The following is a 56338-nucleotide window of genomic DNA, read 5'->3' as shown; positions in this document are numbered from 1 at the left end:
TCATGGCGCTCGGCGCTTTTGTCCTGTCCGCAGGCTCTGCTCAGGCTGCTGAGGGTGTAAGCGGCCAGGCATTCGTCCGCGTGATCCATGCTTCTCCTGACGCCCCTGCGGTTAAGGTATTTATCGATGGCAAAAATCTCTTGCCCAATGTCGTATACAAGCAGGCTTCTAACTATTTGCCGCTCGCAGCAGGTCACCATACCATCGAGATATACCCAACTGATGCTCTCGCTGGTGCAACGCCTCTGATCAAACAAAATCTCACCCTGCAAGCCGGGAAAAAGGTCTCTGCCGCCGCAATCGGTGAATTGGCGAAGATTCGTCTGCAGGTGGTAGACGATGAGCTGGCCTCTACTGCCAATATGGCGAAGGTGCGATTTGTCCATGCCTCGCCTGACACGAATGCAGTCGATGTGGCCCTTGCTGGCAGCACGGTGCTGGCGTCGAATTTGGGCTTTTCTGATGTTTCTTCCTATATAGAAGTAGGAGCGCCTGCCCAACTGAATGTGGAGATGCGTCAGGCGGGTACGGATAAGGCGCTGGTCGCCTTTCCGACGGTGAGTGTTGATCCTGCGACAATATACTCGGTGTATGTGGTCGGGTATTCGGGTGGGAAGAAGCCTGGGGTGGAGGCGTTGATTTTTACGGATAAGGCGGTTGTCACGCCGTAGATGTGTGTCATCTCGTACAATCGAATGTATCCTGTAATTTTTCAGGCAGCAACTAAATGGATACTCAATTCCAGCAAAAGACGCCAGGAATCCATCCCTGACGTCTTTTTACATCTTCAATTATGAATCTTACTGCTGTGTTTCCGTCTCTGCTTCTTCCTTGATTTCTTCATCAATCAACCCTTTAAACAACGCATGCACGAACTGCTCCGGATCAAACTGCTGCAGATCATCCATCTTCTCGCCCAATCCCACATACTTCACGGGGATATTCAGCTCGTTGCGGATCGCGATAACGATCCCGCCTTTTGCCGTACCGTCGAGCTTCGTCAGCACGATGCCGGACACCTTGGTCGTCTCGCCGAACACCTTGGCTTGGTTCAGCGCATTTTGACCCGTGGTCGCATCGAGAACGAGCAGGACTTCATGCGGGGCGTCAGGGATTTCGCGTTGCACCACGCGGAAGACTTTTGCCAGCTCATCCATCAGACCTACCTTGTTTTGCAGGCGGCCTGCAGTATCGCACAGCAGGATATCCACATTGCGGTTCTTCGCTTCTTGCAGGGCATCGTAGATGACGGCTGCAGGATCGGAGCCTTGGTTTTGTCTCACGACATCTACACCGACACGCTGGCCCCATACTTCGAGCTGCTCGATCGCTGCTGCACGGAAGGTGTCGCCCGCAGCCAGCAGGACTTTTTTGCCTTGCTGACGGAACATGTGGGCCATTTTCCCGATGGTGGTCGTCTTCCCTACGCCGTTGACGCCGACGAACAGGATGACATTGAGGCGGCCTTCTTCGATGTTGAGGCTGGTGGTTTGATTGTCTTCATTTTTAAGCAATGCCACCAGTTTCTCAGACAGGATCGGCTGCAGGTCGAGGGCGTTCTCGATCTTGTGCTTGCGTACCTCGCCTTTGAGGTCGTCGATCAGGTCCATAACCGTGTTGACACCTACGTCAGCGGTGATGAGGATTTCTTCGAGCTCATCGAAAAAATTCTCATCGATTTTTTTGTAGCGGCGTACGAGGTCCTGTACCTTTTCCACCATCATGTCACGGGTTTTGGAGAGGCCCTCGGTAAATTTCTGGGTTACTTCTTCTGATTTCTTGACGATTGCATCTTTTAGTTTCTTAAAAAAACTCACGCTCGTCTCCTCCTTCTTTCTCTCTCTATCTTAGGCGAAACTCGCCGTTATGAGACGTTTTCCATCAATTTTTTCGTTTCTTCCAGTTTTACGGAGACGATTTTGGAGACGCCGCCCTCCTGCATGGTGATGCCGTAGAGGACGTCTGCTGATTCCATCGTACCTTTGCGGTGGGTGACACAGATGAACTGGGTCTGTTCGCTGAAATTATGCATGTACTCGGCAAAACGGTTCACGTTGGCCTCATCCAGTGCGGCCTCTACCTCGTCGAGTACGCAGAATGGCACAGGCTTGACCTTCAGGATGGCAAAAAGCAGCGCCATCGCAGTAAAGGCACGCTCCCCGCCTGAGAGCAGTGCGAGGTTTTGCAGCTTTTTCCCCGGTGGCTGTGCCACGATGTCTACACCGGTCTCTAGGATATTATCCGGCTGATTCAGTACCAAGTCAGCACGCCCACCTCCGAAAAGCTGGACAAACACCTGCTGGAACTGCTCGCGGATCTCCTCGAACGTCTCCTTGAATCGGCGGGACATCTCGGTGTCCATCTCTTCGATCACCTGATACAGCATGGTTTTGGCTTCGATCAGGTCGGCCTCTTGCTTCTGCAGGAAGGTCAAACGCTCATTGAGACGCTCAAACTCTTCAATCGCTCCGAGGTTGACCGTACCGAGTGCCGTGATTTCGCGCTTGAGGCGGGTGACGAGCTGCTGCTCGCTGACCATATCTCCTATTGGCGGGTACTTCTGCTTGGCCAGGTCGAAGCTCATCTCATATTCCTCGGACAGCTTGTTCAGCAGGTGGTCAAGCTCCACTTCATAACGGTTGACCTTAACCTCTTCCTGATGCAGCTTGTCCTCGACGCTCTTGACGTTCTTGCGGATCTCTTTGGTCTCGATCTCCACATGCTCCAGCTTGGAGACGAGTGTCGCACGGTCACTGCGGCGCTCTTGGATTAGGCCGGCGACGCGGTCTTTATCTTGGCGCAGCTCTTGGATTTTGGCATCGAGTGATTGGGATGAGGTGTCATTGGTTCCATCCAGCCCCTCCAGCGATGCGAGAATATCGCGGGCTTCCTCCCACTCGCGGATGATCTGGCGGCGTTGCTCTTCCAGACGCTCCGCTTGCTCCATGCGGGACGTGTGCTCCTGCTTCACCTGTGCGGCCAAGACCTTGAGCGACGTGATCTTTTCATTCATCTCTTCTTTATTTAACAGCTGTTCCTGACGCTTATTCTCCGCATAGGTGATCGCCTCGGACAGATGCTGTTCTTCTTCGGCAAGCCGCTTGAGACTGCTGTCCAGCTTGGCCTGCTTCTCGTTCGCCTCATTGACTTCACGCTGGTACGCTTCGATATCCTGCCCCAGCAAAAAGAGGCGTTCGGCAAGACTTTTGCCCTCTGCCTCGGTCTGTTGCAAGAGACCCTTGATCTCCTGCTCCTTGACACGCAGGGTTTCCCCTTTGGAGCGCAGCTGCTCCTGGGTCAGCTCCATCTCCTTGATCCCGGCAAAAAGCGTACGAACCTGCTCCTTCTGCTCCGCAATCCGCTTGTCCGCCTCTACCAGTGCTGCTTCCAGCTCCTCTGCCTGACGACCGCGTCCCAGCAGGTTGGTGGTGTTCTTCTTCATCGCACCGCCCGTCATGGAACCGCCCGCATTGACGATATCGCCTTCCAGCGTGACGACACGGTAGCGATAGCTGCTCGCACGCGCCACACGGTTCGCCTGCTCCAGCGTCTCGGTCACGATGACCCCGCCTAGCATCGACTCGACGATGGAACGGTACCGCTCATCGAACGATACCAGCTCACTCGCCACCCCGACGACGCCGTCTTCCCGCTCAATCATCCGGCGGTCTGAGTCACTGATATTACGTGGACGGATGACATCAAGCGGCAAGAAGGTAGCCCGGCCCAGATTATGCTTTTTCAGATAAGCGATCGCTTCCCGACCAGCTGATTCGTTGTCTACGACGACGTTCTGCAAGGCACCGCCGAGTGAGACCTCTACTGCTGTCTCCAACTTCTGCGGCACGATGACCAGCTCTGCTACGGCACCGTGAATGCCTTTGAAGCCTTTTTCACGGGCTTTCAGGATTTCTTTAACCCCCTGCTGGAATCCGGCGAACTCGGACTGCATCTCTTTGAGCAGGTCGAGGCGGGAACGGGTCGCTTCGCGTTGCTGTTCCTGCTTTTGGATATCGCGGCGGGCTTCGTCTGCCTGGATCTGCTGTTCCTTGACGTTCTCCATCAGTTCACGGAAGTTCGCGATGCTCTCCTGAATCTGACGGTCGATCTCTGCCAGCTGGTCCTGGTATTCATCCAGCTTGTCCTGACGGGCCTCTTCTTCCTCTTCCAGTCGTGCCCGGTCTTGCTTCAACCGCTCCAGACGCGCCTGTGTGGTCTGCACGGTCTGTTGCAGGTGACGCACCTCATTACGCATGTTAGCCGATTCATTGAGCTTCTCGAAGTAATCGCTCTTCAGTGTATCCACATCGTCAGAGAGCGCCTGCACCATCACGGAAAACTCGCGCTCGGCATCCTTGAGCGATTGCTCTGCTTCATCATGTCGGGCTTTGGCCTCGTTGCGTCTGGTCGTCTGCTCTTCTAACTCTTGCTCCACATCGCGCTGCTTTTCCGTCAGACGGTGCATCTGCTCCATCGTCTGCTGGCGGTTGGCTTCGAGGTTGCGTCTGCGCTCGTTGAGTACCTTACGCTGCCCCTCTACCTTCTCCGCCTCTTCGGTCACATGCAAAAGAACCTGCTGCAGCTCCTCAATCGAAGCATCAATCTGATTGACCTGAAAACGCGCCTGCTCCAACTCCGCCTCATGCGAACTAGCCTCGGAGGTGTGCTTGACCAGCTCCTGCTGCAGCTCCCCCACACGCTCCTTGGACTCTTCCCACTTGGTATGGGTGTTCTCAATTTGCTGGACATAGAGTGCCACTTCATGCTCGACAAGCTGCTGGTGAAGCGTCTTGTACTGCTTCGCGATCTCGGCCTGCTCCTGCAGCGGGCCTACCTGTTCATCAATCTCGGTCGTAATATCATGAATCCGGACGAGATTGGCTTCCGTCTCATCCAGCTTGCGCTCTGCATCACGCTTACGAGTCTTGTATTTGACAATTCCCGCCGCTTCCTCAAAAATCCCACGGCGATCCTCGGATTTGGTACTCAAAATCTCTTCAATCCGCCCCTGCCCGATGATGGAGTAAGCCTCTTTCCCCACCCCGGTATCCATGAACAGCTCCATGATATCTCTGAGACGGCACTGCCTTTTATTAATTGAATACTCACTCTCGCCGGAACGGTACACACGACGGGTGACGGTCACTTCCGAATATTCCATATCCAGAGAACGATCCGAGTTGTCCAGCGTCAACGACACTTCCGCGAAGTTGACCGGCTTACGTGTATCGCTCCCGGCAAAAATAATATCTTCCATCTTCGCCCCGCGCAGTGACTTCGCGCTCTGCTCCCCGAGCACCCAACGGATCGCGTCCGAGACATTGCTCTTCCCGCTCCCGTTCGGCCCGACGACAGCCGTCACTCCTGGGACGAATTCCAGTTCCGTGCGGTCGGCAAACGATTTGAATCCGATGACTTCCAACCGTTTTAGGTACATGGTGATCTCTCCTAGTTAAAAAGCTGCTGTCCAATCTGATATAAAAAGCCCCTGATTTGTGCAGGAGCGTCGTTCACAACTATATTATTTTAACACAAAAGGAAGACAGGCGGGAGTATAGCTTTTGTGCATCAAAAAAGACGCCCCACCTGATCGGGGACGCCATTTCATTCACTTCTCTCTATTGTTTGCCGATATGGCTGCCAGCAATGATCGCTACTTTGGTAAATCCGCCACTGACATTATCAAAACCAGACATCATGACAGGAACACCGATAAATTCAACTTGGTCGTCCTTAAAGATTTCCAGAGGTCCTGGGAACAGGATTTGATAGCTGTCAAAATCGTCATTCAACACGTGAACAACAGAAACCGTACCAATATCGGTATCAGGCACTTCTTCAATCTCGATGACATGACCGGTATCTCTAAACATCACACCATTGTATTTCGCAATATTTTTGTCCAAATGCTTAAATCCAACATTCTTATCAACCAAGGCTCTTGCTTCATTAATCTCTTGCTTGGTAGCAGGGAAAAGGTGAATTTTCGCTTTCAAGAATTGCATGGATGCGTCCGGGAATGCAGCACCGGCATCGTTGCCATTGATTTCGTGCATATTCGGAATCGCATAGGCCATGTAATCCGCCACTTTAAACTGCTGGCTTGCTGCCTGTGCAGCTGCTTCTGCCTGTTTCTTCGCTTCTTCCTCTGCTTTCTTCTTCGCTTCCTCTTCCGCTTTTTGCTTTGCTTCTTGTTCCAGCTTTTGTTTTACTTCTTCTTCAATTTTTTTCTTTTCCTCTTCACTGACAGTTGCTGTAGAAGAAGCAGGTTGGGTATCGCTGCTGCCACAACCACTCAAGAAAGCTACAGACAGAATACAGGACAGAAGTAGTGGTGCTTTTTTCATTATGTAATCACCTTTTTTCATCAAGATATTACTAATTTCAACACCACTCGCCTTTCTCCTGTTACTTCTTACCTATAATCGTAAGACATATTTCGACATAATTTTTTAATTTAAAAAAGAGGCAGGTCTCACCACTTTCTCCCAAGTAGTGCGACCTGCCTCTCTTTTCTTATCAACCTACGTTTTGAAACCAAAAGCACTATGACTGCTTCGCGGCACCAAGCATGATCAACGCCCGTGCAGCTGCCTGTTGCTCGGCTTCCTTCTTGGAGCGGCCCAGACCTTCACCAAGCTTGTCGCCATTGAGCAGCACCTCAGAGACGAACTCGCGGTTATGCGCCGGACCTTTTTCCTGCACGATCCGATAGATGATCTCGCCCAGATTGTCCTGCTGTACATATTCCTGCAGTTGGCTCTTGAAGTCCGTTACTTTGGTAAACTCGCCTTTATCAACGCGTGGATAGACGTATTTCTCCATGAACGTGAACACCACGTCCAACCCCTGGTCAAGATAAAGTGCCCCGATGAAAGCCTCGAACACGTCAGCAAGCAATGCTGGACGTTGACGCCCACCGGTCAGCTCTTCCCCTTTGCCGAGAAGCACCAGCTCACCAAAATTCAACAGCTCAGCGAACTTGACGAGCGAAGGCTCGCAGACGATGGCAGCGCGCAGCTTCGTCATCTCGCCCTCACTCATCTTCGGAAACGTCTTGTAGAGGAATTGAGAGACGGTCAATTCCAAGACCGCGTCTCCCAAAAACTCCAACCGTTCGTTGTCCTGAATCCGTTTGCCCCGTTGTTCATTCACGTAGGAAGAATGGGTGAATGCCTGCTTGAGCACACTTTCATCATGAAAAGTCACTCCAATTGTATTCTGCAGCTGTTTAAATCCCATCACCCTCACCACCTTCCCTTGTTTCGTTTCCTGCGTTTATGTGTGCGAATTACTCTTGATAGCGTCTGAATACGAGTGTAGCATTATGACCGCCAAAACCAAATGTATTAGACATCGCTACATCCAATTCTGCTTTGCGGGCAACGTTTGGTACATAATCGAGATCGCATTCAGGGTCTGGATTCTCCAGATTAATTGTCGGCGGCATGATCTGGTCGCGCAGAGCGAATGCCGTAGCAACCGCCTCAATCGCACCTGTTGCTCCGAGCAAGTGACCTGTCATCGACTTCGTGGAGCTGACGGCCAGCTCGTAAGCATGGTCACCAAACACCTCTTTGATCGCTTGCGTCTCTGCGATATCGCCTTGACCGGTCGACGTACCGTGTGCATTGATATAGTCTACTTCTTTCGGATCGATTTCAGCGTTTTTCAGTGCTTTCTGCATACAACGGCTTGCACCTTCACCACCCGGAGACGGGGATGTGATGTGGTAGGCATCTGCACTCATACCGTAGCCGATCAGTTCCGCGATGATGTTGGCTCCGCGTTTTTTCGCATGTTCCAATTCTTCAAGGATCAGCACGCCTGCACCTTCACCCATGACGAAACCATCGCGGTCACGGTCGAATGGACGGCTTGCTTTTTGCGGTTCATCGTTGCGGGTGGATGTCGCTTTGGCGGAGCAGAAGCCTGCCACTGCCATCGGACGGATTGTCGCTTCCGCACCACCTGTGATCATCACATCAGCATCACCAAACTGGATCAGTCTGAAAGCGTCACCAATTGCATTTGTACTCGTAGCGCATGCTGTGATGGTACTTGCGGTTGGACCCTTTGCACCCATTTCGATGGACACCAGACCAGAGGCCATGTTGGCGATCATCATCGGGATGAAGAACGGGCTGACACGCTTAGGACCCTTCTCCATTAATACAGTATGCTGGTCTTCCCATGTAGATAAACCTCCGATACCAGAACCGATATAGACTCCGATCTCGTTAGCATTTTCCGGTGTAATCATTAGTTTTGCGTCTTCTACTGCCATTTTCGCTGCAGCAAGCGCAAACTGGACAAAACGATCTGTACGGCGAACTTCTTTTTTATCCATGTATTCTTCTGGATTAAAATCTTTCACTTCGGCCGCAATCTGTGTCGGATAATCAGAAACATCAAAACTTTTGATGAGGTCTACTCCCGACTTACCGGCGAGCAGGCTGTCCCAGAACGTTGCCGCATTATTTCCCACAGGTGATATGACGCCTACGCCAGTAATCACAACTCTTCGTTTCATCCTTTTCACCTCTATATAAAATCAGCGTTATCGCTTCCTACCTTCTCCATACAAATATAGCACCATGTCGAAAAGATCATTCCCAATTTTACTGAGCAATCACTCAGGTAATGAAGGGAGAAGTCCCATCCAGAGACGAGACCTCTCCTATCAATTACTTGTGAGCAGAGATGTAGTTAACTACTTCACCCACAGTTGTGATTTTTTCAGCGTCCTCATCGGAAATTTCCATATCGAACTCGTCTTCGAGTTCCATTACGAGTTCCACGACGTCAAGGGAATCAGCGTCGAGATCCTCTTTGAAGGAAGCTTCGAGTACGATTTTATCTTCGTCTACGCCGAGACGGTCAACGATGATCTTTTTCACACGGTCGAAAATATCTGCCATTTTGCTTCACCCCCTCTCATGGTATTATACGAAATGCTTTGTCCAAAAACCAGTTTCTACATATACATGCCGCCGTCTACATGCAGGGTCTGACCTGTCATGTATTTGGCTGCGTCAGAAGCAAGGAACAAGACGACTCCAGCGATGTCATCCGGCTGACCAAGTGTGCCGAGCGGGATGTTGACCAGCATCGCTTCTTTTTGTTCGTCGTTGAGCTTATCTGTCATATCGGTGGTGATAAATCCTGGTGCCACCGCATTGACATTGATGTTGCGGGAAGCCAGCTCGCGTGCGGTTGTTTTGGTCAGACCGATCACGCCTGCTTTGGCTGCCACGTAGTTGGCTTGACCTGGGTTACCCATAGCGCCTACTACGGAAGTAATATTGATGATGCGTCCACTGCGCTGTTTCATCATCGGACGGGTGACCGCCTTGATGCAGTTGAAAACGCCCTTGAGGTTGATATTGATGACCTCATCCCATTCGGACTCTTTCATCCGCATGATCAGGTTGTCGCGGGTGATCCCGGCGTTATTGACGAGGATATCAAGTGTGCCGAACTGCTCCAGCGTGGTTTTGACCATCGCTTCGACTTCTTCAGCATTGCCGACATTGGCCTGCACCGCAATCGCTTCGCGGCCCATGCTTTTGATTTGTTCGACCACTTCTGCTGCGGCCGCTTCGCTGCCTGCGTAGTTGACTACTACGTTGGCTCCGGCATCAGCCAGCTTGAGTGCGATTGCACGGCCGATCCCGCGGGATGCTCCCGTGACCAGCGCCGTTTTACCCGTTAGCATAATACCCCTCCATCTACTAACTCTTCAAGAGTTTTTACATCAGACACATTTCGAACGGTAAGTTTCCGGTCCACTTTTTTGATTAATCCAGCCAAGACCGAACCAGGGCCGATCTCTACAAAAGTGGTTACGCCCTCTGCGATCATATAGCGGACGGAATCCTCCCAGAGTACGGATGATGCCACTTGCTCGATCAGGCTGCGCTCGATCACAGCCGCTTCGGTGATGGCTGTCGCAGAGACGTTGGCCACTACAGGAGTTGCCGCGTCTTGTACATTGACCTCTGCCAGCACGCCCTTGAGGCGCTCTGCTGCTGGAGCCATCAGCGAGGAGTGGAACGGACCGCTTACCTTGAGTGCGATTGTACGTGCACCCTGTTCAGCTGCTTTTTCCCCTGCGAGACGCACACCCTCGGCACTGCCGGAGATGACGATCTGTCCTGGGCAGTTGAGGTTAGCGAGTTGCACCGGGTGTCCGGTTGCCTCTACCTCTTGGCAGATGCTCTGGATGACTTCACGATCCATCTTCATGATCGCAGACATCGCGCCTTGCCCTGCCGGAACGGCCTGCTCCATGAACTGGCCGCGCAGGCGTACGGTTTTGACCGCATCTTCAAAAGAGAGTGCTCCTGCCGCTACGAGCGCGGAGTATTCGCCAAGGCTGTGGCCTGCGACGAAATCAACGGATACCTCTGGAAACTTTTCACGGAACGCTGCCAATGCCGCAATACTTGCTGTGAGGATGGCTGGTTGTGTATTTTCGGTCAGGCGAAGATCTTCTTCCGGACCCTCAAAGCAGAGAGTGGAGAGAGAGAATCCAAGCGCCTGGTCTGCTTGATCAAAAATTTCTTTTGCCGCTTGGGAATATTCGTACAGATCTTTCCCCATTCCGACAACCTGGGAGCCTTGCCCTGGAAAAACAAATGCGATTTTAGACATGAAACGAATCCTCCTAGCGTCTACGTTCGATTTGGTTGTTTAGGCTTGCTCTGTGGACCACTTCAGCAATGTCGCACCCCATGTCAGACCGCCGCCGAAGCCGACCAGAATGATGTTGTCGCCTTCTTTGATGCGCCCTTCCTCAAATGCTTCATCCAGCGCAACCGGGATGGAAGCAGAGGACATGTTGCCATAGCGGTCGAGGTTGATCACTACTTTGTCATCAGAGAGTCCAAAACGCTTCACAGCCGCGTCGATGATGCGGTAGTTGGCCTGATGCGGTACCAGCAGGTCGATTTCTTCTTTTGGAAGGCCTGCTTTGTCCAGTACTTTTTCAGTGGCGGAGTTCATCACGCGCACGGCGAATTTGAATACTTCGCTTCCGCTCATTTGAACAAAGTGTAGTTTTTGATCGATGGTCTCTTGGGTAGCCGGTTTGCGGGAGCCGCCTGCCGGTTGGAGCAGCAATTCCCCGCCGGATCCGTCTGCACCAAGATCAAATGCTTTGAAGCCATATCCTTCTTTGACCCGTCCGATCACAGCAGCACCGGCACCGTCTCCGAAGAGTACACAAGTGTTGCGGTCTTCGTAGTTGATGATTTTGGACAGGGTCTCAACCCCGACCACCAGCACATAACGGTACATGCCGTTGGCGATGAATTGAGCCGCTGTGGTGATTCCGTACAAAAAGCCGGTGCAGGCTGCGGATACATCAAGTGCCGCTGCTTTGGCCGCACCAAGACGGCTCTGCAACAGACATGCTGTCGATGGGAAGGAATAGTCAGGCGTCACCGTCGCTACGATGATCATATCCAGATCTTCCGGTGCAATCTTGGCTTTCGCCAATGCCTTTTTCGCTGCTTCGTAAGCAAGATCAGAAGAAGCTTGCTCAGGCGCGCTGATGCGGCGCTCGCGAATCCCTGTGCGGCTGACAATCCATTCATCGGTAGTCTCTACCATCTTTTCTAAATCTGCATTGGTTAAAACCCGTTCCGGAGTATAAGAACCGGTAGCCAAAATACCGACTGCGTGCGTTCCTGTCATACTTATTCCCCTCTTCCCTGTTGGTCTTTTTCCAACTCTTGCTGTATAAGTCCGTTCACGTCAAGCGTTACGTAACGTGCTGCGGCTAAAATTGCATTCTTGATCGCGCGGGCGTCAGATGAGCCATGCGCTTTAAATACTGGCCGTTTGAGCCCTAACAGCGGTGCGCCGCCGTATTCGGCATAGTCCATCCGTTCACGGAAACGGGTCAGGCTTGATTTGAGAACGGCTGCCGCCAGCTTGTTGATCAGACTGGACATGAATGTCTGTTTCAACTGTGAAAAGACGACAGAGGCTGTTCCTTCAAGTGACTTGAGCAGGATGTTGCCGGAGAAGCCTTCGCAGACCAGCACATCACAGCCGTCTTGCATCACATCGCGTGATTCGACGTTGCCGATGAAGTTGATGTTGGCTGCTTGCAGCAATGGAAAAGTGGATTTCGCCAGTTCGTTTCCTTTCATCTCCTCGGTCCCTACGTTGAGCAGACCGACTTCTGGATTGTTTACTTGAAGCATCTTCTCTGCGTAGAGGCTGCCCATGATGCCGTATTGCACCAGATGCTGCGGTTTGGCGTCCATGTTGGCCCCGACATCGAGCAAAAGGGAAATTTTGCGTTTCATATTCGGGACAAAAGCGGCCAGTGCAGGTCGTTCGATGCCTGTCATACGCCCTGCGACAAGCAAGCCTGCCGTCATCAGTGCGCCGGTGTTGCCAGCCGAGATGGCCGCATCCACCGATCCGTCACGGGCCAGTGCCACGGAGACGACCAATGATGAATCTTTCTTGCGTCGTACCGCTTTGACTGGTTCGTCGTCGGCTTCAATGATTTCGGTTGTATGATGGATTTCGATACCGGTTGGAAGCGGGCTTGGCAGTTGCGTCCGGATCTTAGCTTCGTCTCCGACAAGTACGATGGTAATCGCCGGCTCCGCCTGTACGGCCAAAAGCGCTCCCTCCACGGCACTCTGTGGGGCGTGGTCCCCACCCATGGCATCTACTGAAATACGCAATGCAAGTTCCTCCTACCCTCTGTTCTTCGTGTTTGCTTCGTCTGGATGTGCGATACGGTACACACGGAAGGAAGCGGTGAATACAGTCTCACCTTGCACCTTTGTTTCGACGCGGACCTTGGACTCTTGACCGTCATTGGATCGGACGACCGCTTTGGCGATCAACCGCTCCCCTAGCTTAACCGGCCGGATAAATCGCATGCGCGCCGTGGCGGTCAGAGCCACTTCGGCATTAATCACTGCTACCGCAAGTGAATTGGCTTGTGCAAATATGTAATGTCCTCTGGCAATCAGCGTGCGGCTAAAGACATGATTTTCGTTGACTTCTAATACGGAGATCGCTTGGGAGTCGAGCTGCAGGTCAATAATCTCACCAATCACTTCATCTGCTCCGAGCGACTTGACCGGATCAAGGCTCTGTTCAGCTACCGACTTGATCCGCTCACGCAGCTCGGGGATTCCAAGTTCCAGCCGGTCCAGCCGGATGGTCTGGATACTGACATCGAACATCGTTGCCAGGTCTTCATCTGTCGCAAAAGGATTTTCCTTTAAGGTTTGCGTAAGCCGCGATTGGCGATCTTTTTTGGATAAACGTGCGATCGTCGACACCCCCTTATCATCTAGCCGTTTGGTTCATCTATATGCTTACGGGTTGTTTTTAATACCTGGTACTAAAAGGTAGTATAGAGGAGGTGACCAAAGATTACAACCCCATCAAGCAAATTTACCGGAGAAATAGGCTTCATTGCCTATTATTAGGTGTTATAACTAGGTAATATATACAGGTGTAGAATGGTCGTAAAAAAGGTAATTTTCGCTCAATATCGCGTCAGGCTTGTCCTTTTTCAGATGAGTTGGGTCTGTTATTGGTTGGTCAAGTCCTACGATATCACAGAACGGTTTTGCTTTGTGGAAAAACTTCTCGACTCTTTCTAGCAGGGGGGATGAGAAATATGTCATTTGTTGTGGTCTGGTGCGGGACAGGGGGAGACCTTCCAGCTGCTCGCCTGGTTTGAACCCCTTCGAAGAAGGGGTGGCTGTCCGCTGCGGAAAGATCAAGAGTGGGACGGGGCAAAAATTGCAGGAAGTATATTCAAACGTAGAGTTTGCCCCTAAGCTTACTCGAAGAGGACGGCCACTCTTGATCTTTCCGCAGCTGGGATTGGGTTCAAAAGAGGCTCGCTGCTGGAAGGTCTCCCCCTGTCTCTCCGACTGCACTGGAAATGACATGGTGTGGAGATGGGGACGGGCTTTTTGTCTTTTTCCTTGTCTTTCCCCTATTCCCCTCCATCTCTGCTTTTTTATTTGTCTTTTGCTTTTGATCAACGTTGGTAGAGAGTGGACGGCTTGCCGATTGAGAGCCTCTTTAAAAACCATCTCAGCGAAGGAAAAAGCAAGAGTAGCAAGCTCCCCTGAATCCGCCAAGGGGCAAACCTCTTCGCTTGAATCGCTTCCCCGAAATTTTTGACCCGTCCTACTCTTGGTTTTTTCGGAGCGGACAGTCTTAACACCCTTGCGGGTTTTTAAGAAGGCGATCAAACGGCAAGCCGTTCACTCTCCTCCACAACACCCGAATGCAAACCACAAATAAAAAAGCAGAGTGACTTATCATCACTCTGCTTTTGAGACGCTATGGAATTACTCAGCTACTACTTTCTTACCTTTGTAAGTGCCGCAGCTGCCGCATACGCGGTGAGCGAGTTTGTATTCGCCGCAGTTATCGCATTGCACCATGCCTGGAATTTCAAGTTTGAAGTGCGTACGACGCAATCTTTTACGAGTTTTGGAAGTTCGTCTTTGAGGTACTGCCATCTTCCTTACACCTCCTTCAAATAATGATGTTCTATGGTTCCCTTTTGACTTTGAGGAGGTCTGCTTTATGTAGAGACCTGTCAGCACTTGGCAATGACGGAAACCGATAAGATATATAAGGATGGGGGGTGTGACAAAATCAAACACAAACATGTTGATTGTACGAGACCCACCTGTTCAAAAATGAAACCAGACCATATGATATGGCTTCACTTTGAAAACCGAAAGAATGTTACTCTTCCATTTTCTTGAGCAAGTCAGCGAGTCCTTCCAGACGCGGGTCGATGCGAACATTGGTGCAGGAGCATGGATCGTCATTGCGGTTGACACCGCAGGTCGGACATAAGCCTTTGCAATCCTCTTCGCAGAGCGGGAACGGAGATACGGACAGGAGGAAGTCTTCTTCTAAGACCTCATCAAGCTTAATCTCTTCACCTTGGAAAACGTGGATTTCTTCGTCTTCTTCAGGTAGATCCGCAGTGGCTGGTGCAAATGTCTCTGAAAATGGAACGTGCAGATGTGCTTCAAAAGGCTTCAGGCAACGCGCACAGACGAACTTGGCATCTGCGTTCATCTCGCCTTTCATATAGATAAGCCCACCCAATTCTACCGCTTCGCCTTCTGTTTGTACAGGTGTTAAATCCCTGATTTCCTGATGGCGCTTTTTCAAGTCGATGTGATCCAGTTCGGTACGGAACGGAAGTGGCTCACCTTTGCGGTTTTTTAAATCTGTCATTTTAATGATCATATGTTTTCACCTCAAGCACAACAAGGATGATTATAGCTTTACCAAATATCTTTGTCAACCTTTTTTCCTTGACACCTTGTTTTCTCCCCGTCCCTTGCCATATGCTAGAAAATAAATCATAGCGCGAGAGGAATGACCTAGTCAATATGAAAACAGTTGGTCTCGTGGTAGAGTACAATCCGCTGCATAATGGACACCGCTATCATTATGAGGCGGCCAAAGAAGCGACGGGTGCTGATGCTTGTGTCATCGTGATGAGCGGCAACTTTTTGCAGCGGGGGGAGCCTGCGCTCGTCTCCAAATGGGCACGGGCCGAGATGGCGCTGCGGCTGGGTGTGGATCTGGTGATCGAACTGCCTGTCCCCTATGCGACAGCGACCGCTGAGCTGTTCGCTCTTGGGGCGGTCTCGATCATGGATCGTCTGGGTGTCGTGGATGCGGTCTGCTTCGGATCTGAGAGCGGTGACATCGAGTGGATGAGACCGCTGGCACGTGTGCTTGCTGATGAGCCGCCTGCTTTTGCCGAGGCGCTTCGGGAGGGCTTGTCCGAGGGTCTGCCCTATCCGAGTGCGTATGCGCGCGCGGCCGGGCATTATATGCAGGCTGCGGGGTATGGAACAGTGCCGATTGATCAGCCGAATAACATTCTTGGGCTCAACTACCTGATCGCCCTGGAGCGTCTCGGCAGCCGGATGGAAGCGGCGACGATCAAGCGGCAAAAGGCGGAGTACCATCAAGAGACGATCACCGATGCAAGGATCGCCAGTGCGACAGCGCTGCGTAAGCTTTTGTTTGAAGACCGTGCACCGCTTGGGGAGTTGGCTTCGTATGTGCCAAAGACAACGCTGGACGTGCTTAAGCAGGAATTCGCCGCCGGGTACGGCCCGATGTCGTGGGATGCCTTCCGTCAGCCTCTGTTTCATCGCCTGCTGACGATGAGTCCTGCTGAATTGGCGGGGTATCATGAGGTGGAGGAAGGCATTGAGCACCGGATTATGCAGGCGGTCAAATCGGCATCAAGCGTGCAGGAGATCATCGCTATGGCCAAAACAAAGCGGTTTACCTGGAATCGTCTGCAACGGATGCTGTTGTCCGTGCTGCTCGATCTGACCAAGAGCAAGATGCAGGCGTTTGACTTAAAAAGCGGTGCACCGTATGCGCGGGTGCTGGGCTTCAGTGACCGTGGGCGTGAGCTGTTGCATCTGGCGAAAACCAAAAGCACGATCCCACTCTACACCAACGTCCGGGACGGGCTGCACCCGATGCTGGATGTGGATATTCGGGCGAATGCGGTCTACCGGCTGGCCCAGCCACAGACGGGTGATCGGCCGTTTACCGAGGAGTACCGCAGCCGTCCGCTTACGTCTGCTTCGGTTTCAGCTGCTTCAGATAACTGATCGCATCGTCGACCGTCTTGACGGGGACGACGCGCATCGCGGTGTGAATCCGCTTGGCTGTCGCTACTGCTTCATCATAGTTGGATACTTCGCCGTCGGAATCGGTTGGGGCAAAAAAGATTTCTGCTCCTGCGATATCGGCGGCGATAATTTTATGCTGGATCCCGCCGATGCGGCCTACGGAGCCGTCGGGATTGATCGTACCTGTCCCGGCGATCCGGTAGCCGCGGGTCATGTCGATGTTCTTTTTCAGTTGCTCGTAGATTTCGAGGGTAAACATCAAGCCTGCGGATGGGCCACCGATGTTTTTGGTTCCGATCGTGACTTTTTTGGGGACTTCGATCAGAAGCTTGTTGTCAGGACGGATGCCAAAGCCGACTCGCCCGGTTGGTTTTCCTTCGGTGTCTACCAGCGGCTTGAGCGGCAGTACCGCTTTTTGTTCTTTGGACTCGCGCAGATAGGTCAAGGCGACGGCTTCCCCTTCCTTTTTGCCTTTGAGCTGGTCGAACAGGTCTGTGGTGGTTCGGGTACGCTTGCCGTTGACAGCAGTGATCACGTCGCCGATTTGGAGCACACCGCGTGCGGGCATGTCTTCGATCGTACCCATGACGAGAACCCCCTGTTTCTCCATCTTGACCTTGTAGCCCGCTCTCTCAAAGGCAATCGCTTCGGCTACCTGCTGAGAGTTGGTCATCACGGTGGCTTCTCGCCGTTCGAAGTCTTCATTGGTCTCTCCGTGAGAGATGACGGCCTCTTCCTCGACGATGTCTACATCAGGAGAGAGCTTGGCGTACACATACCAAGCCGGATTGGCTTCCCCCATGCGGACGGTGGTGAGCATGAGAGCACCCTTTTCCTCCTTGGTCCCGCCTTCGACCTGGATTAGCGGCTGAAGCTCAATGGCTGATCCGGGGCGAATGACATAATACGGCAGCGGGATGTACAGCAAGGCGATGAGCAACAGCAGCATGGCCGCCATCCACAAGAGAGAACGGTTGGTTACTTGTTTTCGTTGGTCTGCTCTCTCCATCCCTCGTCCTCCCAATTCTCGATCAATTCCTTGATACGGTCGATATGCTCGAGAGCGCACCGTTCGCCCTCTTCAATGATTTCGGCGACGCCTGAATACGAGATACTGCTATAGTGTCCCACATTCGGGCGGATTACCAGATCGGCAGACAGCATCCGGTAGCGTAATATTTCCCTTTCCATGACGTCGATGGCCTGCGCAATCACGTCGAAGATCGATTTGACCTCCATGCGGGTGTCAAATTGGGCCACGTCAACAGCGATCACGATATCTGCGCCCATGTCCTTGACCACGGTGATCGGCACGCGGTCGATGACGCCACCGTCTACCAAAAGGCGATCCCCCACCCGCTCTGGTACAAAAATACCTGGGATGGAGATGCTTGCCCGCACTGCGACGTCAACCGGTCCCTCTCTGAAGACGACGCGTTCGCCTGTTTCGATGTCGGTGGCGACGACAGCCAGTGGAATGGCTAAATCTTCAATATTTTTGCCATGTGTCAACAGACGGATCAGCTCTTTGGCTTTGGCCCCGGTGACAAAACCGAGATTGGGTACGCCAAAATCAAGCCAATGCTTGCGCTTGAGATTGAGTGCGAGCTTTTCCATCATGTCAGGTGGTATTTTATTGGCGTAAAAGCAGCCGATAAAGCTGCCCATGCTGCTGCCTGCGATCATATCTACCTGAATTCCGTGTGCATCCAATACCTTGAGCACACCGATATGGGCAAAGCCCCGTGCGCCGCCAGAGCCGAGCGCGAGGCCGATTTTGGGTTTTCTCTTTGTCATGTGTCGTCCTCCCCCTCACACAAGCATATGTATCTCCCACTTGGTTTCATGCGTACCAGCCTGCTCCGGCGTCTTTTTGACGGGTCACCGTGAGTGATCAATGGAGGTGGAAAATGATGGCGGGCTGTAACGTTTTGACGCATAGTTTTGGCGGCCAAGCGTAGACATGTACTAACTCGTACTTACTTGCCAAGACAAGTGTCTGGACCTTAGTTAGGAGGTACTTATGTCGCGCCGTTCGCCATTTCTTACGTTGACGCTTGCGGTTTTTTCCATCTTGCTGGTGATAGCCTTAATTTCCAACCCGGATCCGTCCTTCAAGGCGGCGGTACGTGGTTTAGAGATTTGGTGGGAAGTGGTGTTTCCAGCGCTGTTGCCTTTTATTGTGGTGTCTGAGGTGCTGATGGGCGTTGGTGTGGTGCATTTTGTCGGGGTACTCTTAGAACCGCTGATGCGCCCCTTTTTCAATGTGCCGGGGACGGGCGGGTTCGTCTTGACGATGGGTTTTTCTTCCGGCTATCCGGTGGCCGCCAAGCTGACGACCCGACTTCGGGAGCAAGGCAATATCACCCGTGCAGAGGGTGAGCGTCTGGTCTCCTTCGCCACGACAGGGGACCCGCTGTTCGTCATTGGTGCGGTTGCCGTCGGGTTCTTCCACAGTGAACAGGTGGGGTTCGTCTTGGCGGTCACGCATTATCTGTCTGCCTTGCTGATCGGTGTGTGCTATCGGTTCCATGATCCAGGTGCTGCGACCAGCCAATCGACGGAGGCAAGCCGTCATCCGCTGATGTATCGGGCACTTCAAGCGATGCACCGGGCACGGCTTCGGGACAACCGCCCATTTGGTCAACTGATGGGGGATGCTGTACAGTCCGCCCTGCAGATGCTTCTGGTCGTGGGTGGGTTTATCATCGTATTCTCGGTGATCATCAACTTACTCTCTGTCACGAACTTAACACCGTTCTTCAGCACGTTGCTGGGTATCGTGCTCGGGCCTCTTGGATTTCCTCCGGAGTTTGCCAAAGCGACGATTGCCGGGCTTTTTGAAGTGACATTGGGTGCAAAGGAAGCCTCTGCGGTTGGCGGTGAAATCCCGATGATCTGGAAAGCAGCGATGGCAGCCGCACTAGTCTCGTGGGGCGGATTGAGCGTGCACGCACAGGTGGCCAGTATCTTGAGCAAAACAGATATCCGTGTCACTCCGTATCTGGTCGCCCGTGGGGTACATGCGTTTGCCGCCGCGATCCTGACCCTGATCCTGTGGAAGCCGCTGACAGAGGTGTCCCAAGGCTGGCTGAACAGTGTACCTGTCTTTAACATAGGTCATGTTCATCCGACATGGACGGGTTGGTGGGACACTCTGGCGCAGATGAGCCTTCTGGCTTTGGGGTTATGTATGGTGCTGTTCCTCTTGACGGTGTGGGCGCGGAAAATGGTGCGCTAAGTAAGCTCAAACGTTACGCCTGATTCCCGATGCGCTCCTGTAACGCTTTTTCCACCAGTGGCGGCACAAGATCGGTCACCTTGGCATCATAGCGGGCCAGTTCTTTGACGATGCTGGAGCTGAGGAACGAGTACTGATTATTGGTCATCACAAAAAAGGTCTCAATCTCATCATCGAGCATCCGGTTGACAGACGCCATCTGCATCTCATATTCAAAGTCAGATACCGCACGCAAGCCCTTGACTAATACCTGGGCTTGCTTTTTTTTCATGTAATCGATCAACAGCCCTTCGAAGGAATCCACCTCGACATTGGGCAGATGGGCGGTTACCTGGCGCAGCATCTCCACCCGCTCGTCTGTGCTGAACAGCGGATTTTTCTTGGAATTGACCAAGACGGCTACGATTACTTTGTCAAAAACACGGGCAGAACGGCTGATGATATCCAAGTGACCGTTCGTCACCGGATCAAAGCTGCCTGGGCATACGGCGATGGCCATGTGTGTTACTCCCCTCTCTCATCTGTTGGGTCGTGTTCTTCATCTGCGCTGGATTGATCTGCGTCCGGCGAGTCTGCGTCTGTATCGTGCAGATACAGCGTGATTTTGGTATCCCCATATGTAGCGACACGGGTCACGACACACTTCCCGATCTCCTCCGGCAAGTCGACTCCCGCATCTGTCTCAGCGACGATCCATGCGTCAGGTGCAAGCATGTCAGCTTCCTGCAAAAAACGGATCTCCTCGGCGATCTTTTGGTACGCATACGGTGGGTCGAGGAAGACCACGTCAAACTGGAGGCTGCGCTTGGCCAGAGCCTTGAGCGCACGTCCGGCGTCGATCTTGAACAGCTCGGCGCGTGACGTGAGCTTGAGCGTCTCGATGTTCTGCTTGACCACGCCATGGGCCTTGTGGTCAGCGTCGACAAAGACCGCCTTGTCCATCCCGCGGCTCAGCGCCTCGATGCCCAGCCCGCCTGTCCCGGCGTAGAGATCAAGCGCCACTCCTCCGTCAAAATACGGGCCGATCATGTTGAAGATCGATTCTTTTACCTTATCTGTAGTGGGGCGTGTCCCTTTGCCCGGCACTGCCTGCAAATGCCGCCCCCGATGTTCTCCTGAAATTACTCTCATGTCCTCACCTGCAGAAAATTTTTGGCAATAGAATCAGTCTATCACACCCGTGAACGTGCGTAAAATTCCCGTTCGCAAAAAAGATTGGGCCATGATGTATAAGCGAACCGTTGATTGGTAAATAATACAACTAGCGACGCAACAACGGTGTCGCTGACAACCGCGGAGAAGACTTACGTTTCCCCATAAGCTCTTCCTCCGGTTTCTCCTCTCCCATAATTGAAATGTGGTTCGGTCAGCACATGTCTGTCTGATAGGAGCAGCCATGAAGCGCGTTCCTGTGCGCAGGAGTCAACCATGAACCGCTACCTCACACTGCTGTAATGGCAGGGGTGAGGTATTTTTTTTGGCATGGTTTTGTGGTGGCGTGACACACTAAGACCGATCTTTTGTCCAATCCCAATCAAAAGGAGGTCTCCATCATGGCAAACAAACGCCCGTCTGAACGCAAAATCGCCGCCTCGGAGGCACAGTCTATCGCAGACCGCACCGGCGAAGGCGTAGAACGCGCCCGCGAGATGCAATCTGATGCGGATCAAAAAGATGTGACCAAACACGGCCGATAAGCATGGTGTCGGCACTGTAACCAAACATTACAACGCGTCACCGACACCTCCTTGTGGATACTAAAGCAAGGAGGTGTTTGTCATGCACACGGTCTGGAAAGGCTCCATCAGCTTCGGCTTGGTTAATATCCCTGTCCGTATGTTTACCGCGACAGAAGAGCGTGACATCCGTTTCCGTCAGCTTCACGATGCGTGCCACACCCCGATCCGCTACGCCAAAATCTGCCCCACCTGTGATCGTGAGGTACAGCAGAGCGAGCTGATCCGGGGCTACGAGTATGAAAAAGGTAATTTCGTGATCATCAAGGATGAAGATATCGAAAAAATCACCCCGGAGACGCGAAAAGCGGTAGAAATACTTGATTTCGTCGATCTGTCGGAGATTGACCCGATTTTTTTTGATAAGAGCTATTTCCTCTCCCCGCAGGAGACAGGTGACAAGGCCTATTCTCTGCTCCGCGCAGCAATGGAGCATACCGGAAAAATTGCGATTGCCCGCATCACTCTGCGCAACCGCGAGAGTCTGGCTGTACTGCGGATTTTCCAAAACTGTCTAGTGCTGGAGACGATTTATTATCCGGATGAAGTGCGGGCCGTGGATAAAGTGCCTGCCTTGCCAGCCGGGGATTTCAAAGTGGCTGACAATGAACTGAGAATGGCGGAGCAGCTGGTCGAGAGCATGTCAGCTCCGTTTGAGCCGTCTAAATATACGGATACCTACCGGGAAGATCTGCACCGGATGATACAGCAGAAGCTGGAGGGTCAAGAGGTGACTGCGGCTCCGGCGGCTGCGAAGACGAATGTGATCGATCTGATGGCTGCGCTGCAGGCGAGTATTGCGGCGGCGGGCGGTGATGAGACTCCGGCGGTTGGTGTTCATGCGGGAACAGATACCCCAGTGGCTGGCGTTGTCGCAGAGGCTGATACTGTGGCGGCGGGCACTGGCGAGGGTGTCGGGGCTGAATCTTCTGTTGCTGCTATCGCGGATCGCGCGGATGCTGAAGATGTGCCTTTGGCAACCGCTTTGGCCAGGGCTGCTGAATCTGCTGGTCATGCAACCGCTGACCATGCAGACGGATCTGGTGCTCTTGGAATCATTGGCGGGGAGCCTCCTGCTGAGACCAAGCCCAAGAAAACCACAAGCCGACGTAAAACCACTAAAAAAGCAGAACCCGCCGTCGCCATTACTTCTCCTGATACAGGAAAAACGACCGCCATCATCGATGAGAACGGCAAGCTGAAGCCCAAACCCGCCCGTGAAGTGGTGGAGCGCTATCCGTCTCCGCGTGCCAAACAAGATCAGACAGAGACGGTCGAGACCACAGCGTCCGTACCCGCCTCTGTATCGGAAACTGATTCGGCACCTGTAGGTCAGGTACTCGCGGAGGCCAAAGACGACGGTACTACCGTCACCAAAAAACTGCGCCGGAAAAAGACAACAACCACTACGTAATCTTTGGGTTATACTGTTTGCCTCTCCATTTTGCTATAGGCCCTTGCTTTCGAATGGAGATGTGAGCCAACGCCAAAAAGCCAGAGTGAAGCTTCCTGCTTCTCTGGCTTTTTTGTTCTATTCAATATGCCGTTATCTTTACGGTGCCGTTACACCAATCCGCCTGCCTAATTCAGTCAATGGCCGTATGGTTTCCTCATCCGTCGGTTTTTCTGCCATTGCTTTTTGGTAGGCAGTGCTGGCCTCTGTTTTTTTGTTTTGGTTCAGATAAATGTACCCCTGAATGCCATAACCTGCCGCTTTTAGATTGGGGTCTTCTGCGATTGCAATCCCTTTTGCAGCTAACTCAATCGCTTCATCAAGTTTTTGCTGCTGGTACGCCACAATATCAGCCAATTGAATATAGGAATACCCGGTCTCTTGATAGCTAAGGGAGGTACGGAAGCGGTCAATTGCTTTGTTGTAGTCAACGCTTCTTCCCCCTAAGCCACGGTTGAAGATCTGACCCACTGTGCCGTAATGGTCAGCGATTGCCCCTAATGCACTCTCATCGAAAAACAACTTGTATTTGCCATTTTCAAGGACCACCAAATATTCTAGGGCATTTGTCTCTTCTTGTTCACTGAAGTGGTTATACCACTCCACTCTGGCTGAAACATTGTACCATTCCTCGTAATGGTGACCGTTCTTATTCATGTCGGTAAGCTTTTTGTCTTTATGGCGAGTCACTAGATGAATCGTTACCATTTCCCTGTATACCGATGCGTACTCGCGGAATTGTTCTGGAGTGAACAACGTTTTACTATATTCAGTTAATTGATCGTAAGCGATAGACGAATGATCGTTTTTCATTGCAAGCAGGTAGTTTAGAACGGGATCGTATGGATCACCCGGATCCTCTCCCTGTGTGAAATAGATGATAATGGATGCGATGAAAATACAGATGGAAAACGTGACAAGATGGCGTTTCATTAGGTCGGACTCCTTCGATTGCTTTCTATTTATCGATAGCTGCTTTGAGTTGAAGCCAGAGATCCGTCATCTCCTGATCAGGTTTTGCGGCCATAGCCGTTTCATATTCTTGTTGGGCCTCTTTTTTCTTACCTTGATATAGATAGACTAACCCTTTTATCATGTGGGCATTCGACTGAACATTCCGATCGTTGCCACCCACGGCCAGTGCTTTGTCGGCAGCATCTATTACTTCTGCGAGATCCCCTTTTGCAAAAAACAAATGGGTTGCCAAGAATAGATAATCGTTAGCCCCCTGTCGGAATTGCAGGGCCGTTCTGATTCGTTCTACCGCGATTCTCGGATCTTTTGGCCGTCCACCTGTACCAGTCTGATACAGTTTCCCGGCTTCGATGTAGGTGTAAGCGATATAGGCCCGCAGTCCTTCCGCTATATCCACCCTGTACTCCCCATTTTCTTTGACGACAACGACCTTCTCTGTATCGGTCACTTTTTTGTTTCCATTGTTATGTGAGATCATTGTCAGGGTTTTTTCTACATCGTAGACCGCCTCATATGTCTTTCCATTCAAGGTAGGATTGTCACGTTTGGTCGAGTGATGGACTTCGACAGAGACAAGTTCGGACACTTCCGCGTATACCTTACTGTATCCCTGATACTCTTCCAAGCTGACCTGTTGGCTGGTCGCTCTGGATAAATGCTCATATGCCCTGTCATAATCATGCCGTAAGATAGATTGGTAGTATTCATCAACGGTATTGGCAGCATGGTCTTGATTCATCAGCAGACTGATGATGACCGCAATTCCCGTACATAAAGAAAACCAGAAAACATGGCGCAGTTTGTTTTTCATAGGGTACTCCTTTTCAGAAAGATTAAGATGATCGAGGCACATCTATTTTTTATTCTTCCTATTTATACCATGCATAAGTTTGCTCACACAATAAAAAAGTCATGCCTCTGTGTAAAGAAGCACGACTTTTTACCTACGACTCTCCTCCAGCCTGCACTCCTGCGGAGGCACATCGACAAACGCCTGCAACGACGGCTGAAACAAATGCCCGTCACTGGTCCAGCTCATATACTGCACCTTGATCACCAGTGCCGGCTTGAGCCAGATTCCCCCGCTTTTCAAGTCCGTGAATGGTGACTCTTCTGTCACAAGCGGCGCAATCCCCTTGGTAAGTTCCACCCAGTCTCCGCGGCTAAGCTTGCCCGTCCCACAACCACCCACAAAACGGAAGCGCCCCTGTTCATCGTAGAGCCCCAGCAGGACGGCATTCACAATCCCGTCCCGCAGTGTCACCCCGCCGATGACAGCGAAGCGGTCCCGATAAAATTTGCGCTTGAGCCACTTCGCTGATTTGGTGCCCGGCTGGTAGGGGCTTTGCAGATCCTTGAGCACGACACCCTCCATGTCCCGCTCCCGCATCATCTGAAACAGCGCTTCCCCGTCCATCACATTCTCCACTAGCTTCACATGCGCATTACCGTCTGGTGAAATGACTTCGCGAAGCAGCTCCTGGCGTCTGAGGAGCGGCAGATGGGTAACCGATTCTCCGTTCAGATACAACAGATCAAATACCATGTACATGATCGGCACCTGTCCCGCGACCAGCCTGATCCGATCCATATTGCGTAGCCCGTCCCGCCTCATCACACGGTGAAACGAGGGGATCGGCACAGCGCGGTCGGTATCGAATGCAATCACTTCACCGTCCAGAATGACCGAGTCTGCTTTGACGAAGCTCTTGGCATCATTGATCTCGATAAAATGCTCGGTCCGCTCGCGTTTTTTGCGGTTAAACAGCCTTGTCCCGTCTTCATCATGGTACGTGAGAATCCGTACTCCGTCCCATTTGACCTGGGCGATCCAGTTGTCTCCCGGCATATGGACATCGGTTGATTGCGGCTCCATTGGGAATATAGGCTCCAGCGCCACAGTATCGCCCCCATCTGGCTTATCAATGCCCAAAGTATCTCCAATCCGTCCATCTATATGTACCAAGTTGGGGATACTACGACTAACCACATGCCTGCAGAGCGAAGGCTTTCTTTCATGATCATCCTTTCACGCTCATACTTTTATCCATCATCCAAAAGGGGGGCGCCACGATGGCTACCGCTACCAAAGAATACGTGCTTCGCCTAGAAGGCAAAGAACTCAGCATCACCAATCCGGACAAACCGCTCTGGCCCGAAGCTGGCGTCACCAAGCTTCGGTACCTGCAATACCTGATCGAGGTCTCGCCCTATTTTCTCGCTTATAGCAAAAACCGCCTGCTCACCGTCATCCGCTACCCGCACGGCATCCAAGACAAATCCTTTTACCAAAAAAATATCCCCGACTACGCACCTGACTGGATCAAGACCGCTGAATGGGAGAACACCCGCTATGTCTTGCTCAATGACCTGCCGACGATGATCTGGATGGCCAATCAAGCCGCACTTGAGTGGCACATCTCCTTTCACGAGGCGCACAACGACCTGCCGACTGAGCTGGTTTTTGACCTCGATCCATCCACCGCTGAATTCGGCCCGGTGATCGAAGCGGCTCTGCAATTAAAAGAAGTCCTAGACGAGCTCCGCCTGCCAGGCTATATCAAAACCTCCGGGGCAAGCGGAATGCAGGTCTACGTCCCGATCAAGCGACAATACTCCTTCGAGCAGACGCGCGAGGTGGGACAGTTCATCGCCACCTATTTGACGCAAAAATACCCGAAGACCATCACCATCGAGCGTCTGGTGAAGAACCGCGGGACGAAGCTGTATGTCGACTACCTACAGCACTGGCGGGGCAAAACGCTGGCCGCTCCCTACTCCACCCGTGCCAAGCCACAGGCGACCGTCTCCACTCCGCTGACATGGGACGAGGTGCCACAGATCCACCCGACTGATTTTACCGTCGAGACAGTCCCTGCCCGGATCAAAACAAAAGGAGACCTGTTCCACCCCCTTCTGGAAGCAGACAAACAGGTCTCGCTCGATCCGATCTTGGATTTTCTCAAGAAAAAGTAGGGCTACATGTACTTCTTCCACTCCGCAATGTCGTTAGCCACGGTCACGAGTGCCTCGATCATCTCTAGGGTCTGAAACAGTGCAAAGGGCAGTGCCACCACATACAGCAGTCCGTCTCCAATCCATGTGGACAACATGTTGCCTCACTCCTTCACGGTGTCTGGAATCGGTTGAAAATCTACGCCTACTGTATGTGAGGGAGTCGTGAAAGATGCAAAATATGTTATACTGTCCCAAGAGACTTTTTTCAAGGAGGAGATCATGTGATTGACCCTATTGCTTTTTCCCTTGGGCCGATCTCGGTTCATTGGTATGGCCTGATTATGGGTTCGGCCTTTTTTCTCGGTACATACTTGGCGCGTTATCATGTGAAACGGTTGGGCTATGACCCAGATCATATGTTGAATATGGTAGTGTGGATTATTCCCGCTGCGATTGTCTGCGCAAGACTTTATTACGTTGCCTTTGAATGGGAGCATTACGCCAATAATCCGGCTGATATCATTGCGGTCTGGAAAGGCGGTCTCGCCATCCATGGCGGCTTGATCGGCGGTGTGACAGCTGGTGTGCTCTACGTACGCAAGCATAAGCTTCCGGTCTTGAAAATGGCCGATGCGATCATGCCGAGTGTCATCTTGGGGCAGGCGATTGGCCGTTGGGGTAACTTCATGAACCAAGAGGCACACGGTGGTGAGGTCTCTGCTGAATTTATGCAGAACTTCCCGGCTTTCATCCGCGATCAGATGTTTATCGACGGGACCTATTATCATCCGACCTTTTTGTATGAATCCTTGTGGAACCTCCTCGTGTTGGGGCTTCTGTTATTCATGCTCTACCGCTGGAAAAAGTTCGACGGGCAAGTGGCATTCAGCTATCTGATCCTCTACTCAATCGGTCGCTTCTTTATAGAAGGAATGCGTACAGACAGCCTCTATTTCCTCGGCTTGCGTGTGGCACAGCTAGTCAGCCTGACTCTGATTGTAGCCGGAATCATTCTGCTCATCTGGGCAGCACGGCGACCGAAAGAAGAGCAGGAAGTGGGGAATCCGACTTAAATCCAAGGTTCTTGGGTTGGTGTGGATCGATTCGATCTCTAGCGTTGTCTGATAAGCATCATCATCTATAGAAAAAACTCCGGGCAAGCGGTACAAATACCGTCTGTCAGGAGTTTTTTTGTTTTACACAATTTGACATGCGTTTGCATGGGCACCTATAATCAAAGAGATTTTATCCGTAGACGATTTTGTACATTCAAAAGGAGTGTCACTCATGACGCAAGAATTCCTCTATCTGTTCAAACCAAAACGTGAAAACTTCCTCCAAACCCTGACTCCAGAAGAAATGGCAGCGATGGGCCAACATGCCGCCTACACGCAAAATCTGCACGCAGCAGGCAAAATCATTCAGGCTGGCGCTTGTCTGGACGGCTCTTATGGGATCGTGGTGTTCCGGGCGGAGTCTCTGGAAGAAGCAACTGAGATTTTTGAAAAAGATCCGGCAGTACAAGCTGGGATCGTATATGCGGAGCTGCATCCTTATCGTATGATGCTGGGGTAAGGGGTAAAAAGATCAGGGCTTGCTCTTGGAGAGACTCGGGGGTTGAGAGTGAGGAGCATCTGTTTTCCAGTCGCCTTTCCCCCCTCATACGAGGGGGCCGGTCTCCTTACAAACAGATGCTCCTCACTCTCTTGCTCTGGCCTACTGGGGTAGCGAGTCCTGCTCTTTTTCAGTAGGGAAGGAATAGGAAAGAGAAAATGAAAAGAAAGAGGATACAGTGTGGTAATTGTTTTTTCCTGAATAATACGATCGCTTTCGGTCTAATTGGCTATACCTAGCTGAAGAACTGAGGGCGATTTTTTTGTTTTTGCTTTTTGTTTTTGCTTTTTATTTCTCCCTGCTTTTTTATGCGTTTGCTGGCTGGAGAGGGGGCGACTTGCGAGCGGTGAGCCTCTTTGAACTTTCTGCTTAGCGGAGAAAGAAGGGAGGGCGTTTTGCATCGCTGAATCCTCTCAGGGGCAACAGTCTCACATCACATGAGTTGCCCAGATGTCCCCTCTCATCGGGGGATCGAAACATTTTGCCCCGAACAAGCCCTCGCTTCTTTCGGAGCGGACAGTCTCTCCTTCCTCGCAAAAGTTCAACAAGGCGTACCGCTTGCAAGTCGCCCCCTCTCCCACCCACACCAACGCAAAAAAACAGACCCACTCACGAGGTCTGTTTTTTCATGTCTATAAAAACTCCAAAACGGCAAAACTATTGAAAAACATCGAAACGTTAACGATAAGGATGTGAGCCAACGTGAAAAAACGAGGATTGGAGCAATTCCTGAACCATACCATCATCGTCTATCCCGCTTCTCATCTGTCTTCCTTTCGGGACGAGCCGCCGGAAGAAGGGATTCTTCACGACTTCGACCCACTGGGGGTCTACATCGAGCAGGAGACCATTGTCTTTATCCCCTTTACATCCATCCGCAAGCTGGAGATTGAACCGAAGCCATCCTTTTGGCAGCGGTTAACCGGTACTTCCTGATAGAGTATGTAGGACACTCATCTTCCGTATTTGCCAGTGCGTATCGCTATTGCTTTCCCCAATCGTACTCGTATCCGGTCAATTTCGCTGAAACAGGTAGCCTAGCACTGCCACAAATGCACCGATCACGATCAGCAGGTAAGCGGCATAGGTGCCGAAGTTGGCATAGAGCACGTCCAGCACAACAATTCCATAGGCTTCTGCCAACGCAAGGGCCAGACCGAGGAAGAATACAAACAGTCCGCCGTAAAACATCCATTGACCGATATATCTCGTACGCACGTTTCCTGGGGTATTCGGGTCTCTCACAGCACATACCTCCCCTATTGATGGGGATAGTATGTGCTGTTTATTCTACAAAAATACGTCAAAGACGTGATAGCACGCTGCAGCGAGAAGTCCTGTAGCCGGAAGGGTGATCACCCAAGTAACGAGGATGCGTCCAGCAAGGCCCCATTTAACAGCAGAGAGCTTTTGGGAAGCACCAACACCCATGATCGCAGAAGAGATTACGTGGGTGGTACTTACCGGCAGCTTGAACATAGTGAAGATCGTAATGATCAAAGCAGACGTGATGTCAGCAGAAAAACCGCTGATCGGTCTGATTTTCATGATCTTGCCGCCCAAGGTCTTGATAATCCGCCAGCCACCAAAAGAGGTACCAAGTGCCATCGCAATCGCAGCAGAGAATTTCACCCACAATGGGATCTCCATCTCTGGACCGGACTGCAGGAAGCCACCTGTAATCAGTGCCAGCGTGATGATACCCATCGTTTTCTGAGCATCGTTCGCCCCGTGTGAAAAGGATTGCCAAGAAGCGGACAGAACTTGGAGCATACGGAAGTTACGGTTCGTTTTATGGTATGGCATGTTCGCCACGATCATCGAAACGATTTTAATTACGATAAAACCTAAAGCGAACGCAATGATCGGGGAAACGATCAGCGCTTGAATGATTTTAGTAAAACCTACCCAGTTGATCCCGTGGATACCGGCTGCACCAACACCAGCGCCAGCCACGCCGCCGATCAAAGCATGGGAGGAAGACGAAGGAATCCCGAACCACCAGGTGATCAGATTCCACAGGATCGCGGAGGTAAGTGCCGCCAGCACAACCACCAGACCATTCTCCAGCTTAAACGGGTCAACGATGTCGCCGCCGATGGTTTTTGCTACACCGGTATACGTCAAAGCACCAATGAGGTTAAACATGGATGCGATAATAATCGCCGTACGTGGGCTTAAAGCGCGTGTAGACACTGATGTTGCAATCGCGTTGGCCGTGTCGTGGAAGCCATTGATGAAGTCAAAGCTTAACGCCATGATCACGACCAAAATCAAAATGATTAGTTCTGGCGTGAGGTTAAGCATTTTTCAATACAATCCCTTCCACGAGGTTGGATACGTCTTCTGCGAAGTCCGCACAGTCCTCAAGCTTGTCATAGATTTCTTTGAGCTTAATTGCTTCAAGCGGATTGGTATTAGGATTGTTCAACAGCTCAGACACCATTTTGCGGTAGTTCTGGTCGGATTCACGTTCCAGTTCTTTGATCTCACGGCAGATGCCGGTTACGACAGCGTGGTCGAGCTTACGCAGGGTACCGATCAGTTCGATCAGCTTGGTGGTACATTTGATCAGGATGTTGGATTGAGCCAAAACTCGCTGATCCGGTTGTTTGACGTTGTACAGATACAGACGGTCAGATACGCCGTCGATGTAGTCGATAACAGAGTCGAGTGTGTGAGCGAGCAAGTGGATGTCTTCACGCTCAAGCGGAGTGATAAAGGTTGAGTTTAACTCGTTCATGATTTTGCGAACGATCTCATCGCCCTCTTTTTCTACAGCCTTGATCTTTGCAACTTGATTTTCCAGATCCTGATAGTTACTGATCATCTCAAAAAAGAGATGCGCTCCTTTGTGAACAATACCTGCCTGTTGTTCAAAAAGATCGAAAAAGGTATGCTTGTTGGATTTTAGCATAATTGCAATTTCACTCCTTCGAAGATATGACACCATACGATTATAATCGACAAATTTGCAAAGGTAAATTGAAGTTTGTGAGTTTCGCGCGCATTTTGTGTTAAGTTTTTGTAAACGAATAATAAGATTGTGTAAAAGTAGAGCCAAAGGGATTGACCCTCTGGCTCATTATTGCCTACTAATGTATTTTAAACACGCGAATAGCCTCTTTTAATATTTCCGCTTGATGCTTTAATGCTTCCAACGCCGTCGCAACCTGCGCCACAACGGCTGTCTGCTCCTCGGCTGTGGCATTTACTTCCTCTGCCCCCGCTGCCGCTTCCTGGGATACGGCTGATATATTCTGAATCATCATAAGGAACATCTCTGCACTCTGCTTCATCACAACGACTTCCTGGGTGACATGCCCGTTGTCAGCGACGATCTGCGCCATGTCCCTCGTGATCTGTTCAAAAATCTGCTCCGCCTCATGCACCAGTTGATTCTGGGCTGATACGACGCCTTTGGTCAGCTGGGTATGCTCGGCCGCCTCCTTCACTTCATGGCGGATCGACTGGATGATCTGGTCGATCTCCATGGCCGCTCGGCTGGATTCCTCGGCCAGCTGACGCACTTCACCGGCGACGACACCGAAGCCTTTGCCTGCTTCACCAGCACGGGCTGCTTCGATGGAAGCATTGAGCGCGAGCAGGTTGGTCTGCTTCGTAATCTTTGCAATCGTACCGTTTATGGAATTAATTTCTTCTGCTTTTTTCGACAATCTTCGCAAAATCTGATCCGATTCTTCGGCGATCTGGGTGTTCTCCTGTGCCTTGGTTTTGAGCAGATGCATCTTGCCAAGTCCTTCCGAGGTTAACCCGGCTGCGTGGCGGGCACTCATCTCCAGCGCCTCTGTCTTGGTGTAGACATCATCTACCTTGGCTTGCAGCAGGTTGGCCTGATCGGCACATACCTCGCACTCCATCGCCTGTCTGCTTGCCCCGGTCGCAATCTGCTGCACCGAGCGGGCGACTTCTTCTGAGGCGTATGCGGTTTCTTGTGCGTGAGAATCGAGCAGGTCGGTCTGTTCGGTGACAGATGAGACCAGTACCTGTGTCTCCCCGACCAAATCACGCATCTGCTCTACCATACGGTTGTAGCTGACCGCAAGCACCGCCATCTCCCCGCTGAGTCTGCCTGCTGATTTTTTCGTGAAGTCCCCTTGCCCAAGCGACTCCATTAGTGAGGTGAAGTGGCTGATCGGCTTGGTGATCCCACGGGTAATGCTGATACTGAACCAGACGATCAACAGAACCAGCCCGATGGCCACCGCCAAAAAGATCATCCGCATCTCGGCAAGCACCGCAATCAGCTCATCTGTCTGCACTTCACCGACCATCACCCAAGGCGTTCCTTCCAGTCCGACAGAACTTATTAGAATATTGTGATTAATAAAAGCCTTGGCAACCGGTTCTTGAGACAGCATCGGCATCAGCTCTTTTTTATCATAGGGCTTGGCAATCTGATCTGTGTTCTGATCCAGCGCGATGGTCTCCCCGCTGAGAATCTGCACCCGCCCCGTCTGACCCAGCTTGATTTCGCCGAGCATCGCGATCAGCTGCTCCACCTTGATATCGATGACAATCATTCCATCGATCCCGCTTCCATCCAGACGCACGATCGGCCAGATATAGCTGTACGCAGGCTCTGCACGCTTCAGCTGATAAGGCCCGATGAAAAACGGCCTGTTCTGCCCACTCTTGAGCTTTTCTCCAATCGCAGACTGCATCACCTCATCCCACACTGGAACCTCCTGAAACGAATCACTTGCAATCCGTGCCCCATTGGCCCCATACAGGGTGACCAGTGCGATATCACTTGACGAGGAAGAGATTTGCTTGATCTCGGTGGCGGCTTGCAGATTGAGCGCTTCCGCCTCCTGCGGTGACAGCTTGGCCGTCCCGATCAGCTTTTGTACATTCGGCACATTGGCGATCGCCCCTGCCGTCTTGGTAAACTGGCTCAAATAAATCCCAATCCTACCCTCCAGCTGCACCAGCACCTGATTGGCCGATTCTGTCTCCGCCTGCAGCAGATAACGCTCCAGCTGGTGATTCAAAAAGACCCCCAACAGCAGAATCGGTACAATGCTGACCAGCAAAAACGAACCAATCAGCTTCGTTTTCAAGGAAAGCTTGTGAATGTTCATCCTCTTCCCCTCCGCGCAAACGTTTGCATGAATCCGTAAAAAAATAGGCTTGCCAACTACAACGTAACATTCGAAATCATACCATTTTTTCCTTCCAGATTCACTCTTTTTTATCAAAAAACCCGTGAAACGGTTCTTATCAACGCTCCACGGGTGCCTTCCTGACAACGGTTATGAACGTGTCAAGACGTCTCTATGATGGGACTCTGCATACAGTCCCGCTTTTTCTTCGCTTCATACATCAAGGCATCCGCACGTTGGCACAAGTCATCTGCACAGGTGGCATGGCTTGGAAACGTTGCCAAACCAATCGATACGGTAATCTCCGGCATCAGCCGACGGACATTATGCTGTATGCGGTTCCCTACCGCGAGTCCCTGCTCTGTATCTGTATGCGGCAACAGGACGACGAACTCTTCACCGCCCCAGCGCCCGACCAGATCCTGACCACGTACATTGTCTCTGAGCAGCTGAGCGAATTTGACCAATACCCGATCACCGGCCACATGTCCATAACAGTCGTTGTACTGCTTAAAATAATCCAAATCGATCACCATCAGTGTAACCGTATAATCATTGCGCCGTGCCCGCTCTACCTCCTGCTGCATCAGCTCAAAAAAACGACGGTTGACCAGCACACCTGTCAGCGAATCATGATACGCCATCTTCTTCATCCGCTCCAGATGAGATCCCAGCCAATATCCCCCGAGTGCCTGCAGCGAAGTAAGCAGCACCACCAATATATGACCGATCTGACTCTCTGTGCCCAATCCGCATACCTGCCACCAGATTGCGGCCAGCAAAATCCCTGTTCCCAGTCCAATCCAGCAATATCTCATAAAAGTTCCCCCCGGCCCTTCTATCCACGCCCTGCTCTTTTTAGCCCGTATCACACGTAAGCCTCATATCGGTTTAGTTGCTTACACCTACTCATCCTGCTTTATTCTATTCACGATTTTGTGAAATTTGACTCATTTTATTTCCAAACGGTCATGCGCCGTTGCAGATTGCTCGTGTAAAGCTCCAATTGGGTCCCATCCGGATCGAGAAAATTAATCGTTTTTCCCAAGCCTCGTTCAATCGGCCCACGAACGACAGGAACTTCATGCTTCATAAGTATCGCAACCGCCTCGTCAAAATCGTCATCCTCCACCGAAAACGCCACATGATCCACGCCCAGGATATGCTCGTCCATCTGCACCAGATCCTGCTTCTCGATCAGACAGACCCAGGCACCACCCCAGTCAAGATACGCATCCGTCCGCCCGCGATGCACCAGTTCCATCTGGAGTACACCCTCGTAAAAAGAAAGAGAGCGCTCTAAGTCGCTCACGCGGATGGTGATGTGGTTAAATCCCTTCACCCTCATTTTCATTTGTACGTACACCCTTCTCCTCTATTGTTACATTTTTTTCCTTATGAGGACTATTTTATCTCTTTTGAATCGACTTGAAAAGACCTTCATAGATGAATTGTCTCAAATCTGCGAATTTATTTGCGTATGCAACTAAAGCAATGGGTTGGGAAATCAAAGATCCCCCAGCTCCCCTCTCAATCTGACGATCAGATCCCTCAACCGCTCACGATCGGTCTCACAAAGGGAAGCAAACACTTTGCAATCAAAATTATGCTTAATCTCAAGCCGGGTATTTTCAACGAAATCCATGTACTCTTCATCTAAACGGACGATATAGCTGCGGGCATCACTGTGATGAGCTTCTTTGATGAGGTAGCCTTTACGGAATAACGCAGGCAAAATACGGGACACGGTGGTCTTGTCACGCAATGTTTTTTCACCAAGCTCGGTCGGGGTCAGACCATTATGATGGGCCAGGACAACGAGCACTTGCCATTGTTCTGGGGTCAAATCGTATTTTTTTAAGACTTTATTGGTCTCTTCTCGGATCAATTGTCCGATGCGATGGAGATTGTGGGCGAGACTGTCGCGGTAATCTGGATAGAACGGGGACGAATCCACAGTTACCATCTTCCTTTCAATCTAGCTGTACAAAATAACAATATACATTAAAACTAATATACCAAAAAACTGACTGGTTAGTCAAAAGGAAACTTTATTACTTAGAAAGTTTATAATATTTGCAATGCTCTTTCCTAATGAAAGCCTTTTCTTGTATACTGATGCAAAAAAGTCTCTATCGAAGAGGCATGGGGGGTACGTGTTTTGTTGAAAAAAGTACGCCAGATGATCGGCCGTTATGATTCGATCATTTGGATTCGGGTCGTGGGAACGATCATGGTCACCTTTGCAAATTTTATGCTTCGCCCTTTTTTGGCTATCTATCTCTACGACAAATTGGACAATAATCTGCTGGTCGCTGCCATGGTGGTCGGGTTGCAACCAGCCACTTCGATGGTGGCCGGGCTGTATGGCGGTTCCTTGGCTGACCGGTTTGGCCGCAAGCCCCTGATGGTCGCTTCGCTTGCGATTGAGGCGGTGACGATGATTGGCTTTGCTTTTGCTGACAGCCTGCTTCACTTCGCCGTCTTGACGATTATCAACGGGGTCGGGGCATCCCTGTTCTGGCCAGCTGCAAGCGCGCAGGTAAGCGATGTCGTGCCCGAGGAGCAGCGTGGTGAGGTATTTGCTCTGTTACATACGGCTGTGAATGTAGGAGCAGCTATGGGCCCGCTGATCGGTGTCAAGGTGTATCAGATGAATCCGGCCATCGCCTTCTTCACCTGTTCCCTGATGATGGGGCTGTATTGTCTGCTGATCATCTGGAAGGTTCCTGAGACCCTGCCGAAGAAAGACCGTACCTCTTCCGCTGTGCTACAACAGACAGACGGGGACGACGGGGAAAATCAAGCGTTTTCAAAACAACCGAAAATGGTACTGCGCGAGCACAAGCTGTTGTTGGCGATGACACTGTTGGCCCTTCCTGTATCGTTTCTGTACTCTCAGGTGGAGATCGTCCTGCCCCAGCATCTGAAGACTCAGTATGTGGATTATCTCAACGTGTTTGCCATGCTGATGACGGTGAATGGCATCTTCGTGGTCTGCACGCAGATGCTGATTGCCAAGTACGCGGAGAAGTTTCCTGCACAACGCGTCATCCTGGCGGCTTATCTGCTGCTCGCCTGTGTCGGGGTCGGCTATGGCTGGGCACCGACCTTTGCCCTGTTGATCGTGGCAGAGATCTTCTTTACACTGGGTGAGATGCTGTATGGGCCACAGATTCAAAAAGCAGTCTCCGTGATCGCTCCAGAGGAGTATCGCGGGCGGTACTTCTCGATCTTTGGCTCCAACTGGCAGCTGACAGGGACGTTCGGGCCGAGTCTGGGTGCGTTGATGTTCGGTGTGCTCGGGGGCGGTGTCTGGTTCTCAATCGTAGGGGCCGCTCTATTGATCGCCGGGTTCTTCCAATACGGTCTGGTCAAAAAAGCGATGGCCTACGCCGAGAAATGTCAATCTGTTACAGAAGAGAAGTTAACAGATAAACAAGTAGTCATATAACAGATTATCCGATGTCTACATAAATCTACCGCTATATACGGAAAAAACTGGGCTCACGTTAAATATGTGACCCAGTTTTTTTATTTCCTTTTATTTTTTAACCTCGTTATGTTCCCCAAAGGCTTCGCTGATCATGTCAAAGCCTGCTTTTTTCCGCTCATGGTAGACTGGCAGATCCCACTTTTCCCACGAGTACAAAAGTGCGGCGGCTTCCTCTGTTGCTGATTTGGCGGCATGGCCAGTGGATTCTAGGACGCCTGCTCCCGCCATCTTGTCACGCAGGACAGGCTCTACGTTAATCCCCGGACTTGCCACAGGCTCATATCCGTTGACCTCGTATGGATAGTTCCACACCTGCTGGGTGCCCGGATCGGTATAGCCCAGCATCATCCACGGTATGCGGATCTCCAGTACACCGTCTTTGGCATACCAGTCAGCCAAGCTGTTGAACTCTTTGTCCGCAGGATCTGTAATCCCCGGCTTCATCACTCCCACCTCAAGCGTCTCAAATGGGATCTGTTGCTTCATGGAAGGCAGATACAAGGCTCTGCTCAATGCCAGATTCCACGGGAGGAACAGCCCTGCCTCTGCTTGGCGGTAGCGCGGGTCATGTGGCAGTTCTTTACGCACTTCGCCGTACAGCCAGCTGAACGGGTCATAGGCGCTGTTGACCAGCAGGCGTGACGCCTCTGGGCCTTCCATATGCAGCAGGAACTCCGCTGGCTTGCTGAAGGTGACACCTGGTGCAATGTCCGCAGTAGTGCTTCCACCTTTCAGGACATCGAAGCCGATATCGAGCTTGTCACGGCTCCAGTCCCAGCTGCCTTGCTTTTTCTGCAGGAGGAGATAGACGTGTGCCTCATCATGGGTCACGGTCAGGTCAAAATCAGCATAGGATTGGGTCTTGGTGTGCTCCTGCCCGTCCCAGTCTTCTGTCTTCCCGTCGAGGAGGATCATCTTGTCTGCTGATTCACCCGGCTCCATGGCGATCAGTCCAAAGTGTTCCTCGTTGGTCAGACGGTTGCGCCACATGGGTCGGCGGTCGGCGGGTAGCTCCAGCTCCACGGTGTTCCATGTGATCTTGAACCACTCATCGGTCCAGGCGAACAGAATGGCACCGTCGTAGCCTTCGTTGTAGATGCTTTTGTACAGATCGGCATTGATCCGTCCCTGCTCCTGCTCCGTGTGCATCCCTTGGTTGCGGTCGAGCGGTCCTTTATGCGCCATACCGCGGGAGCTTGGGACGCCAAACTCGCTGACCATCAGCGGGATGCCCTTGTGATGCTCTCTCATGTCGTGCAGGTAGCCGGCATACGGATTGATGTTGCCTTCGCTGTCTTTATAGGTCTGATATTTCGGTTCAAAGCGCAGGAAGTCTGGATAGTACGGATAGATATGATACGAAGCAAAATATCCAGCCTGCCACTTGTCTGTCGCTGTGACATGCATTGGATCAACTGGAACCAGATCCTCTTCTGCCAATGGTTCGTTCGGATGGGTGAGCGGATCTGTGGTCACCCAGTTGGTGAAGGCCACAGGGTGCTGCCACTTATACTTCATCTCCGCTTGACCCAGGGTGTCGAGCATCTCGGCCAGCCAGCTTTCGAATGGGGAAGCGTCTGATGCGGCTTGGAAGTATTGGCCGTGATACGGCTTAGCCCCCGGATGCCGCTCATTGGTTACTTGGACAGCCCGCTGATACCACTCCGTACCGACAATCCAGCCGAGCATATACTTAGAGACATCTGTTGTATACTCTCCACTGGCATGACCAGGACGTGCAGGCAGGTTGGCTTGTCCATGTACCACATCTACGATATCCTTGATCTCTGCCTTGAACTTGTCGGTGATCTCTGGCGTATAGGCATCATTCCCTTCGCCGTTCTCACCGATCAGCTCTTCCTCCGGTGACCAGATCCCCTGAAGCAGACGGAGCGGTTCTTCTTGTGTCCGGTTGAACTCATCTAATGCTTCATAAAAATGCGGGGGCAGGATCGTATAGACACGCACCACATCGGTGTGCATCTCTTTCATCTGTGCGAACCATCGCAGGTAATCTTCTTTGGTCGGTGATAATTCCCCGGGAAAGTGTCCCGGGGTGGTTGCTCCTAAATTGACTCCTGACCAGAAGTAAGGCTTCCACTCTTTCCCGTCATAGACGGCAAGATGCTCTCCCTTCACAGCGGCTACCTGCTTGATGCCGTCTGTTTCTTGGATTGGAATCTCTGCTTTTGGCCCGGTAAAAGGCAACTGGTCGGCAACCTGGCTGCAGCCGCTGGTGACAGCAAGCAGCAGCGCAAGTCCTCCTATGTGCCATGTTTTGTTCACAGGGTACCTCCATTCTCCCTTAAAATCTACCGAAGTCTAGGCGCCTATCGATGGTGGGTTGCTCGGCGGGTCTTGGAAGGTTTGACGCTTCATCTCGCCCCATGCGTGCTTTTTCTTTCTCACTTGGAACGTGGCGACGGTTTTCCACCAGCTGTTGAGCGGACGGAAATAAAAGTTTTCGACGATCGAATAGATGAACAGCATCAGAATCTCACTGAACCGTGAGTAGCGTCGGAAGTTCTGCTCCTCCAAGAGCAAAGCGCCCAGCGAGAGGATCAGCCCATAGATGAGGGAAGCGGCGAAGAAAGCAGTCGCGAACCAGACATTCAACAGTCCGAACAGGTAAGCCAGCGGAATCGAGATAAAACCGATCACCTCGATCACTGGGCCCAGCCATTCGACGAATACAAAATACGGCATACTGAACATTCCGACTACGCCGTAGCGTGGATTCATGAACATCTTACGGTGACGCCACAAGGTCTCTGCCAAGCCCCGATGCCAGCGGTTGCGCTGTCCGCGCAGTGTCTGACGGTCCTCGGGAGCCTGTGTCCAGCAGACAGGCCGCGGCGCGAAGTGGATTCGCCAGTTCTTCTTGTTTTCATAGCGGTAGCGGTGCAGACGAACGGTCAGCTCGGCGTCCTCGCCTACAGTGTTGGTCAGATAGCCACCTACTTCCACGACCGCACTCTTTTTAAATACTCCGAAGGCACCCGCGATAATCAACAATCCATTGACCGTGCTCATCGCTGTCCGCCCGACGAGGAAAGCTCGTAGATACTCCAGTACCTGGATGCGCGGCCAATGCTTTTTGGACAGACGCACCTCGGTGACACGCCCTTTGTCAATCGTACAGCCGTTGGCGATGCGTACCGTTCCACCGACAGCGACGACTTCGTCCGGGTTTTCGATGAACGGATAGGCCGCTTCGATCAAGGCTTGCTCCTCCAAGAGGGAATCCGCATCGACGACACAGAACAGCGGATAGCGGGAGACGTTGATTCCTGCATTGATGGCATCTGCTTTGCCGCCGTTTTCTTTGTCGATGACGATCAGCTCAGGATGGGAGAGTGAATGATAGATATTTCTGATCTGCTTGGTTTCCAGTTTTTTAGCAAATACTTGATTGATTTTGACCAGTTGATACGCTTCCTTCAAGACTTCTAAGGTATCGTCCTTGGAGCCGTCATTGACGACGATGATCTCATATTGCGGATAAGCGAGATGCATGAAGGCTTTGACGCTTTCGGCGATCGTTACCGATTCGTTGTAGGCGGGCACGATCAGAGAGATGGGTGGCAGGACTTCTGCGTGCTCCAGAGAGACCACTTCCCTGCTCCGATTCGTCCAAGCCTCCTGCAACAATCCGCGAAAAGATAGAACGATAAAGCTCAAATACGTAGTCTGAATGAACAATACATACAAAAATATCAAGAGGTTGAACACGATGACTAGATGGCCAAGGAACGCTCGATCGATTTCCATAAGCCCCCCTCCTGCAGCAGTTGAAGAAAGTAGCGTGCCATCTCTCTCCCGTACGCATCCGGATGCTCAGAAGCAAGTCGTCTGAGCTCCCCTTCGCCTTCATACGGGATCCGCACGATACCTACCGCACTGTAATAGCGCACCCACCAGATCGGATGGCTGAGATAATCCTCATAGACCGGCTGTAACTTCTTATCTCCTAACGTGGCAATTGATTTCATCGCCATGATTTTGACTCCGGCTGTTTCCGTAGGGGATTCGATCAGTTGGATCAGTCGCGGAAGCATCGGATAAGCATACAACTGGGTCAAGCCCTTGACGGCACCGATCCGCACCTCTGCCTCCGTGTCCTCCAGCTGCTCCACCATAAACGTAATCGCTCCATACATCCCCTTGAGCGCCATAAACTCAAGCAACGCCCGGCGGACAAGCGGTTTGGTGATTCCCTGATACAACGTCTGAATCACAGTAAGCGCCTGCTCGTCGTCCGTGATCTTGACCAGCTCCAACGCGCGGACGATCCGCTCTAATTGGTACCATTCCACAGATTCCTTGGCAAGCACTTCTGTCAGGGTAGCCAAGTCAGCTTCGGTCGACATCGAGGAATACGCCCAGAATGCCTTTTGCCTGACCAATGGATGTGGATCATACAGCAGCCGGGCGACCTGTTCCCGGTACGCCTCCATCTGAAACGTCCCGACGACATGCAGCCCTTCCAGCCGATTCCACCAACGACGGTGCTTGAGATACAGAGAGACCTCCTGATCAAAGCCCCATTCCACCAGCAGCTCATCCAGCTGGACAGAAGTCTGTCCCCGTAGCCGATGCTCGTGCAGAATCATTTGCTGCAGGGCCCATTGGCGAAAGCCCCCCCGCAATGCCCCTTTCATCCGAGGCGAGTACCGGCCCGGTGAGATCACATGTTGTTGCAGACGGGAGAGAAAATATTCTTTTCGATCCCGCCAACTGCGCTCCCGCCACTGGTTCTGCCATTTTTTGATGACCACCAGAGAAAAGAGCACGAGAAACATCGCCAGTAATACCAACAGATACAAAAGCACATATTGGGCAAATAAGGTCATAAAATCGTCACTCCAGCCCCAACAGACGTTTCACGCGGATTTCCAACTCGACCAGTGAAAAAGGCTTGGACATGTACTCCTCAGCCCCCAGCATCAATCCACGGACAACATCGGATTCCTGCTTGCGTCCTGAGAGCATCATCACTTTAATTTTGGAGAGCTGCGGTTCGGTTTTCATCTGCTTGAGCAGGCTGAATCCATCCAGCTTGGGCATGACACCGTCGAGGATGCACAGATCCACAGAAGTCTCCCGCAGTACATGCAAGGCCGCTTCGCCGTCCGTCACCTCGATGATCTGGACGGGCAGGTGGCTTAGCTTAGATTTTAAGATCGAGCGGATGATTTGGTCGTCATCGGCGATCAGTACGCTTTTGGTCGGATGCTTCACAAGCTTTCCAGACTCACTCTGCTGGACATATTCCGCCAGCTTCACCTGATTGCGTCCCTCTTGCTTGGCTCGATACATCGCATCGTCAGCCTGTTGAAGCCACTCTGCCATGGAGATTCCAGCCGTCCACTCGGCCACACCTGCTGAGAACGTGATGTAGAAGCTCTCACCCTCTGCCTGCACGATCGGCTCTTGCCTGATTTTTTGCAGCACGCGCTCCATGATACGAAGGGCCATCTCCCCCGAAGTATTGGGAAAAGCCACGACGAACTCCTCACCGCCATACCGCGCCAACAGGTCATGGTTGCGCAATTCCTGCTGCAGTCGATGCCCCAAGCCTTGCAGCACCAAGTCACCGATGCTGTGCCCGTACTCATCATTGATCCGCTTGAACCGGTCAATATCAAGAAATGCAAGGGAGATGACCGCTGGACTCCGTTCCATCTTTTCCAATTCCAGTTGCAGCTGATGGTCAAAATAACGACGGTTAAACACCCCTGTCAGCGCATCCCGGAACGCCAGCTGTTCAAAATGGCGGCTTCGCGTCAACAGACGATAAATCCCCGCCTCCAGCTCCTCATAATGAAACGGCTTGGTCATATACTGATCCGCCCCAAGGCGATAGCACCGCACCTTGTCCTTGACATCCTCACGACCGGAGAGGACGATCAGCGGGATCCACTTGAACGTAGGATCCTCCTTCAAAAAATCAAACAGTACATACCCAGACTCTGGGTGCATCATCAGATCAAGGGTGATCAGGTCATAGACATTCTCCCGCAACAGCTTTTTCGCTGCCGTCACGTTGGATGCTTCGTCGACCTGATATCCTTCTGCCTGTAAACGTTGTGCCAGAAAAAAACGCAGGGTATCATCATCATCCACCAAAAGCAGGCGGAATTGCTTTCTGTCCTGAATTCGTTGCTCCGGGTCTTCTCCAGTCTCATCCTCATGCAGTTCGTCATGGATGATGTCGTATTCCATCTGGATGTGCAGCCGGGCCTCTGCTGTCATCATGACCAGCTCATCCACCTCCATGTGGAGAGGTCCCGGCTTGCCCTCCTGTGTCCACTCCCATGGCTGCACCATGGTCTCTGCCAGCTTCCCGATCCGTGCAAAGCCGAAGATAGGCGCACTGCCTTTCATCGAGTGAATGATCCGATAGATCTGCTGTGCTACCGCTACATCCTGACCATGCTGATATTGATCCAGGAACTGCTCCAGCATCCCCAATTGATTGGCAAGCTCACGGATATACCGCTTTCTTCCTTCTTTTACAATATGGGCACTTTTGGACTGATTATGTTCTCTGTCATTCGAAGTTGTCACGTTTCTTCACATCCACTTCGATAAAATCTTCGTTCACTTTGATGTCGGTCACTTCCAGTCCCTGTTCACGCAACGACTCCGTAATCGCCAGCTCATCTTGCACCGGGAAGACAAAGTCAGGGCTCTCCGCCTGTTGCTTCATCAATTGCTGTACCACGGCAAGCAATCGCTCTACACTGAATGGTTTGCGGACGAACTTCTCTGATGCTTTTTCCTGATAATGACTAGGCGGCTCGATCACACTCGTTACAATCACCGGTGTACTGGCATAATACTGGTTCTGGTTCAGTTCGGAGATGAACTCCCAGCCCAATTTCGGCCCCTTCAGCTGAATGTCAACGATACAGAGCAACGGAGAGCCACTCTGATGATTCCGCAACGAGAGAATCGCCTCTTCGGCTGAGTGCAGCTGCACTGTCGGCAGGCTCCAGCGTTGCAAAGCCTCCTCGATCATATGGGTCAGGTTGTCATCATCCTCTAAGATCACAATCTTCCCTGCCACATCTGGCACGTCATAGACAGGAAGATCCACTGTAAAAGTAGTACCCCGTCCTACCTGTGAGACAAACCTGATCGATCCCCCGTGTGCCTCCACAATTTCTTTGACAATCGCAAGTCCCAATCCCGTCCCGCCGATCTGACGACGGTCTGAATTATCGACACGGTAGAACTTGGTAAAGATATTCTCCTGACTCTCTTCTGGAATCCCCAAGCCATAATCGGTCACATCAATCAACAACCGGCTAGACTTCACCCGGACAGACAGATCAACCTGCTCAGCACCCGGCGAATATTTGACCGCATTGCTGATGAGATTGTGCAGCACCTGTGTGACCCGGTCGTGATCACCATGCACATAGACCGGATCAGTCGGCCCGACCAGCTTGATCTCATGTGCCTCCTTGCCCCTCCACTGCTCCATCACATCGCTTAAGATTCCAGTCATCTCCAGCGGGGTAAAATGATAGACTTGTTTTCCGGACTCCATCCGTTGCAGATCGAGGAAGTCATTGATGAGATTCGACAATCGGTTCGCTTCCTTATAAATAATCTCCATATACTTCCTTTGCTTTTCCACCGTCAACTGGCGATGCAGCAGGATTTCCATGAAGCCGAGTACCGTAGCCAGCGGAGTACGCAGCTCGTGCGAGACGATACTGACGAACTCGTTCTTGAGCTCATCCACCTTCTCTTCATCGGTACGGTCACGGAATACGAACAGGAATCCACGTGTTTCGCTGCCTGCCTCATCTGACACCTGATTGGCATACAATTCAAAATGAGTCAGCTTGTCATCCACCAGCTTCAAGGTAAAGCGCTCCTGCAATTCCGTGTGTTCCCCTGCGATAAACTGGGAAATGATGTCCGTCATCGAGACTCCCTTGTTCTTGCTGCTCACAGGAAGCCCTGCCAATGCGTTCGTCAACAGAGAGCCGACCAGATTACCAGAGACGACTTCCTCCATGCGCTGATTGGCAAACACCACGCGCCCCTCTAGGTCACACATCACGATTCCTTCATGCGTCGACTCCAAAATGCTTCGGATCAGATCACGCTGCTCCTCCAGGTTCTGCTGCTCACGGGTCAATTCATCATTGAGATGGGCAAGCGCGGCTGATTGGTTGCGGCGCTCCTCATTCATCAACTGAGCAAACAACGCAAGCGAAAACTGCTTGACCAGCCCCTTGCTCAATTGTTGACGGGCCTCTTCCACCTCACCGCACTGATAGTTGGTCATCAAGATGAATCCATACACCTGCTGCTGATCATCCAACAGCGGAAAATACTGATCAATCGCATATTCGTAGCCCAGATGCACGCCGCGCTCCATCTCAGACACCGTACGCTTGTGGGTCATCGTTTTCTTTTCGGTAAAGATCCGTGCCGCCTTGCCGTACAGCTCGACTTCAATCCGTGGGAACAGAGAAGCCGGATACCCGACGGAATAGACCACTTCATAGCGGGATTCATTGGTTGGAGTCGGTTTATGCAGAAGCACCATCGCCGCATCTTGATCCAGTGCCTGCAACAACGAAGTAAAAGTCCCCTCAAAGAACGGCAACAGCTCTACATACCCTGTCAGCTTTTCCTGATACTCCGTGATCAGCTCCAACTCTTTTTCACGGTTGGTCAGCTTCCCCAAGGTATCCTCCAGCTCAATCTGCTGGGCCATAATCTCTTCATTCTGAGATTCCAGTGTATCGCGCTGACTGATCAGCTCCACATTGCTGTCTTCCAGCTCTTGATGTCGCATCTCCAGCTCTCGTACCATGTGGTTGAAGCCCTGCTCCAGCATGCCGATCTCATCTTCACGGTCGCTTTCCTTCATAAATACATAGTGACCGTACCGAATCTGCTGTACATTACGCTCCATCGCCATGATCGGATCGACCACATCGCGGCGCAAAAACCGTACCATCAGCAAGCCAGACAAGAAAGACCCCACCAGCATCACAACCGGAATCGCCAGCTCCATCGAATCATACGACTCTTTTTGCTTCAACATCTGATCCAACTCCAGCTGATAAAGCTCATTGATCTGTTGCAGGTCAGAATTGATCGCCCGCAGTGCAGGTGTTCCCCGCTCGGACGCGATTACATAGATTGACGCCATATCTCCCTGCTGTTTTAACATCGTGCTTTTTTCCAGAAGAGATTCATAATCTCGCCAGTTCGTTTCGACATGATCGAGCAGGCGCACCTTCTCATCACGGAACTGAACAGACTGAGCGGCATCTTGCTTCACCGCACCTAACATCTGGCCAAATGTTGCCCGATTTCGATTCGCTTCATCCAAAAATTCCTGCTTGCCAAATGCCAAATGCCCGCGAAAAGCCAAAGCCACCGCATTATACTGATCATGCAGTTTGTCAGCCCGTTGCTGGATGATCACATAATCATCGATCTTGGCGACGATCTGCTTGCGAAAATGGTTAATCCCAAAGTAGGCGCTTATCATGAGCACGACGAAAACGAACATCCCAATCCCAATCAGCATCAGGATGCGGTAAGCCAGACTTTTCCTCTTCTTGACCATTGCTACCATCGTTACCTCCTGTCCCCTACCCTTGTAATAGGTCAGCCACGACATCCAACAGCTGCAACGGACTGAACGGCTTGATCATATAAGTGGTAACCCCGACTTCCATCGCCTTTTCGCGGTCTTTCTCCTGGGTCTTGGCCGTCAGCAAAATCACCGGGACATCTACATTGGCATTACCGGAAGCTCGCAGCCACTGGCATACCTCCACACCGGTTTTCTCTGGCATCATATAGTCGAGAATAATCAGGTCAAACGTATGCTCCCCCAGCGCCAAAACTGCTTCCTGACCATCCTCTGCCTCCACGATTTCATACCCCTCATCTGCCAATGTCTCTGTAAGCAAAAAACGAAGGGCAAATTCATCATCCGCAATTAAAATCTTTTTCATCGACATAACCTCTCCCCGCCTGCGTTCTACGTTTTTCTCTTTATTTCCAACATTTCTACAGTAATAACCATATATAATGTACAGTTAATTATACCGTTTGAATCGGTTGAAAACCATTATTCCATTAGTAAATTTCACGAGAAAAAGCAGGAATATGCTGGATATCCCTGCTTCTCTTATCTCTTCATTAATATTGTTTTAGTTGGACGTTTCTTGAATGTAGTTCAGCAACTCCTCTTTATCCTTGGTCCCTGGGAACATGCCCCCGAACAAGCCTGTCTCGTAGATAAAGCCATCCTCGTCATGAAGCACGAACTTCGGAGCGAATTCGGCGGCTGCCCGCTGGTCCCGGGTAGTGAACCTGATCTTGAGCCTCACCTGTTGCTGAATTGGCCTTAAACGTTTAAGTTACTCTCTGTCTCTTTATCTGTGGCTCTTGTTCTTCTCCATAAAAAAACAGCACGCCTGTCGACGTACTGTGTTTCATCCTATTTTTGAACAGATACACTGCTGCTGACATGGACCTGTGCGTTGTTATTGTTCATTTGCAGATTAATCACGATAATAATCCGGTTGATATCGTTGGTTTTTTGTTGCATATGGTCCGTAAACGTTTGCAATTCTTGCACCTTTTGAGCGATTAGGGTTGGATTGATTTCTTCCTCATAACCTGTTTCGGTTGGTTTGTTCAGCTTGCTCAAGATCGCATTGCGAACGGTCAAGCTTTGCAGTTCGGCTTCCATCTCTTCTTTCTTCTTTTGCAGTTCTTCTTTTTCATGCAGTAGCTCATTGCGCCACTTTTCCAATTCGGAGCGGAATGTATCAATATGCATCACTGGAAATCACCTCTTCCAATTATTTACCCTGTATAAATGTCATTCAAAACATTTGGAATGACAGAATTGATTCATTCTTTTTCTTCAACGAACAAATCCTTGACCAGCGCCTCTACTTCACGCTTGCGCTGCTCAGTTGCTGCTTGGTTGACCAAGATTCCAAAATCAAGGACATCCCCCTCTTGAGCCTCTGCGGGAATAGCTGCCCTTGGTACATTAAAAATCTGCTCCCCGTACTCGATAACCGCCCAGTCCTCTTCAAAATGATCAATGATAAACAGCGGTTTTATCTGATTTCCCATGGTAAATCCCCCCTCCTTCCACAATATCAGGTTTCCTACGAATTTGAAACCATATCTAAAAAGAATAAAGAGTTAAAATGCTTACAATTTTCATATACTTCCTTAACATTTTATGTATAATATAGGTGTTGTAAAAATATTTTGATCATTTTAGGAGGAATGAGTTTTGAAACTGGCATCAAGATTCACTAGTGGTAAACACCTTGGTAATCGCATCATGCTCTCGTTCTTACTGATGGCAAGCCTTGTGCTCGGCTATTTCAACCTGCCTGCACAAGCAGCAGCCAACCTGCAAGTTCATTTTATTGACGTAGGTCAAGCAGATTCCTTCCTGATCCAGCTGCCGAACGGGCAGAACATGGTCATCGACGGCGGTAATAACGCAGACGGTACCACGGTTGTCAACTACATCAAGTCAAAAGGCATCACCCGTCTTGACTATGTAGTAGGTACTCACCCTGACGAAGACCATATCGGCGGTCTCGATACAGTGATCAACAATTTTACTGTCGGAAAAGTATACCTTCCAAGCCGCACCTCCACTACGCAAACCTACACGGACCTGATCAACGCGATCAAGGCAAAAGGCCTTACCGCTACAAAAGCAGCAGCTGGTGTCACCATCCTCAACACAACCGCTGATTCGAAAGCGCTTACTGCTGTCATGGTCGGTCCTGTAAAAGATACATACTCCACAAACAACAACGCCTCTGCAGTCATCCGCCTCGCTTACGGCTCCACCAGCTTCCTCTTCTCCGGCGATGCTGAATTGGAAGCCGAGACCGATATGGTCAACTCCGGTCGTACTCTCTCTGCCAACATCTATAAAGCCGGTCATCACGGCAGCCGCACTTCTTCTTCTGATGCTTACCTCAACAAAATCAACCCATCTGTAGCCGTCATCTCCTGTGGTGCGGGCAACACATATGGCCACCCACACGCTGAAACCATCAGCAAGCTCCAAGCACGCGGTATCAAAATCTACCGTACCGACCTGCAGGGCACCATCATCTTCACTACATCCGGCAGTGGCTGGGTCGTGAACAAATCCCCTTGGTGGCAACCATAGGATCGAGGACCCGCTAACCCCCTTATTTCATACAAGTTCACGTATCCAACCAGCCCCGCTTCAACAGAGCGGGGCTTTCCCCTCTTAAAGCGTCAAAATTCCGTAACAAATTGTCACACTATTGTAACCGTTTTCATTGTATAATAAGCATATGTCTATGATAGAGAGAGAAAAAATGTTTTTCGTTTTTCTCACCCATTTACTTGAAACCTTTTGCCCCCTTGCATCGTACAACAATAGCAGAAGAATGATTAGCTCAAAAAGGAAGGGAATATGATGCGAACCTATGTCTTCTTGTTTGAAACCGCGACAAAAAAATGGTTGGAAACGGTTACAGCCAACAGCATGTTTGAAGCAGCCACCAAAGCCAAAAACATCGCTGTCGACAAATCCAAGGAACTTGCTTCCAAGATCCAGTTCTCCTTTTATCGTGTTCAGGCTCTCTAGTCCATAAAAAAACCGTCTTGCGCATCTGGCAATGACGGTTTTTTTATGATTGTGCGGGCTACAGGGTTTGGGTTTTCTTAGAATTCGTAGCTGACGCTAATATTAGCTTGGATTTTCAACTCACCCGGTGAAATCTGGGTTGGAGCGTCAGCCGCTGCCTCAGACTTCGCTCTCAGCAACATCGGAACCGCTGGCTGAACAGCGCCGCTCTCCGTCATGGAAATGATGCCTTTGATCTTCACGCCTGCTGCTTTGGCCAAAGCATCTGCTTTGATGCGTGCATCTGCCAACGCACGTTCGAGGGCTTGCGACTGATACGCAGCTGCTTTCTCGGTGCCAAAATCAAGGGAATCGACACGGTTTACCCCAGCCTGGGAGAGTGTGTCTAAGAACTGACCCACTTTCGGGATATCTCGATAGGTGACGCGTACGATATTTTGCACGGTATAGCCGGTGATTTTTTGACCGTCTTTGTCACTGTAGCTGTATTGCGGATAGGTGCTGAATTGGACGGTTTGAATGTCCTTATCGGCGATCCCTGCTTTGTTCAATGCCGCTTTTACTTTGGCAAATTCAGCTGCATTCTTCTGGTGAGCCTCTGTTGCTGTCTTTTCAGTCGTCTGTACACCAAACTGGACATAGACTACATCAGGGGTAATGGAGACACTCCCTGTTCCATTAACATTGATTTGATGTACAATTTGTTCCTGTGCGGCATGGGCCGTTTGGACACCCAATCCGTCATTGATTGGTGTACCGGTAAACAACAGAATCGCAGTAAGTGCAGGATACAAGAGCCAGTTCTTTTTCATAGATGAAGCACTCCTTTTTGTTGATCATATTACCTATGTGACGTGGCATACCTCTCAAACGTTTCACAACCTGTGATCTTTATCTAGTTTTTAGTTTACCTATTTTGGTTCTCTTTTAAAAGGAGCTCCACATAACCGCATAACCCTAGGACCTAGTGTACATTCTAGGAGTACATCCAATTTCCATTCCAAGGGAGGTGAACCGCATGTCATACCGTCATGAAGACCAGGCTCCACAATCCCAGTCTATGAATGACTCCCAAGTCAGCCAGCAATCCTCCATGAGCACGAATGAAGAGCTGCGTGACCTCGGCACCCATCAAGCAGGCGCTTCCAACCTGCACGAGACCCGTACCGCTTCCCGCATGTCCTCCTCTGAACAGGCACAGGTATCAGAGCCAGACAATAACCCACACGGCTCCCATGGTACGTATTAACAAACAGACAGCCAACAATGTGTTTGGCTGTCTGTTTGTTTACCGTCTCGTTTCGTTAGGAATAAAGAAAAAGAACCGTTCCTCCCGCTCCCCATCACACCCTGTAAGGAAATATTCCTTGCCTTGCTCCGCCTCACGGGCTACAATCCCTTGGCAGGTGGCGGTGTTTTCTTTTGCATTGCCGGTTCCTGCGTAGTGATCCATCGAGTTGTCATAGCGGTGCTTGATCGTCTGACCATCGTAGTCCAATTCATCAAAAACAGGGTCCCCTTCAATCGTGTACGAGGTGATCTTGATCTGATCTGGCTTGTGCTTGTCCACATGTTCGAGAAAAGCCGTGAACTTCTCCAGATTCGTAAATCGGCCGTGAACATTGACCACATCTCCGGCCTCTTTTGCTTTGTCTGGCGGGTACGGATTTTCACGCATCGGTGGTTCTACGATGGTGTTGTATTTCACATAATACGTCCATGTTACCGCGAAGATTACGGTCAGGATCAAAACAAGGAAGAGATACATATATACGCGCTTCTTAGACATCAGGCTTCCTCCTTTCTGGCTGCTGCAGCAATATCCGTTACGGCTTAAAAATCCCTACCTGCATCGAATCTTCTATGTACGTATCTTCTATCAAGTACGTACTAGCTATCATACGTACTCTCTGGTTGGACGAATCCTCCCCTCTGTTCGTTACGCCCCATATCCCTCGTTTCGGTTACAGCCTACAGCTCTCTTTTCCCTCCCCCCCAATCATTTTTTCCGCATACAGAAAAACCCGTCTTCGCGGGAACCAAAGACGGGTACTTCATGTTCCTATCGGATTAATCTGCTTACCGTTACAGACGGTCGTCCTCCCACAGCTTTTCGTACTCAGCGTCCGTCATGTTCGGGTCATTGAATAACAGCTCTTTGCCGGTAAATGTCTGTGCCTCCACGGTCTCGCCAGTCGTGGGGATGTGGATGTGCTGTACGTGTTCAGATCGTTTCTCTTGATCCATCTGGGTGTCCTCCTATCCTGTTCACTTACGTTGTTAGGGTAGGCGAAGCAGATGAATCCTATCCACATCCATGACGTTCCCCCGGACAAGAGCATTGATTCGAGTCAAGGCTTTGAAGAGACGCCCAGGTCTTGACGCCTCCCAAGTCTTGGCACCTCCTAAAGCTTACGAAGCTTTACCCCTTTGACGAAGTGGTCCGGCCCTTTTTCCAGGATCAGATCAGCACGGCTACGGGTCGGCGCGATATTTTCCACAAGGTTGATACTATTGATTTCGTTCCAAATCTTCTTGGCCGTTTCCACTGCTTCGTGATCGCTTAATGTCGAATAACGATGAAAGTATGAGTTCGGCTTTTTGAAAGCGGTATCACGTAACAGCTTAAAACGCTCCACGTACCATGTGGAGATGTCCTGCTCATCTGCATCCACATAGATCGTGAAATCAAAGAAATCAGATACGAATACCTGTGGAATCAAGCGTGGATTCCCATAAGAAGCGATCTGCAATACATTAAGTCCTTCTACGATGACAATATCCGGCTTACTCACCTGCTGCACCTGATCAGGCACGATGTCGTAGACAAGATGCGAATAGACAGGAGCAGAGACTTCGGACTGCCCGGATTTGACACTGGCGAGGAACTGAATCAGACTACGTGTATCGTAGCTCTCTGGAAAGCCTTTACGCTTCATGATATTACGCTCTTCGAGAATCTTGTTGGGATAAAGAAAGCCGTCTGTGGTGACGAGATCCACTTTGGGCTGATGAGGCCAGCGTGCCAACAGCGCCTGTAGAATGCGTGCTGTGGTGCTCTTCCCCACCGCGACACTGCCGGCGATCCCGATAATGAACGGGACCTTTTCAGAGCGGTTCCCCAGGAAGGTCTGGGTGGCTTTATGCAAATTCTGGTTAGCGTCGGCGTAAAGGTGAAGCAACCGTGACAGTGGGAGATAAATCTCCAGAACCTCATCGACCGAAACCCGCTCATTGATACCCTGAAGCTTGATCAGATCTGCTTCTGTTAGTGTCAAAGGAGTAACGGAGCGCAATTCGGCCCATTCATCCCGGTTAAATGTAATGTAAGGATTGGTGGTCATCTTTCAGGGTCTCCTTTTTCCTGCAATAGATTCATTGTAACAGGTAAAAGACAGACTTGTCACCGTTTGTCGACTTCTGAAGGCTTGAGAAAATATGAATTAAGCGGTGTGACCCACTCTCTGTGTCTCTTTCATCGGACGGAATCCATAAAAAATAATCCCACTGCCCCAGAAAATCGCAAATAACCAGATAAACACTTTGGCAATGTTAGTAATTACGGCAAAAAAATCAGCTGCAGTTCCGTCCAGCTTTACATGCAGCATACTTCCGTCAAAAAGCCATTGAATTGGCTTAACAATCTCATGCGTATGAAACAGGCTATACATATAAACAGTAAATAAGAGTGTCATGACAAATAGTGGAAGTACAATCAAGGCAACATATGGATGTCTCCATTTACTCATCAATTCTGCAACCTCCTTCGTCGAATGATGTCGTTGTTTCTGATGGTTTCTATGATAACAACGGTTTCGATTTTGTGACGACTTTGTGGATACAAGAAACTTTAATTGATTGAGGGCACAAAAAAAGCTACTATCTCGTTCCTCTGAACCAAGAAGTAGCTTGTCGTCTGTGTCATATGTATGGTGCGGTCGGTGAGACTCGAACTCACACGGGTCGCCCCGCCACCCCCTCAAGATGGTGCGTCTGCCAATTCCGCCACGACCGCAAAAACAAATGGCGGAGAGTGAGGGATTCGAACCCTCGCTACACTTGCGCATACTAACGGTTTAGCAAACCGTCCCCTTCGGCCTCTTGGGTAACTCTCCGCGATCTTTTATGATAATATTGGTGCGGGTGGAGGGACTTGAACCCCCACGGTCGCCCGCCAGAACCTAAATCTGGTGCGTCTGCCAATTCCGCCACACCCGCATGTGGTTGATCAATTAAAAGGTGGCTCGGGACGGAATCGAACCGCCGACACGAGGATTTTCAGTCCTCTGCTCTACCGACTGAGCTACCGAGCCATATTTGTATGAGATGGTGGGCCTAGGCTGACTCGAACAGCCGACCTCACGCTTATCAGGCGTGCGCTCTAACCAACTGAGCTATAGGCCCATTTTACAAGTAAAATTGGTGCGGTCGGTGAGACTCGAACTCACACGGGTCGCCCCGCCACCCCCTCAAGATGGTGCGTCTGCCAATTCCGCCACGACCGCAAAAACATAATGGCGGAGAGTGAGGGATTCGAACCCTCGCTACACTTGCGCATACTAACGGTTTAGCAAACCGTCCCCTTCGGCCTCTTGGGTAACTCTCCGCGATCTGTAAATCTTATTCTTCTCGAATAAAATGGTGAGCCATGAAGGACTCGAACCTTCGACCCTCTGATTAAAAGTCAGATGCTCTACCAACTGAGCTAATGGCTCTCATAAATGGCTGGGGTACTAGGATTTGAACCTAGGAATGACGGAGTCAAAGTCCGTTGCCTTACCGCTTGGCTATACCCCAACATGGTGCCGGCGATAGGACTTGAACCCACAACCCCCTGATTACAAGTCAGGTGCTCTACCAATTGAGCTACACCGGCATATCATTTTGTGTGTAAATAAGGTGGCTCGGGACGGAATCGAACCGCCGACACGAGGATTTTCAGTCCTCTGCTCTACCGACTGAGCTACCGAGCCATACTTGTATGAGATGGTGGGCCTAGGCTGACTCGAACAGCCGACCTCACGCTTATCAGGCGTGCGCTCTAACCAACTGAGCTATAGGCCCATTGTCGTTTCGTTTACGAGAACGAACTCTAGTTTAGCATAATCTAAGTCAATCAATCAAGTACAAGTTATTGGAAGTTATCTTCTTATACTCATCTACATAATCTTAACGCCGTTATCCCTCGTTCACAAATACTAGTCTAGCATATGAATTCAATAACGATCAAGCCAAATATTTTACCAATCAAGCAAGTAAAAGATGACACGACCGGTTGCCTCCCCCGCCTCTCTCTTCGGGCGTTCGGGCGGGTACAGCAGATCACCCCAGGTCACTTTAGGTCAGAGCTCTATCAGCCAAAAAAGTAAGCCCCTGCTTCTGCAACATTCGCAGAACCAAGGGCATCGAGATCTAGTATGTATGGTGGAGGCTGACGGGATCGAACCGCCGACCCTCTGCTTGTAAGGCAGATGCTCTCCCAGCTGAGCTAAGCCTCCATCATGGTGACCCGTAGGGGATTCGAACCCCTGAATGACAGCGTGAAAGGCTGCTGTGTTAAACCGCTTCACCAACGGGCCATTCCTAAAAAGTTAAGATGGCGGACAGGGTGGGATTTGAACCCACGAGACGGTTCGACACCGCCTACACGATTTCCAATCGTGCTCCTTCGGCCACTCGGACACCTGTCCATCTTAAATGGCTCCTCAGGACGGACTCGAACCGCCAGCCTACCGGTTAACAGCCGGTTGCTCCACCATTGAGCTACTGAGGAACATTTTTTTTGAAAATTGGTGGAGCTGAACGGGATCGAACCGATGACCTCCTGCTTGCAAGGCAGGCGCTCTCCCAACTGAGCTACAGCCCCATTTTCATCAAATGGTTGTTACTATTATATATCTGGTGGGCCTAGGCTGACTCGAACAGCCGACCTCACGCTTATCAGGCGTGCGCTCTAACCAACTGAGCTATAGGCCCATTTTATAAAATATAATATTGGTGCGGTCGGTGAGACTCGAACTCACACGGGTCGCCCCGCCACCCCCTCAAGATGGTGCGTCTGCCAATTCCGCCACGACCGCATACTATATTGTTTATAAATCATGGTCGGGAAGACAGGATTCGAACCTGCGACCCCTTGGTCCCAAGCCAAGTACTCTACCAAGCTGAGCTACTTCCCGACTATTTTGTAAAAATGGCGTGCCCTGAGAGATTCGAACTCCCGACCTTTTGATTCGTAGTCAAACGCTCTATCCAGCTGAGCTAAGGGCACATACTTATGGAGCGGACGAAGGGTCTCGAACCCTCGACCTTCGCCTTGGCAAGGCGACGCTCTACCAATTGAGCTACGTCCGCAAAAATGTTGGTGCGGCCGAAGGGACTTGAACCCCCACGGTG

Annotated in this window: 54 protein-coding genes, 22 tRNA genes and 1 pseudogene (1 of these 77 cut by a window edge); 13 read left to right on the top strand and 64 right to left on the bottom strand. The window is 51.0% G+C overall.

Translation table 11 applies throughout. The features are described 5' to 3' along the window. On the top strand, positions 1–671 hold the 3' portion of the coding sequence (locus FGI41_RS24365) for a DUF4397 domain-containing protein (RefSeq protein ID WP_139492886.1). The gene continues 34 nt to the left of window position 1, outside the view; only the last 671 of its 705 coding nucleotides appear in the window; the start codon falls outside the window, past its left edge; it ends in the stop codon at positions 669–671. A gap of 129 nt (positions 672–800) precedes the next feature. On the opposite strand, the gene ftsY is transcribed toward FGI41_RS24365, so the two are convergent. The 13 genes from ftsY to FGI41_RS24300 form a co-directional block, all read right to left on the bottom strand. After that, positions 801–1817: a signal recognition particle-docking protein FtsY gene (ftsY, locus tag FGI41_RS24360; protein ID WP_139492885.1), complete on the bottom strand. Its 1017-nt coding sequence runs from the start codon at positions 1815–1817 to the stop codon at positions 801–803. Between the two features lie 47 nt (positions 1818–1864). After that, complete coding sequence (gene smc / locus FGI41_RS24355) at positions 1865–5437, bottom strand: chromosome segregation protein SMC (RefSeq protein ID WP_139492884.1); 3573 nt, start codon at positions 5435–5437, stop codon at positions 1865–1867. A 181-nt stretch (positions 5438–5618) separates the two neighbouring features. Then, a complete protein-coding gene (locus FGI41_RS25210) occupies positions 5619–6347 on the bottom strand; it encodes a hypothetical protein (RefSeq protein ID WP_176560423.1) in 729 nt (242 codons plus the stop codon). A 199-nt stretch (positions 6348–6546) separates the two neighbouring features. Beyond that, positions 6547–7242 carry a ribonuclease III gene (rnc, locus tag FGI41_RS24345; RefSeq protein ID WP_139492883.1) on the bottom strand — a complete coding sequence of 232 codons (696 nt, stop codon included), beginning with the start codon at positions 7240–7242 and terminating at the stop codon, positions 6547–6549. Positions 7243–7291: 49 nt separating this feature from the next. Next, complete coding sequence (gene fabF / locus FGI41_RS24340) at positions 7292–8533, bottom strand: beta-ketoacyl-ACP synthase II (RefSeq protein ID WP_139492882.1); 1242 nt, start codon at positions 8531–8533, stop codon at positions 7292–7294. 154 nt (positions 8534–8687) lie between these two features. Further along, positions 8688–8921, bottom strand: a complete 234-nt coding sequence (acpP, locus tag FGI41_RS24335) for an acyl carrier protein (protein WP_139492881.1) — start codon at positions 8919–8921, stop codon at positions 8688–8690. 56 nt (positions 8922–8977) lie between these two features. After that, positions 8978–9718 (bottom strand): 3-oxoacyl-[acyl-carrier-protein] reductase, encoded by a 741-nt coding sequence (fabG, locus tag FGI41_RS24330; RefSeq protein WP_139492880.1) that lies wholly within the window; start codon positions 9716–9718, stop codon positions 8978–8980. Then, on the bottom strand, positions 9712–10656 hold the full coding sequence (gene fabD, locus FGI41_RS24325; RefSeq protein WP_139492879.1) for an ACP S-malonyltransferase: 945 nt from the start codon (positions 10654–10656) through the stop codon (positions 9712–9714). The genes fabG and fabD overlap by 7 nt, the downstream gene beginning before the upstream one ends. Before the next feature lie 39 nt (positions 10657–10695). Further along, positions 10696–11700 (bottom strand): beta-ketoacyl-ACP synthase III, encoded by a 1005-nt coding sequence (locus FGI41_RS24320; protein WP_139492878.1) that lies wholly within the window; start codon positions 11698–11700, stop codon positions 10696–10698. 2 nt (positions 11701–11702) lie between these two features. Beyond that, positions 11703–12710 (bottom strand): phosphate acyltransferase PlsX, encoded by a 1008-nt coding sequence (gene plsX, locus FGI41_RS24315; protein ID WP_139492877.1) that lies wholly within the window; start codon positions 12708–12710, stop codon positions 11703–11705. A gap of 12 nt (positions 12711–12722) precedes the next feature. Next, positions 12723–13319 carry a transcription factor FapR gene (gene fapR, locus FGI41_RS24310; protein WP_139492876.1) on the bottom strand — a complete coding sequence of 199 codons (597 nt, stop codon included), beginning with the start codon at positions 13317–13319 and terminating at the stop codon, positions 12723–12725. A 1029-nt stretch (positions 13320–14348) separates the two neighbouring features. Further along, on the bottom strand, positions 14349–14522 hold the full coding sequence (rpmF, locus tag FGI41_RS24305; RefSeq protein ID WP_139492875.1) for a 50S ribosomal protein L32: 174 nt from the start codon (positions 14520–14522) through the stop codon (positions 14349–14351). A 232-nt stretch (positions 14523–14754) separates the two neighbouring features. Beyond that, the gene (locus FGI41_RS24300; RefSeq protein WP_139492874.1) at positions 14755–15270 is read right to left on the bottom strand and encodes a YceD family protein; all 516 of its coding nucleotides are present in this window, start codon (positions 15268–15270) and stop codon (positions 14755–14757) included. 146 nt (positions 15271–15416) lie between these two features. Here FGI41_RS24300 and FGI41_RS24295 point away from each other — a divergent pair, with 146 nt between their 5' ends. Continuing rightward, a complete protein-coding gene (locus FGI41_RS24295) occupies positions 15417–16667 on the top strand; it encodes a nucleotidyltransferase (protein ID WP_139492873.1) in 1251 nt (416 codons plus the stop codon). On the opposite strand, the gene FGI41_RS24290 is transcribed toward FGI41_RS24295, so the two are convergent. Both FGI41_RS24290 and FGI41_RS24285 read right to left on the bottom strand, forming a co-directional pair. Next, complete coding sequence (locus FGI41_RS24290; RefSeq protein WP_139492872.1) at positions 16630–17697, bottom strand: SepM family pheromone-processing serine protease; 1068 nt, start codon at positions 17695–17697, stop codon at positions 16630–16632. The genes FGI41_RS24295 and FGI41_RS24290 overlap by 38 nt on opposite strands. Continuing rightward, positions 17667–18485, bottom strand: a complete 819-nt coding sequence (locus FGI41_RS24285; RefSeq protein ID WP_139492871.1) for a patatin-like phospholipase family protein — start codon at positions 18483–18485, stop codon at positions 17667–17669. Before FGI41_RS24285 ends, FGI41_RS24290 begins: the two co-directional genes overlap by 31 nt. Positions 18486–18711: 226 nt before the next feature. On the opposite strand from FGI41_RS24285, the gene ylbJ reads away from it, so the two are divergent. Further along, on the top strand, positions 18712–19929 hold the full coding sequence (ylbJ, locus tag FGI41_RS24280) for a sporulation integral membrane protein YlbJ (RefSeq protein WP_139492870.1): 1218 nt from the start codon (positions 18712–18714) through the stop codon (positions 19927–19929). Positions 19930–19942: 13 nt separating this feature from the next. Here ylbJ and coaD read toward each other — a convergent pair whose 3' ends face one another. Beyond that, entirely contained in the window at positions 19943–20428 is a 486-nt protein-coding gene (coaD, locus tag FGI41_RS24275) for a pantetheine-phosphate adenylyltransferase (protein ID WP_139492869.1), read from the bottom strand. Between the two features lie 5 nt (positions 20429–20433). Then, positions 20434–21060 carry a 16S rRNA (guanine(966)-N(2))-methyltransferase RsmD gene (gene rsmD / locus FGI41_RS24270; RefSeq protein ID WP_139492868.1) on the bottom strand — a complete coding sequence of 209 codons (627 nt, stop codon included), beginning with the start codon at positions 21058–21060 and terminating at the stop codon, positions 20434–20436. A gap of 422 nt (positions 21061–21482) precedes the next feature. Between rsmD and FGI41_RS25205 the strand changes: the two genes are divergently transcribed. Together FGI41_RS25205 and ku are read left to right on the top strand one after the other, a co-directional pair. Then, positions 21483–21626, top strand: a complete 144-nt coding sequence (locus tag FGI41_RS25205; RefSeq protein ID WP_176560422.1) for a hypothetical protein — start codon at positions 21483–21485, stop codon at positions 21624–21626. 82 nt (positions 21627–21708) lie between these two features. Beyond that, positions 21709–22473: pseudogene (gene ku, locus FGI41_RS25600) on the top strand (non-homologous end joining protein Ku); the annotation flags it as partial. 744 nt (positions 22474–23217) lie between these two features. Here ku and FGI41_RS24260 read toward each other — a convergent pair. From FGI41_RS24260 to FGI41_RS24250, 3 genes are all read right to left on the bottom strand, one after another. Further along, complete coding sequence (locus FGI41_RS24260) at positions 23218–24051, bottom strand: tetratricopeptide repeat protein (RefSeq protein WP_139492866.1); 834 nt, start codon at positions 24049–24051, stop codon at positions 23218–23220. A gap of 25 nt (positions 24052–24076) precedes the next feature. Further along, on the bottom strand, positions 24077–24904 hold the full coding sequence (locus FGI41_RS24255) for a tetratricopeptide repeat protein (RefSeq protein WP_139492865.1): 828 nt from the start codon (positions 24902–24904) through the stop codon (positions 24077–24079). A gap of 129 nt (positions 24905–25033) precedes the next feature. After that, positions 25034–25969 carry an ATP-dependent DNA ligase gene (locus tag FGI41_RS24250; protein WP_139492864.1) on the bottom strand — a complete coding sequence of 312 codons (936 nt, stop codon included), beginning with the start codon at positions 25967–25969 and terminating at the stop codon, positions 25034–25036. A gap of 197 nt (positions 25970–26166) precedes the next feature. Between FGI41_RS24250 and ligD the strand changes: the two genes are divergently transcribed. After that, positions 26167–27069: a non-homologous end-joining DNA ligase gene (gene ligD / locus FGI41_RS24245; protein ID WP_139492863.1), complete on the top strand. Its 903-nt coding sequence runs from the start codon at positions 26167–26169 to the stop codon at positions 27067–27069. 2 nt (positions 27070–27071) lie between these two features. On the opposite strand, the gene FGI41_RS25595 is transcribed toward ligD, so the two are convergent. Next, a complete protein-coding gene (locus tag FGI41_RS25595) occupies positions 27072–27206 on the bottom strand; it encodes a hypothetical protein (RefSeq protein WP_255298621.1) in 135 nt (44 codons plus the stop codon). A 126-nt stretch (positions 27207–27332) separates the two neighbouring features. On the opposite strand from FGI41_RS25595, the gene lgt reads away from it, so the two are divergent. Both lgt and FGI41_RS24235 read left to right on the top strand, forming a co-directional pair. Then, positions 27333–28124, top strand: a complete 792-nt coding sequence (lgt, locus tag FGI41_RS24240; protein ID WP_139492862.1) for a prolipoprotein diacylglyceryl transferase — start codon at positions 27333–27335, stop codon at positions 28122–28124. Between the two features lie 214 nt (positions 28125–28338). Further along, positions 28339–28626 carry a YciI family protein gene (locus tag FGI41_RS24235; RefSeq protein WP_139492861.1) on the top strand — a complete coding sequence of 96 codons (288 nt, stop codon included), beginning with the start codon at positions 28339–28341 and terminating at the stop codon, positions 28624–28626. A 260-nt stretch (positions 28627–28886) separates the two neighbouring features. Here FGI41_RS24235 and FGI41_RS24230 read toward each other — a convergent pair whose 3' ends face one another. Next, positions 28887–29066 carry a hypothetical protein gene (locus tag FGI41_RS24230; protein ID WP_139492860.1) on the bottom strand — a complete coding sequence of 60 codons (180 nt, stop codon included), beginning with the start codon at positions 29064–29066 and terminating at the stop codon, positions 28887–28889. A gap of 301 nt (positions 29067–29367) precedes the next feature. Between FGI41_RS24230 and FGI41_RS24225 the strand changes: the two genes are divergently transcribed. Then, positions 29368–29601, top strand: a complete 234-nt coding sequence (locus FGI41_RS24225) for a hypothetical protein (protein WP_139492859.1) — start codon at positions 29368–29370, stop codon at positions 29599–29601. A gap of 78 nt (positions 29602–29679) precedes the next feature. Here the strand turns inward: FGI41_RS24225 and FGI41_RS24220 are convergent, their stop codons facing one another. From FGI41_RS24220 to FGI41_RS24190, 7 genes are all read right to left on the bottom strand, one after another. Then, positions 29680–29910, bottom strand: a complete 231-nt coding sequence (locus FGI41_RS24220) for a hypothetical protein (protein ID WP_139492858.1) — start codon at positions 29908–29910, stop codon at positions 29680–29682. Positions 29911–29955: 45 nt separating this feature from the next. Then, positions 29956–30972: an inorganic phosphate transporter gene (locus FGI41_RS24215; RefSeq protein WP_139492857.1), complete on the bottom strand. Its 1017-nt coding sequence runs from the start codon at positions 30970–30972 to the stop codon at positions 29956–29958. Then, positions 30965–31582, bottom strand: coding sequence for a DUF47 domain-containing protein (locus FGI41_RS24210; RefSeq protein WP_139492856.1), 618 nt, complete (start codon positions 31580–31582; stop codon positions 30965–30967). The genes FGI41_RS24215 and FGI41_RS24210 overlap by 8 nt, the downstream gene beginning before the upstream one ends. Positions 31583–31760: 178 nt before the next feature. Next, entirely contained in the window at positions 31761–33770 is a 2010-nt protein-coding gene (locus FGI41_RS24205; protein WP_139492855.1) for a methyl-accepting chemotaxis protein, read from the bottom strand. A gap of 182 nt (positions 33771–33952) precedes the next feature. Continuing rightward, positions 33953–34609 carry a GGDEF domain-containing protein gene (locus FGI41_RS24200; RefSeq protein ID WP_139492854.1) on the bottom strand — a complete coding sequence of 219 codons (657 nt, stop codon included), beginning with the start codon at positions 34607–34609 and terminating at the stop codon, positions 33953–33955. Positions 34610–34746: 137 nt separating this feature from the next. Continuing rightward, a complete protein-coding gene (locus FGI41_RS24195) occupies positions 34747–35139 on the bottom strand; it encodes a VOC family protein (RefSeq protein WP_139492907.1) in 393 nt (130 codons plus the stop codon). 159 nt (positions 35140–35298) lie between these two features. Further along, the gene (locus tag FGI41_RS24190) at positions 35299–35748 is read right to left on the bottom strand and encodes a MarR family winged helix-turn-helix transcriptional regulator (RefSeq protein WP_438358057.1); all 450 of its coding nucleotides are present in this window, start codon (positions 35746–35748) and stop codon (positions 35299–35301) included. Positions 35749–35955: 207 nt separating this feature from the next. On the opposite strand from FGI41_RS24190, the gene FGI41_RS24185 reads away from it, so the two are divergent. Continuing rightward, positions 35956–37245, top strand: a complete 1290-nt coding sequence (locus FGI41_RS24185) for an MDR family MFS transporter (protein ID WP_139492852.1) — start codon at positions 35956–35958, stop codon at positions 37243–37245. A gap of 90 nt (positions 37246–37335) precedes the next feature. Here the strand turns inward: FGI41_RS24185 and FGI41_RS24180 are convergent, their stop codons facing one another. From FGI41_RS24180 to FGI41_RS24145, 8 genes are all read right to left on the bottom strand, one after another. Beyond that, positions 37336–39573: a hypothetical protein gene (locus FGI41_RS24180; protein ID WP_139492851.1), complete on the bottom strand. Its 2238-nt coding sequence runs from the start codon at positions 39571–39573 to the stop codon at positions 37336–37338. 36 nt (positions 39574–39609) lie between these two features. After that, positions 39610–41058 (bottom strand): glycosyltransferase family 2 protein, encoded by a 1449-nt coding sequence (locus FGI41_RS24175; protein WP_139492850.1) that lies wholly within the window; start codon positions 41056–41058, stop codon positions 39610–39612. After that, the gene (locus FGI41_RS24170) at positions 41025–42140 is read right to left on the bottom strand and encodes a HEAT repeat domain-containing protein (protein WP_139492849.1); all 1116 of its coding nucleotides are present in this window, start codon (positions 42138–42140) and stop codon (positions 41025–41027) included. The genes FGI41_RS24175 and FGI41_RS24170 overlap by 34 nt, the downstream gene beginning before the upstream one ends. Before the next feature lie 7 nt (positions 42141–42147). Then, positions 42148–43857, bottom strand: coding sequence for a diguanylate cyclase (locus tag FGI41_RS24165; RefSeq protein ID WP_255298620.1), 1710 nt, complete (start codon positions 43855–43857; stop codon positions 42148–42150). Continuing rightward, complete coding sequence (locus FGI41_RS24160) at positions 43841–46903, bottom strand: ATP-binding protein (protein WP_176560421.1); 3063 nt, start codon at positions 46901–46903, stop codon at positions 43841–43843. Before FGI41_RS24160 ends, FGI41_RS24165 begins: the two co-directional genes overlap by 17 nt. A 16-nt stretch (positions 46904–46919) precedes the next feature. Next, the gene (locus FGI41_RS24155; RefSeq protein ID WP_139492847.1) at positions 46920–47294 is read right to left on the bottom strand and encodes a response regulator transcription factor; all 375 of its coding nucleotides are present in this window, start codon (positions 47292–47294) and stop codon (positions 46920–46922) included. A 482-nt stretch (positions 47295–47776) separates the two neighbouring features. Next, entirely contained in the window at positions 47777–48121 is a 345-nt protein-coding gene (locus FGI41_RS24150) for a hypothetical protein (protein WP_139492846.1), read from the bottom strand. 74 nt (positions 48122–48195) lie between these two features. Next, the gene (locus FGI41_RS24145; protein WP_139492845.1) at positions 48196–48426 is read right to left on the bottom strand and encodes a DUF3006 domain-containing protein; all 231 of its coding nucleotides are present in this window, start codon (positions 48424–48426) and stop codon (positions 48196–48198) included. Between the two features lie 166 nt (positions 48427–48592). Here FGI41_RS24145 and FGI41_RS24140 point away from each other — a divergent pair, with 166 nt between their 5' ends. Next, positions 48593–49495, top strand: a complete 903-nt coding sequence (locus FGI41_RS24140) for a ComEC/Rec2 family competence protein (RefSeq protein WP_139492844.1) — start codon at positions 48593–48595, stop codon at positions 49493–49495. 273 nt (positions 49496–49768) lie between these two features. Further along, positions 49769–49942 (top strand): hypothetical protein, encoded by a 174-nt coding sequence (locus FGI41_RS25200; protein ID WP_176560419.1) that lies wholly within the window; start codon positions 49769–49771, stop codon positions 49940–49942. A gap of 77 nt (positions 49943–50019) precedes the next feature. Here FGI41_RS25200 and FGI41_RS24135 read toward each other — a convergent pair whose 3' ends face one another. Further along, positions 50020–50754, bottom strand: coding sequence for an SIMPL domain-containing protein (locus FGI41_RS24135; protein WP_139492843.1), 735 nt, complete (start codon positions 50752–50754; stop codon positions 50020–50022). 206 nt (positions 50755–50960) lie between these two features. On the opposite strand from FGI41_RS24135, the gene FGI41_RS24130 reads away from it, so the two are divergent. Beyond that, on the top strand, positions 50961–51191 hold the full coding sequence (locus tag FGI41_RS24130) for a hypothetical protein (RefSeq protein ID WP_139492842.1): 231 nt from the start codon (positions 50961–50963) through the stop codon (positions 51189–51191). Between the two features lie 39 nt (positions 51192–51230). Here the strand turns inward: FGI41_RS24130 and FGI41_RS24125 are convergent, their stop codons facing one another. The 26 genes from FGI41_RS24125 to FGI41_RS24005 form a co-directional block, all read right to left on the bottom strand. Then, positions 51231–51731, bottom strand: a complete 501-nt coding sequence (locus FGI41_RS24125) for a DUF4362 domain-containing protein (protein ID WP_139492841.1) — start codon at positions 51729–51731, stop codon at positions 51231–51233. A gap of 296 nt (positions 51732–52027) precedes the next feature. Continuing rightward, the gene (locus FGI41_RS25195) at positions 52028–52189 is read right to left on the bottom strand and encodes a hypothetical protein (RefSeq protein WP_176560420.1); all 162 of its coding nucleotides are present in this window, start codon (positions 52187–52189) and stop codon (positions 52028–52030) included. A gap of 158 nt (positions 52190–52347) precedes the next feature. Continuing rightward, entirely contained in the window at positions 52348–53286 is a 939-nt protein-coding gene (gene coaA / locus FGI41_RS24120; protein ID WP_139492840.1) for a type I pantothenate kinase, read from the bottom strand. A 99-nt stretch (positions 53287–53385) separates the two neighbouring features. Continuing rightward, positions 53386–53691, bottom strand: coding sequence for a hypothetical protein (locus tag FGI41_RS24115; protein ID WP_139492839.1), 306 nt, complete (start codon positions 53689–53691; stop codon positions 53386–53388). Positions 53692–53872: 181 nt separating this feature from the next. Beyond that, a tRNA-Leu gene (locus tag FGI41_RS24110) sits at positions 53873–53957 on the bottom strand. A gap of 9 nt (positions 53958–53966) precedes the next feature. Next, a tRNA-Ser gene (locus FGI41_RS24105) sits at positions 53967–54057 on the bottom strand. A gap of 20 nt (positions 54058–54077) precedes the next feature. After that, a tRNA-Leu gene (locus FGI41_RS24100) sits at positions 54078–54160 on the bottom strand. 22 nt (positions 54161–54182) lie between these two features. Beyond that, a tRNA-Phe gene (locus FGI41_RS24095) sits at positions 54183–54255 on the bottom strand. A 14-nt stretch (positions 54256–54269) separates the two neighbouring features. Then, positions 54270–54346, bottom strand: a tRNA-Ile gene (locus FGI41_RS24090). A 16-nt stretch (positions 54347–54362) separates the two neighbouring features. Beyond that, positions 54363–54447: transfer RNA gene (locus FGI41_RS24085), tRNA-Leu, on the bottom strand. Between the two features lie 10 nt (positions 54448–54457). Beyond that, positions 54458–54548: transfer RNA gene (locus FGI41_RS24080), tRNA-Ser, on the bottom strand. 33 nt (positions 54549–54581) lie between these two features. Continuing rightward, positions 54582–54657 (bottom strand) — tRNA-Lys (locus tag FGI41_RS24075). A 7-nt stretch (positions 54658–54664) separates the two neighbouring features. After that, positions 54665–54739 (bottom strand) — tRNA-Gln (locus FGI41_RS24070). 3 nt (positions 54740–54742) lie between these two features. Then, positions 54743–54818, bottom strand: a tRNA-Thr gene (locus FGI41_RS24065). Between the two features lie 24 nt (positions 54819–54842). Then, a tRNA-Phe gene (locus FGI41_RS24060) sits at positions 54843–54915 on the bottom strand. Between the two features lie 14 nt (positions 54916–54929). After that, a tRNA-Ile gene (locus FGI41_RS24055) sits at positions 54930–55006 on the bottom strand. 358 nt (positions 55007–55364) lie between these two features. After that, a tRNA-Val gene (locus FGI41_RS24050) sits at positions 55365–55440 on the bottom strand. 4 nt (positions 55441–55444) lie between these two features. Then, positions 55445–55521: transfer RNA gene (locus FGI41_RS24045), tRNA-Glu, on the bottom strand. A gap of 18 nt (positions 55522–55539) precedes the next feature. Then, positions 55540–55632, bottom strand: a tRNA-Ser gene (locus FGI41_RS24040). 8 nt (positions 55633–55640) lie between these two features. Continuing rightward, positions 55641–55715: transfer RNA gene (locus tag FGI41_RS24035), tRNA-Asn, on the bottom strand. 17 nt (positions 55716–55732) lie between these two features. Continuing rightward, positions 55733–55808: transfer RNA gene (locus FGI41_RS24030), tRNA-Ala, on the bottom strand. A 33-nt stretch (positions 55809–55841) separates the two neighbouring features. Continuing rightward, positions 55842–55918: transfer RNA gene (locus FGI41_RS24025), tRNA-Ile, on the bottom strand. 19 nt (positions 55919–55937) lie between these two features. Beyond that, a tRNA-Leu gene (locus tag FGI41_RS24020) sits at positions 55938–56022 on the bottom strand. Between the two features lie 22 nt (positions 56023–56044). Next, positions 56045–56121, bottom strand: a tRNA-Pro gene (locus tag FGI41_RS24015). Positions 56122–56136: 15 nt separating this feature from the next. Beyond that, a tRNA-Arg gene (locus FGI41_RS24010) sits at positions 56137–56213 on the bottom strand. Positions 56214–56220: 7 nt separating this feature from the next. Next, a tRNA-Gly gene (locus FGI41_RS24005) sits at positions 56221–56296 on the bottom strand. Positions 56297–56338: the final 42 nt, after the last annotated feature.

This window comes from Brevibacillus dissolubilis (genome assembly GCF_006170445.1).
Lineage (GTDB): Bacteria > Bacillota > Bacilli > Brevibacillales > Brevibacillaceae > Brevibacillus_B > Brevibacillus_B dissolubilis.
Note: the sequence above shows the minus strand (reverse complement) of the source record. Positions and strands in the feature narration are given on the sequence as shown.

Bases quoted from the DNA above. Each gene is read 5' to 3' on its own strand.
- FGI41_RS24135 (WP_139492843.1), bottom strand. From the start codon at position 50,754: ATGAAAAAGAACTGGCTCTTGTATCCTGCACTTACTGCGATTCTGTTG.
- coaD (WP_139492869.1), bottom strand. From the start codon at position 20,428: ATGGCCATCGCCGTATGCCCAGGCAGCTTTGATCCGGTGACGAACGGT.
- FGI41_RS24150 (WP_139492846.1), bottom strand. From the start codon at position 48,121: ATGCATATTGATACATTCCGCTCCGAATTGGAAAAGTGGCGCAATGAG.
- FGI41_RS24200 (WP_139492854.1), bottom strand. From the start codon at position 34,609: ATGAGATATTGCTGGATTGGACTGGGAACAGGGATTTTGCTGGCCGCA.
- FGI41_RS24210 (WP_139492856.1), bottom strand. From the start codon at position 31,582: ATGCTAAAATCCAACAAGCATACCTTTTTCGATCTTTTTGAACAACAG.
- rsmD (WP_139492868.1), bottom strand. From the start codon at position 21,060: ATGAGAGTAATTTCAGGAGAACATCGGGGGCGGCATTTGCAGGCAGTG.
- FGI41_RS24290 (WP_139492872.1), bottom strand. From the start codon at position 17,697: ATGGAGAGAGCAGACCAACGAAAACAAGTAACCAACCGTTCTCTCTTG.
- ligD (WP_139492863.1), top strand. From the start codon at position 26,167: ATGGCTACCGCTACCAAAGAATACGTGCTTCGCCTAGAAGGCAAAGAA.
- FGI41_RS24300 (WP_139492874.1), bottom strand. From the start codon at position 15,270: ATGATCATTAAAATGACAGATTTAAAAAACCGCAAAGGTGAGCCACTT.
- fabD (WP_139492879.1), bottom strand. From the start codon at position 10,656: ATGTCTAAAATCGCATTTGTTTTTCCAGGGCAAGGCTCCCAGGTTGTC.
- FGI41_RS24295 (WP_139492873.1), top strand. From the start codon at position 15,417: ATGAAAACAGTTGGTCTCGTGGTAGAGTACAATCCGCTGCATAATGGA.
- smc (WP_139492884.1), bottom strand. From the start codon at position 5,437: ATGTACCTAAAACGGTTGGAAGTCATCGGATTCAAATCGTTTGCCGAC.
- FGI41_RS24235 (WP_139492861.1), top strand. From the start codon at position 28,339: ATGACGCAAGAATTCCTCTATCTGTTCAAACCAAAACGTGAAAACTTC.
- FGI41_RS24125 (WP_139492841.1), bottom strand. From the start codon at position 51,731: ATGTCTAAGAAGCGCGTATATATGTATCTCTTCCTTGTTTTGATCCTG.
- FGI41_RS25210 (WP_176560423.1), bottom strand. From the start codon at position 6,347: ATGAAAAAAGCACCACTACTTCTGTCCTGTATTCTGTCTGTAGCTTTC.
- FGI41_RS25595 (WP_255298621.1), bottom strand. From the start codon at position 27,206: ATGTTGTCCACATGGATTGGAGACGGACTGCTGTATGTGGTGGCACTG.
- FGI41_RS24175 (WP_139492850.1), bottom strand. From the start codon at position 41,058: ATGGAAATCGATCGAGCGTTCCTTGGCCATCTAGTCATCGTGTTCAAC.
- FGI41_RS24115 (WP_139492839.1), bottom strand. From the start codon at position 53,691: ATGAGTAAATGGAGACATCCATATGTTGCCTTGATTGTACTTCCACTA.
- FGI41_RS24205 (WP_139492855.1), bottom strand. From the start codon at position 33,770: ATGAACATTCACAAGCTTTCCTTGAAAACGAAGCTGATTGGTTCGTTT.
- FGI41_RS24195 (WP_139492907.1), bottom strand. From the start codon at position 35,139: ATGAGGGTGAAGGGATTTAACCACATCACCATCCGCGTGAGCGACTTA.
- fabG (WP_139492880.1), bottom strand. From the start codon at position 9,718: ATGCTAACGGGTAAAACGGCGCTGGTCACGGGAGCATCCCGCGGGATC.
- acpP (WP_139492881.1), bottom strand. From the start codon at position 8,921: ATGGCAGATATTTTCGACCGTGTGAAAAAGATCATCGTTGACCGTCTC.
- FGI41_RS24160 (WP_176560421.1), bottom strand. From the start codon at position 46,903: ATGGTAGCAATGGTCAAGAAGAGGAAAAGTCTGGCTTACCGCATCCTG.
- FGI41_RS24215 (WP_139492857.1), bottom strand. From the start codon at position 30,972: ATGCTTAACCTCACGCCAGAACTAATCATTTTGATTTTGGTCGTGATC.
- FGI41_RS25195 (WP_176560420.1), bottom strand. From the start codon at position 52,189: ATGGATCAAGAGAAACGATCTGAACACGTACAGCACATCCACATCCCC.
- rpmF (WP_139492875.1), bottom strand. From the start codon at position 14,522: ATGGCAGTACCTCAAAGACGAACTTCCAAAACTCGTAAAAGATTGCGT.
- FGI41_RS24250 (WP_139492864.1), bottom strand. From the start codon at position 25,969: ATGGAGCCGCAATCAACCGATGTCCATATGCCGGGAGACAACTGGATC.
- FGI41_RS24130 (WP_139492842.1), top strand. From the start codon at position 50,961: ATGTCATACCGTCATGAAGACCAGGCTCCACAATCCCAGTCTATGAAT.
- FGI41_RS24285 (WP_139492871.1), bottom strand. From the start codon at position 18,485: ATGACAAAGAGAAAACCCAAAATCGGCCTCGCGCTCGGCTCTGGCGGC.
- FGI41_RS24230 (WP_139492860.1), bottom strand. From the start codon at position 29,066: ATGCAAAACGCCCTCCCTTCTTTCTCCGCTAAGCAGAAAGTTCAAAGA.
- FGI41_RS24145 (WP_139492845.1), bottom strand. From the start codon at position 48,426: ATGGGAAATCAGATAAAACCGCTGTTTATCATTGATCATTTTGAAGAG.
- FGI41_RS24320 (WP_139492878.1), bottom strand. From the start codon at position 11,700: ATGACAGGAACGCACGCAGTCGGTATTTTGGCTACCGGTTCTTATACT.
- FGI41_RS24170 (WP_139492849.1), bottom strand. From the start codon at position 42,140: ATGACCTTATTTGCCCAATATGTGCTTTTGTATCTGTTGGTATTACTG.
- FGI41_RS24255 (WP_139492865.1), bottom strand. From the start codon at position 24,904: ATGAAAAACAAACTGCGCCATGTTTTCTGGTTTTCTTTATGTACGGGA.
- rnc (WP_139492883.1), bottom strand. From the start codon at position 7,242: ATGGGATTTAAACAGCTGCAGAATACAATTGGAGTGACTTTTCATGAT.
- FGI41_RS24155 (WP_139492847.1), bottom strand. From the start codon at position 47,294: ATGTCGATGAAAAAGATTTTAATTGCGGATGATGAATTTGCCCTTCGT.
- FGI41_RS25205 (WP_176560422.1), top strand. From the start codon at position 21,483: ATGGCAAACAAACGCCCGTCTGAACGCAAAATCGCCGCCTCGGAGGCA.
- FGI41_RS24260 (WP_139492866.1), bottom strand. From the start codon at position 24,051: ATGAAACGCCATCTTGTCACGTTTTCCATCTGTATTTTCATCGCATCC.
- FGI41_RS25200 (WP_176560419.1), top strand. From the start codon at position 49,769: ATGATGCGAACCTATGTCTTCTTGTTTGAAACCGCGACAAAAAAATGG.
- ylbJ (WP_139492870.1), top strand. From the start codon at position 18,712: ATGTCGCGCCGTTCGCCATTTCTTACGTTGACGCTTGCGGTTTTTTCC.
- fabF (WP_139492882.1), bottom strand. From the start codon at position 8,533: ATGAAACGAAGAGTTGTGATTACTGGCGTAGGCGTCATATCACCTGTG.
- coaA (WP_139492840.1), bottom strand. From the start codon at position 53,286: ATGACCACCAATCCTTACATTACATTTAACCGGGATGAATGGGCCGAA.